This is a genomic window from Pseudophaeobacter sp. C1-32P7 (genome assembly GCF_041008775.1).
GTDB lineage: Bacteria > Pseudomonadota > Alphaproteobacteria > Rhodobacterales > Rhodobacteraceae > Phycobacter > Phycobacter gallaeciensis_A.
This window is the reverse complement of record NZ_JAXGFR010000004.1, coordinates 57015-113866: the sequence shown is the minus strand read 5'-3', so window position 1 is coordinate 113866 and position 56852 is coordinate 57015. Positions and strand designations below refer to the sequence as shown.

At 62.3% G+C, this 56852-nt stretch carries 49 protein-coding genes (2 of these 49 cut by a window edge); 16 read left to right on the top strand and 33 right to left on the bottom strand.

All coding sequences use genetic code 11. The features are described 5' to 3' along the window. Positions 1-2211, bottom strand: the 5' portion of a protein-coding gene (locus SM763_RS07280) for an ABC transporter transmembrane domain-containing protein (RefSeq protein ID WP_274838208.1). It extends 954 nt beyond the left edge of the window; the window shows 2211 of its 3165 coding nt (coding positions 1-2211); it begins with the start codon at positions 2209-2211; its stop codon lies beyond the left edge, outside the window. A 164-nt stretch (positions 2212-2375) separates the two neighbouring features. Here SM763_RS07280 and SM763_RS07275 point away from each other — a divergent pair, with 164 nt between their 5' ends. The 3 genes from SM763_RS07275 to SM763_RS07265 all read left to right on the top strand — a co-directional run bounded on the left by SM763_RS07275 (position 2376) and on the right by SM763_RS07265 (position 4496). Continuing rightward, positions 2376-3269 (top strand): hypothetical protein, encoded by an 894-nt coding sequence (locus SM763_RS07275; protein ID WP_368998112.1) that lies wholly within the window; start codon positions 2376-2378, stop codon positions 3267-3269. 76 nt (positions 3270-3345) lie between these two features. After that, a complete protein-coding gene (locus SM763_RS07270) occupies positions 3346-4107 on the top strand; it encodes a DUF6478 family protein (protein ID WP_368998111.1) in 762 nt (253 codons plus the stop codon). Between the two features lie 11 nt (positions 4108-4118). Next, positions 4119-4496 carry a hypothetical protein gene (locus SM763_RS07265; RefSeq protein ID WP_274830379.1) on the top strand — a complete coding sequence of 126 codons (378 nt, stop codon included), beginning with the start codon at positions 4119-4121 and terminating at the stop codon, positions 4494-4496. Here the strand turns inward: SM763_RS07265 and SM763_RS07260 are convergent. After that, positions 4475-5557 (bottom strand): bifunctional transcriptional activator/DNA repair enzyme AdaA, encoded by a 1083-nt coding sequence (locus SM763_RS07260; RefSeq protein ID WP_368998110.1) that lies wholly within the window; start codon positions 5555-5557, stop codon positions 4475-4477. The genes SM763_RS07265 and SM763_RS07260 overlap by 22 nt on opposite strands. A 296-nt stretch (positions 5558-5853) precedes the next feature. Between SM763_RS07260 and SM763_RS07255 the strand changes: the two genes are divergently transcribed. Further along, positions 5854-6465, top strand: coding sequence for a glycine zipper 2TM domain-containing protein (locus SM763_RS07255; RefSeq protein ID WP_368998109.1), 612 nt, complete (start codon positions 5854-5856; stop codon positions 6463-6465). Between the two features lie 133 nt (positions 6466-6598). On the opposite strand, the gene SM763_RS07250 is transcribed toward SM763_RS07255, so the two are convergent. From SM763_RS07250 to SM763_RS07235, 4 genes are all read right to left on the bottom strand, one after another. Then, positions 6599-7936 (bottom strand): S41 family peptidase, encoded by a 1338-nt coding sequence (locus tag SM763_RS07250; protein WP_065273605.1) that lies wholly within the window; start codon positions 7934-7936, stop codon positions 6599-6601. Between the two features lie 7 nt (positions 7937-7943). Beyond that, positions 7944-9092, bottom strand: coding sequence for a murein hydrolase activator EnvC family protein (locus tag SM763_RS07245; RefSeq protein WP_368998108.1), 1149 nt, complete (start codon positions 9090-9092; stop codon positions 7944-7946). Next, a complete protein-coding gene (gene gpmI / locus SM763_RS07240) occupies positions 9089-10621 on the bottom strand; it encodes a 2,3-bisphosphoglycerate-independent phosphoglycerate mutase (protein ID WP_274830384.1) in 1533 nt (510 codons plus the stop codon). Before gpmI ends, SM763_RS07245 begins: the two co-directional genes overlap by 4 nt. 196 nt (positions 10622-10817) lie before the next feature. After that, on the bottom strand, positions 10818-13712 hold the full coding sequence (locus tag SM763_RS07235) for an error-prone DNA polymerase (RefSeq protein WP_368998107.1): 2895 nt from the start codon (positions 13710-13712) through the stop codon (positions 10818-10820). A 243-nt stretch (positions 13713-13955) separates the two neighbouring features. Between SM763_RS07235 and SM763_RS07230 the strand changes: the two genes are divergently transcribed. Beyond that, complete coding sequence (locus tag SM763_RS07230) at positions 13956-14420, top strand: DUF1203 domain-containing protein (protein ID WP_368998106.1); 465 nt, start codon at positions 13956-13958, stop codon at positions 14418-14420. 102 nt (positions 14421-14522) lie between these two features. On the opposite strand, the gene SM763_RS07225 is transcribed toward SM763_RS07230, so the two are convergent. After that, on the bottom strand, positions 14523-14990 hold the full coding sequence (locus SM763_RS07225) for a GNAT family N-acetyltransferase (protein ID WP_368998105.1): 468 nt from the start codon (positions 14988-14990) through the stop codon (positions 14523-14525). 11 nt (positions 14991-15001) lie between these two features. Then, positions 15002-15931 (bottom strand): ATP-binding cassette domain-containing protein, encoded by a 930-nt coding sequence (locus SM763_RS07220; protein WP_368998104.1) that lies wholly within the window; start codon positions 15929-15931, stop codon positions 15002-15004. Between the two features lie 71 nt (positions 15932-16002). Between SM763_RS07220 and SM763_RS07215 the strand changes: the two genes are divergently transcribed. Then, positions 16003-16185 carry a zinc-finger domain-containing protein gene (locus SM763_RS07215; protein WP_065271657.1) on the top strand — a complete coding sequence of 61 codons (183 nt, stop codon included), beginning with the start codon at positions 16003-16005 and terminating at the stop codon, positions 16183-16185. Positions 16186-16318: 133 nt separating this feature from the next. On the opposite strand, the gene SM763_RS07210 is transcribed toward SM763_RS07215, so the two are convergent. Then, entirely contained in the window at positions 16319-17227 is a 909-nt protein-coding gene (locus SM763_RS07210) for a hypothetical protein (protein WP_274835588.1), read from the bottom strand. A 394-nt stretch (positions 17228-17621) separates the two neighbouring features. Between SM763_RS07210 and polA the strand changes: the two genes are divergently transcribed. Beyond that, a complete protein-coding gene (polA, locus tag SM763_RS07205; RefSeq protein WP_368998103.1) occupies positions 17622-20459 on the top strand; it encodes a DNA polymerase I in 2838 nt (945 codons plus the stop codon). 129 nt (positions 20460-20588) lie between these two features. Here polA and SM763_RS07200 read toward each other — a convergent pair whose 3' ends face one another. The 6 genes from SM763_RS07200 to SM763_RS07175 all read right to left on the bottom strand — a co-directional run bounded on the left by SM763_RS07200 (position 20589) and on the right by SM763_RS07175 (position 26480). After that, positions 20589-20894, bottom strand: coding sequence for a 4a-hydroxytetrahydrobiopterin dehydratase (locus SM763_RS07200; RefSeq protein ID WP_274830390.1), 306 nt, complete (start codon positions 20892-20894; stop codon positions 20589-20591). Then, positions 20891-22078: a GNAT family N-acetyltransferase gene (locus SM763_RS07195; protein ID WP_368998230.1), complete on the bottom strand. Its 1188-nt coding sequence runs from the start codon at positions 22076-22078 to the stop codon at positions 20891-20893. The genes SM763_RS07200 and SM763_RS07195 overlap by 4 nt, the downstream gene beginning before the upstream one ends. A gap of 45 nt (positions 22079-22123) precedes the next feature. Then, positions 22124-22897 (bottom strand): glycerophosphodiester phosphodiesterase family protein, encoded by a 774-nt coding sequence (locus SM763_RS07190; protein ID WP_368998102.1) that lies wholly within the window; start codon positions 22895-22897, stop codon positions 22124-22126. Continuing rightward, positions 22894-23352: a RidA family protein gene (locus SM763_RS07185; protein WP_065271662.1), complete on the bottom strand. Its 459-nt coding sequence runs from the start codon at positions 23350-23352 to the stop codon at positions 22894-22896. The genes SM763_RS07190 and SM763_RS07185 overlap by 4 nt, the downstream gene beginning before the upstream one ends. A gap of 93 nt (positions 23353-23445) precedes the next feature. Next, positions 23446-24750, bottom strand: a complete 1305-nt coding sequence (locus tag SM763_RS07180) for an HlyD family type I secretion periplasmic adaptor subunit (RefSeq protein WP_368998101.1) — start codon at positions 24748-24750, stop codon at positions 23446-23448. Then, positions 24747-26480, bottom strand: a complete 1734-nt coding sequence (locus SM763_RS07175) for a type I secretion system permease/ATPase (RefSeq protein WP_368998100.1) — start codon at positions 26478-26480, stop codon at positions 24747-24749. Before SM763_RS07175 ends, SM763_RS07180 begins: the two co-directional genes overlap by 4 nt. Before the next feature lie 188 nt (positions 26481-26668). On the opposite strand from SM763_RS07175, the gene SM763_RS07170 reads away from it, so the two are divergent. Further along, the gene (locus tag SM763_RS07170; RefSeq protein ID WP_368998099.1) at positions 26669-27433 is read left to right on the top strand and encodes an MlaA family lipoprotein; all 765 of its coding nucleotides are present in this window, start codon (positions 26669-26671) and stop codon (positions 27431-27433) included. Positions 27434-27436: 3 nt separating this feature from the next. Next, positions 27437-28024, top strand: coding sequence for an MlaC/ttg2D family ABC transporter substrate-binding protein (locus tag SM763_RS07165; RefSeq protein WP_274868310.1), 588 nt, complete (start codon positions 27437-27439; stop codon positions 28022-28024). Positions 28025-28217: 193 nt separating this feature from the next. Here the strand turns inward: SM763_RS07165 and SM763_RS07160 are convergent, their stop codons facing one another. Continuing rightward, a complete protein-coding gene (locus SM763_RS07160; protein ID WP_368998098.1) occupies positions 28218-30482 on the bottom strand; it encodes a transglycosylase domain-containing protein in 2265 nt (754 codons plus the stop codon). Positions 30483-30751: 269 nt separating this feature from the next. Here SM763_RS07160 and SM763_RS07155 point away from each other — a divergent pair, with 269 nt between their 5' ends. After that, positions 30752-31090 (top strand): P-II family nitrogen regulator, encoded by a 339-nt coding sequence (locus SM763_RS07155; RefSeq protein WP_065271668.1) that lies wholly within the window; start codon positions 30752-30754, stop codon positions 31088-31090. Positions 31091-31115: 25 nt separating this feature from the next. Then, a complete protein-coding gene (gene amt / locus SM763_RS07150) occupies positions 31116-32435 on the top strand; it encodes an ammonium transporter (protein ID WP_368998097.1) in 1320 nt (439 codons plus the stop codon). 499 nt (positions 32436-32934) lie between these two features. On the opposite strand, the gene SM763_RS07145 is transcribed toward amt, so the two are convergent. The 5 genes from SM763_RS07145 to SM763_RS07125 form a co-directional block, all read right to left on the bottom strand. Then, entirely contained in the window at positions 32935-34119 is a 1185-nt protein-coding gene (locus SM763_RS07145; protein WP_368998096.1) for an amino acid aminotransferase, read from the bottom strand. After that, positions 34119-34970 (bottom strand): 3-mercaptopyruvate sulfurtransferase, encoded by an 852-nt coding sequence (gene sseA, locus SM763_RS07140; RefSeq protein WP_065271672.1) that lies wholly within the window; start codon positions 34968-34970, stop codon positions 34119-34121. Before sseA ends, SM763_RS07145 begins: the two co-directional genes overlap by 1 nt. Before the next feature lie 192 nt (positions 34971-35162). Then, positions 35163-35639, bottom strand: a complete 477-nt coding sequence (smpB, locus tag SM763_RS07135) for an SsrA-binding protein SmpB (protein ID WP_065271673.1) — start codon at positions 35637-35639, stop codon at positions 35163-35165. A 43-nt stretch (positions 35640-35682) separates the two neighbouring features. Next, positions 35683-36552, bottom strand: a complete 870-nt coding sequence (locus SM763_RS07130; RefSeq protein WP_368998095.1) for a DMT family transporter — start codon at positions 36550-36552, stop codon at positions 35683-35685. A gap of 121 nt (positions 36553-36673) precedes the next feature. Then, entirely contained in the window at positions 36674-37255 is a 582-nt protein-coding gene (locus SM763_RS07125; protein WP_274840010.1) for a helix-turn-helix domain-containing protein, read from the bottom strand. Between the two features lie 123 nt (positions 37256-37378). Here SM763_RS07125 and SM763_RS07120 point away from each other — a divergent pair, with 123 nt between their 5' ends. Continuing rightward, positions 37379-38560, top strand: a complete 1182-nt coding sequence (locus SM763_RS07120; RefSeq protein ID WP_368998094.1) for a benzoate/H(+) symporter BenE family transporter — start codon at positions 37379-37381, stop codon at positions 38558-38560. Positions 38561-38671: 111 nt separating this feature from the next. After that, positions 38672-40516, top strand: coding sequence for a dihydroxy-acid dehydratase (ilvD, locus tag SM763_RS07115; RefSeq protein ID WP_368998093.1), 1845 nt, complete (start codon positions 38672-38674; stop codon positions 40514-40516). 307 nt (positions 40517-40823) lie between these two features. Here the strand turns inward: ilvD and SM763_RS07110 are convergent, their stop codons facing one another. Continuing rightward, entirely contained in the window at positions 40824-41642 is an 819-nt protein-coding gene (locus tag SM763_RS07110; protein WP_368998092.1) for a sulfotransferase family protein, read from the bottom strand. Positions 41643-41782: 140 nt separating this feature from the next. Here SM763_RS07110 and SM763_RS07105 point away from each other — a divergent pair, with 140 nt between their 5' ends. Continuing rightward, positions 41783-43360: a DUF5928 domain-containing protein gene (locus tag SM763_RS07105; RefSeq protein WP_368998091.1), complete on the top strand. Its 1578-nt coding sequence runs from the start codon at positions 41783-41785 to the stop codon at positions 43358-43360. 49 nt (positions 43361-43409) lie between these two features. Here SM763_RS07105 and SM763_RS07100 read toward each other — a convergent pair whose 3' ends face one another. The 4 genes from SM763_RS07100 to pssA all read right to left on the bottom strand — a co-directional run bounded on the left by SM763_RS07100 (position 43410) and on the right by pssA (position 45859). Then, entirely contained in the window at positions 43410-44051 is a 642-nt protein-coding gene (locus tag SM763_RS07100; protein ID WP_368998090.1) for a DUF1523 family protein, read from the bottom strand. A 9-nt stretch (positions 44052-44060) separates the two neighbouring features. Next, positions 44061-44327, bottom strand: a complete 267-nt coding sequence (locus SM763_RS07095) for a hypothetical protein (protein WP_065273607.1) — start codon at positions 44325-44327, stop codon at positions 44061-44063. Positions 44328-44460: 133 nt separating this feature from the next. Continuing rightward, entirely contained in the window at positions 44461-45084 is a 624-nt protein-coding gene (locus SM763_RS07090) for a class I SAM-dependent methyltransferase (RefSeq protein WP_368998089.1), read from the bottom strand. Positions 45085-45115: 31 nt separating this feature from the next. Beyond that, positions 45116-45859 carry a CDP-diacylglycerol--serine O-phosphatidyltransferase gene (pssA, locus tag SM763_RS07085; protein WP_065271682.1) on the bottom strand — a complete coding sequence of 248 codons (744 nt, stop codon included), beginning with the start codon at positions 45857-45859 and terminating at the stop codon, positions 45116-45118. A gap of 315 nt (positions 45860-46174) precedes the next feature. Between pssA and SM763_RS07080 the strand changes: the two genes are divergently transcribed. After that, positions 46175-48232: a putative bifunctional diguanylate cyclase/phosphodiesterase gene (locus SM763_RS07080; protein ID WP_368998088.1), complete on the top strand. Its 2058-nt coding sequence runs from the start codon at positions 46175-46177 to the stop codon at positions 48230-48232. A 99-nt stretch (positions 48233-48331) separates the two neighbouring features. Here the strand turns inward: SM763_RS07080 and SM763_RS07075 are convergent, their stop codons facing one another. Both SM763_RS07075 and SM763_RS07070 read right to left on the bottom strand, forming a co-directional pair. Then, positions 48332-49540: an aminopeptidase P family protein gene (locus SM763_RS07075; RefSeq protein WP_368998087.1), complete on the bottom strand. Its 1209-nt coding sequence runs from the start codon at positions 49538-49540 to the stop codon at positions 48332-48334. Positions 49541-49749: 209 nt separating this feature from the next. Continuing rightward, positions 49750-50535 (bottom strand): alpha/beta hydrolase, encoded by a 786-nt coding sequence (locus SM763_RS07070; protein ID WP_065271685.1) that lies wholly within the window; start codon positions 50533-50535, stop codon positions 49750-49752. A 211-nt stretch (positions 50536-50746) separates the two neighbouring features. Here SM763_RS07070 and SM763_RS07065 point away from each other — a divergent pair, with 211 nt between their 5' ends. After that, a complete protein-coding gene (locus SM763_RS07065; RefSeq protein WP_368998086.1) occupies positions 50747-52222 on the top strand; it encodes an NAD-dependent succinate-semialdehyde dehydrogenase in 1476 nt (491 codons plus the stop codon). Positions 52223-52246: 24 nt separating this feature from the next. Here the strand turns inward: SM763_RS07065 and SM763_RS07060 are convergent, their stop codons facing one another. The 5 genes from SM763_RS07060 to SM763_RS07040 form a co-directional block, all read right to left on the bottom strand. Next, a complete protein-coding gene (locus SM763_RS07060) occupies positions 52247-52876 on the bottom strand; it encodes a TetR/AcrR family transcriptional regulator (RefSeq protein WP_368998085.1) in 630 nt (209 codons plus the stop codon). Between the two features lie 190 nt (positions 52877-53066). Next, the gene (locus tag SM763_RS07055; protein WP_368998084.1) at positions 53067-53531 is read right to left on the bottom strand and encodes an Hsp20 family protein; all 465 of its coding nucleotides are present in this window, start codon (positions 53529-53531) and stop codon (positions 53067-53069) included. Between the two features lie 170 nt (positions 53532-53701). Further along, complete coding sequence (locus SM763_RS07050; protein ID WP_368998083.1) at positions 53702-54529, bottom strand: trypsin-like serine peptidase; 828 nt, start codon at positions 54527-54529, stop codon at positions 53702-53704. 93 nt (positions 54530-54622) lie between these two features. Next, positions 54623-55957 carry a glycolate oxidase subunit GlcF gene (gene glcF / locus SM763_RS07045; RefSeq protein WP_368998082.1) on the bottom strand — a complete coding sequence of 445 codons (1335 nt, stop codon included), beginning with the start codon at positions 55955-55957 and terminating at the stop codon, positions 54623-54625. Positions 55958-55960: 3 nt separating this feature from the next. Continuing rightward, positions 55961-56852, bottom strand: partial view of an FAD-binding protein gene (locus tag SM763_RS07040; RefSeq protein WP_368998229.1) — the 3' portion only. 230 nt of this gene lie beyond the right edge of the window; 892 of the gene's 1122 nt are visible here — the last part of the coding sequence; the start codon falls outside the window, past its right edge; its stop codon occupies positions 55961-55963.

Sequence of the window (56852 nt, the reverse complement as noted above, 5' to 3'; positions counted from 1 at the left end):
AAAGTAGGATTTCGGATCCAGAGGTCGGAACAAGCCGCCGGTCTGGGCGATCAACTGCGCCGCATGACTCTGGCGGATTTTCAGGATACGTTCCTTGAACCCGGCCGGTAGCCCGCTGCCGATCTGCTCTTCGGTCAAAAGGAACGGCACCGTCATCAGCAGCGCCTGCTCTGCCTCGGGCAGATCATCAGCCCCCTGCGCGGCATAGCGTTCGGCAGCGCTGCAAATCCGGCGATAGAGATCTTCTTCAAGGCCAAGCCGCTGGAACAGCGGGTGATCGATATCTTCGCGTCCAAAGGTCTTGATCAGGGTTTCCACCACGCCAAGACCGATCCCCATGGTTTCCCCGGTCAGCCCTTGCTCGCGTACCAGTCGCAGCAACAGCCCGTCCGGTGCCAGCAATTCTTCGACCGGGATGTCGCGCGACGGCGCCGCAAACAAAAGGTTGCCCGCCAGTGGCATGGCAGGGTTGAATCGCTCGGGATCGAAATGGTGGACGGCATCATCCAGACCTTCGGCCTCCAACCGTTCACGGATCAGCGGGCGCAGGCGGATGATATGCTGCACCAGCGCCGGGTGGGTGCCATCCTGGAACCGCGCGTGCAGGGTGCGCTGGAACAACTGCTCGTCGATGCCCATTGCCTCGATCAGTTGGAACCACCAATCGCGCACATCGCCTTCGGATCCCAGCCCCGCCAATTCGGGATTGACCCAATCCGCTTCCAGAAGATCGCCACTGTTGCCCGCGCGCTTGGATTCGACCTGTTTGCGAAGGGTGGCCTGATCCCGGCTGATCTTGCCCGGGCGGCTGCGCAGCGGCATCAACACGTTGTCTCCAAGTGATCCGGAAAACAGATAGGGATGCGAATAGGCATAGCCGATCCGGGCCGCGATCACCCCCTGATGCAGGCTGTCGAGCCGGTGCCCCGAGACCTGAATGCTGCCCTGCGACGGCAAGGTTTCACGGACCAGCAACTGGCCGAACGCCGCGCGCTCTGCGTCACTGGTGCTTTTGACCGCAACGCGGGCGCCCGCCGGAATGGTCAGCGAAATATCCTGCAGGACCACCGTCCCGTCGGCATCGCGCACCGAGACATTGCGCAACTCGATATCGCCGCGCAGATGCGGGATCTCGCTCGGCTCGCCTTCGATCAGCTCGGCATCGATCATGCCGCGCGGCGCGAACCGCTCCAGCATGATTTTCCAGCGCAGACTCATATCCTGCACCTGATTGTAATAGGTCAGCAGTTCCTTCCACGGGGCCGACAGATCCTTGTAAGCGGCCAGCGCCGCCACCAGCGCGCCCACCGTGATATCGCCCCGGATCGCCAGCACCCCGCCGGCCGAATAAAACACGAAGGGTGTCATGTGGCCGATCAGGTTGTTGAGGAACTTCATGAAGTATTTTTTGGTGTAGATCCGGCGGCGGATCTCGAACAGACGCCCCAGCCGGTCCGACACTTGCGCCATCCGGTAACGCCAGCCGCCATTGGCGCGCAGATCGCTCATCCCGGCGGCGGTTTCTCCGATTTCCGAGGCCAGCATCCGCACCTCCTGGATGCGGTCCTTGTTCAACAGGTTGATCTGCCGCTGCAACATCGGGATCAGCCAGGCCTGCAGCGGGATCAGCGCGATCGAGACCAGCCCAAACCAAACACTTTGCATAAACAGGAAGGCCACGATGGTCAGCATCTGCCCCAGCTGGAACACCGGCTGCGCCACCGCATCCCCCATCAACCCGCCCATGGGTTCGCTTTCGGAAGTGATCATCGACACCAGCTCACCCTGGCTGGTGGTGCGGAAATAGGGTTTCGGGAACCGCAGCATTCGGTTGATCAGCGTGTAGCGCAGCCGCCGCAGCAGGCGTTCGGCTACGATCCCCTTCAGCGTGTTGAGCCGCATCTTCATCATGCCGCCGATCACCACCGCTGCAAGGAAGCCAAAGCACAGGATCAGCAGGTATTCCACCTGAGCGATATCTTGACCCCAGACCATGATGACAGGCGTTTCGGCCCCGATGGCGTCGTTGATGATCCGCTTGGGCAGCTCCAGCGAGGCGTAGAGAAACGGAAAGGTCAAGACCGTCAGCGCCAGCAAGACCAGCTGCTGGCGGCGCGAATACGCCCAGATAAAAGAAAAGAGAGTCGCGGGCAGATCCTGCGGGCGCTTAAGCGGCCCGCTGCCCGCCCTCATGGGCGTCGGACGTTTCATCGTGATACCTGTGCCACGGCCGGGCCTGTGCCGGTCTGAAAGAATCCTGCGTAACTATGCATCTGGCTGCGCCTTGGCAAGGTACCCCTCGGGCGGGTGTTCACTCTTGTCGTAAGTGTTTCAGGCCTTTATCCCTTTTGTAAACGCAGGATAACGATAATCTGATGCCGGGGGGAGCAGGGGATCTGCGCGACAAAGCAATCATGACGGCTGTCACAGGCACGATCAGGACAATGTGCTCTGCGCGGCGGGACAGCATGCCCTGCGCGCAGCAGCGCCTGCAGCCCCGTCTGGGCATTGCTGCGCTTGGTCTCTGCGCCCTGCTCAGCGCCTGCGGCCAGGTGCCCGGCGGCGGATTTTCCTTTGCGGCGCCCGGCGGCACAGGTACGCCTTCCAGGCTGACAGAGGTCCGCATGCAGGGCGCCGAGGTGGTGCTTGCGGCGCCACGAGGTTATTGCTTTGACCCCAAGATGCTGCGGCGCGATGCGGCAGACGGGTTTGCCCTGCTGCCGCGCTGTGACCTGCTGGGCGGGCCCGGTTTCTTTGGCAGTCGCAACGCGGGCGTTATCACCGCAACCTTAGGCGAACTTCCGGCCAAAGGCAGGGCACCGTCAGTTTCCGATCTGGCCGACAGCACGCCCGGCGCCCATATCGTCGCCCGCCGCGAGAATGGCCCGTTGCCCCTGGTTAAATTGGATATGCCGGGACACAGCGCCGCCGGAGCCAGCCCCGAACATTGGCGCGGCGCCATGGTGCTGGAGGGTCACGTGATCGTGCTGGCGCTTTATGCCCCGGCAAAAAGCCCCTTGCTGACCGAGCGCGGCGCCGCGCTGCTGGAGCAGATGGCGGAGCTGACACGGGAAGCATCGCGACCAGAACCCGCCCCCGAGGAAGTCGCACAACGCGCCCCGGCAGATCGCAGCCCCCGCCGCACCGCCTCAGGCGCATTGCGTCCTCTCGCCCGCCCTGATGCCCGGGCCAGTCATGCAGGCGCGCCCGAAGGTGACAGTGGCGGAAAACTCTCCCTAAGAAAGCGGATTGCCGGTTTATTTGACTGATGTTGCAGGGCTAGATTGGCGCAGGCACCAACCGCAACACCACCACGGCAACGATAAAGGCAGGGCAACCGAAGTCATGAGCAGGATCCTGGACAAACTGCTGCACCGCCGCGCCTTGCGCCGTTGGCGCCGGATCGTTGCAGGAGCTGGCAGCATTTCCCTGACCGAATTGCGCCGCCACCGCACAGAAGCGCGGCAACTCAAGACCGAGCTGGACCAGCTGATCCATGTTGCGGACGGACGTCTCGCCCTGCCGCAGATCGGCTCCTCCTCCTTTGCGCGCCCGCATGGCACCGATTGGTCCTGGCGCCCCGAACCCTGGCGCGGGCCGCTGCCGGTCGCTGGTCTGTCTTCGGTCCCGTCCAAGGCCAAGCTGGGCGAGGATGTGCAGATGTTCCACGATTGCAGCTATTCCGAGCTGACCCTGCGCCAGCTGCGTAACACCCGTGAAGAGGACCTCGCGCCCTTTGGCCTGCGTATGGATGTGTTCAGTTTCGATGGTTCCTTCCTGTCACTGGTGATCGCCCTGCCCAAGGACGCGGGCAGCGGGCTGACCCGGCAGCATCTGATCCGGGTCGACAGCATCATCGAAACCGAGAAGCCGCTGGAGATCTTTGCCCGGCTCAACATCAGCCATGGCCCCAACACCGAACAGATCGTGCGGGAACTGCCGCTGGGCGACCGCAAGGTGACTGTGGAATACGATCTTGCCTATTCCAACCTCAACGAAAAGCGCATCGAGAATATCTGGCTGGACCTGATTTTCGAAGCACCGGACATGAACCAGGTGGTCCTGCGCGACCTGACTTTTGCGCGCCACCGCCGCGCCAACCTGTGAGGACCCGTGACATGAGCGACCTGACCGTCACCAAGATCCGCTTTCGCAATGGCAAATGGGAAGGCCGGATCAGCAACGCCCCCGTCACAGGTACGCCGCCGGACATCCGGGTTCTGTATCTGGATCAGCCGGTTGAACAGGTCGCACTTAGCGAAGGCAGCCGCGACGGCGAATGGGAGCTGGTCATCACCGTACCTACCGAAGCCATCGCCGATGGGGTGCACAGTTTTGTCATCACCGACGCGGCGGCGGATCAGACGCTGGCGCATTTCACCCTGATCGGCGGTGATGTGGCAGCCGAGGATATGCGCTGCGAAGTGGAGCTGCTCCGGGCCGAGCTTGATATGCTGAAACGCGCCTTTCGGCGTCACTGCGTGGAAACCGCCTGAGGCCGTGCACGCTTTGCAAGGTCGGCTTCGATTTCAATGAGCCGCTGTTTGCGCCACAATCCGCCGCCATAGCCAGTCAAGTTGCCATCCGCCGAAAGCACCCGGTGACAGGGCACCACCAGCGCCAGCTGGTTGCTGCCATTGGCCCGCGCTACCGCGCGGCTGGACGACGGGCGGCCCAGCTCCTGCGCAATCTGGGAATAGCTGCGGGTCTCTCCTGCCGGAATGCCGCGCAGGTAGCCCCAGACCTCGCGCTGAAAGGCGCTTCCATGCAGCGCGATGGGCGTTTCGAACCGGGCGCTATCACCGCTGAAATAGCGCTGTAATTCCTCTGCGACCTGCTGGGTGGGCGCAGGACGTCCAAAGCCGATACCGCCGGGCTGCGAAGCTTGCAGCCGGGCCATTTCCCGCGGCAGCGCTTTGCGGTCAGCAAATTCCAGCAGATGCAGCCGGTGCGGGCAGCTGACCGCGATCATCGCGCCCAGCGGCGTGTCGATCCAATCCGCAAGCAGTAGCGCATCCTGCCGGAAGGTACCCGGCGCCAGCCCGGTCAGCCGGGCAAAGGCCGCGCGAAAGGCTGAAGGGGACTCGAACCCCGCTTCGATCTGGGCGGCAATCACCGGCTCTCCGGCCTTGAGCGTGGTAAACCCTTCGCGCAGGCGTCGCTGGCGGGCCATTTCCAGGAAGGTCATCCCGAAATGGCGCCGGAAACTGCGCCGCACGGTAGAGGGATCAAACCCCATGCGCGCCACATCCGCTTCGCGCCAACGATAGGCGGGGCGCTTCTCCAGCGCCGCCAGAAGCTGCTGCACCATCGGATCCTCCCCGGCGGCCGCCGCCAGCGGCGTGCAGCGTTTGCAGGGACGGAACCCGGCCTCGATACAGGCGCCGGGTGTGGCGTGGAACTGGCAGTTCTCACGCTTTGGTTTACGCGCCGGGCAGCTGAGGCGGCAGAAGATCCCGGTCGAGGTCACGCCCACATAGGCGCGCCCTTCATAGGTTTCATCACGCGCCAGCAGCGCCGCATAAAGCGTTTCGGAATCAGGCAGGTCGAACATCATGCCCTACCCTAACGCAGACCGGTCCCGGCTGCCGCCGGTTTCCGGGCATCTCTTCTCATCAAGTGCAAGGAAACGGAGGATACCAGCCTCTCTCCTGAATCGCGCGCCTCGGGCCTAGGCACATGGAGAATCGGCCCGTGATATTGAATAACAGTTGAGCGCACACTTATTTTATAAGGAGTACGGGAATACCGACTGGATCCCCGGCAAAGCCTGTGCCTGGCCAGACGGTGAACGGCTGATGGTCATAAGATGCAGAGGCAAGACCATGCTGCCTGCATAAGGAGGAAAGTGACATGAAACTTTTGGCGACAGCAGCGACAGCTGTTCTGATGGCATCTCAGGCATTTGCCGGTTCATACGAAACAAGATGCGAAACCCAGATGGTGCCGTATCAGGAGACCGTCAAAGGCGGCAGTCCCGAAAAGGTCATTGGCGGGGCGATTGTTGGCGGCGTGATCGGCAAGGTGGTGACCGACAAGAATGCCGGCGCTGCCGTCGGCGCAATTGTTGGCGGCGCCATCGCCAATGAAACCAGCAAGAACACCGTCACCAGATACAGAGAAGTCGAGACCTGCACCAACGTATTCATTCCGGACCGCATCACCGATGACGCGCAGCTTCAGAAGGTCTTGCTGGATCTGAACGACGGCAAACCCGTGAGCAAGGAAATGACCATGGACGCGCAATACACGATTGGCGTGGCCTACGATGGCAAATGGGGGCCGAAGTCTCAGCTGGCGGCAGAGAAATATCTGGCAAACCTTGCGCCCGACGCGCCGCTCTATTCGCTGGTAGTCAATGAAGTGGTCATCGTCAGTTCAGCCGACATCAATGCAATCGACGAGATCAGGGCAGCCCTGCTTGAGGCTGGTGTTGCTTCGCAGATCTTCACCGATTTGAAGTGACGCCCTGACAGCGGACGGGTTCAGCCCCCGATACCATACATCCGGTCTCAGGGGCCTACGCCTGCATAACAAAACCATTGAAAAAGGCCGCCCCGGATGGAGCGGCCTTTGGACAATCAGGTGGATTTTGGGATCAGTCGTTCGGACCCAGCGCCGACAGACCTTTTAGGATGTCAATGGCATAGGCCAGCTGATAATCCTGTTCGCGCAGCTCGGCGGCCTTTTCGGCCTTGGCGCGGTCTTCTTCGATCTGACGGATTTCATCCTCGGTCAGGCTGTCGTTGTTGAGACGCCCGCGCAGGTCCGCTTCGGAGCGGGAGCGGTTTGCAACCGAGCTTTCCTCTTCTTCCTCGCCAACACGACGGCGAGGCTGCTCGACCACGATGTCGGGGCTGACGCCCAACGCCTGGATCGACCGGCCCGACGGCGTGTAATAACGCGCAGTGGTCAGGCGCATGGCGCCATCGCCCCGCAGCGGCATCACGGTCTGAACCGAGCCTTTACCGAAGGATTTGGTACCCACCACGATGGCGCGGCGGTGATCCTGCAGCGCGCCCGCGACGATTTCCGACGCAGAGGCAGAGCCGCCGTTGATCAGAACCACGATCGGCTTGCCGCCCGACAGATCGCCCGGCGTCGCGTTGAAGCGTTCGCCATCTTCCGGGTTGCGGCCACGGGTCGACACGATCTCTCCGGTTTCAAGGAAGCTGTCGGCCACCTGGATCGCCTCGGTCAGCAGGCCGCCCGGGTTGTTGCGCAGATCCAGAACGATGCCGTTCACATTGTCGATGCCACCGGCGGCTTCGATCTGCTCTTTCAGACCGGATTCCAGGTTCGGCGTGGTCTGACGGTTGAAGGTGGTGATCCGCATCACGACGGTGTCGCCTTCGGTGCGGGCACGCACGGCGGTCAGTTTGATGGTGTCGCGGATGATCGACACGTCAAAGGGTTCCGCCTCGCCTTCGCGCACCACTGTGATGATGATCTCGGAGCCGACCGGGCCGCGCATCATTTCCACCGCTTCGTCCAGCGACAGGCCGAGGACGCTTTCGCCATCCACATGGGTGATGAAATCGCCCGCTTCGATCCCGGCCTCATCGGCGGGGGTGCCATCGATGGGCGAGACAACCTTGACGAAGCCCTCTTCCTGGGTGACCTCGATGCCGAGACCGCCGAATTCACCGCGCGTCTGCACCTGCATATTGGCGGCGTCGTCGGGCGACAGGTAGCTTGAGTGCGGATCCAGCGAGGAGAGCATGCCGCCAATGGCAGCTTCGATCAGCTCTTTCTCATCGACCTCTTCGACATATTGGGAGCGGATCCGTTCGAAGATGTCACCGAACAGGTCCAGCTGTTCATAGACCGTTGTCTCGCGGGCGCTTTCCTGCGCCAGCAGCGGGCCTGCGACATAGGTTGTTGCAACGATCCCTGCCAGCGTGCCGCCAAATGCGGCCATCGCAAATTTTTTCATGAAACCTTCATCCACCTTTTCCGGTGCGGAACCACGTTTCCGGGTCCACCGGACTGTTGTCCATTCTGACTTCTATATAGAGCGTTTCTGTGCGGTCAGTTCCACCCCCTTCACCGCTTAGTGACAAAATCGCACCAGCCTGCGGGGTCTGACCGCCCATCAAACCCACCGGGGTGCCTTCGGGAATGACCTGACCGGCAGTGCCATAGACCTCTGCCAGCCCTGACAGGATAAACAGCGTGTCCGGCTGCGGTTCCAGAATCACCACGTTGCCCAGATCCAGCAGCGGCCCGCGATAGCGGATCGTCGCCGCCGTGGGACTGGTCACCAGCGCCCGCGGACGGGCCGCAACCAGCAGACCCGGGCGGGCAATCCCGGCAGCATCGCGGTCGCCATAGCCGCGCAGCACCAGCCCTTCGACCGGCAGCGGCAGATCGCCGCGCAGATCGCTGATGTCGGCGCGGCTTTCGATCACCGCACCGTCGGCAATTTCCGACAGCCCGCTGGCAAAGCCGGACAGTGTCTCGGTCGAGGAGATCAGCACCGCCGTGCGCATCGGATCCTCGGTAAACCGCCGTGGTAGATCGGTGCGGTCGGCAATCGCGGTCGAAAGCGCGGTGCGCGCCTGCTGGATGCCGCTCAGCCCCTCTTCCAGCTTGCCCGCCGCCGCCTGCTGCAACAGGCGCAGGGTCTGCACCTCTTCCAGATCCGCACGCAGCGCCTCGGCCCGCGCATTAAGCCCCGGTGCAACCTCGGCCAGCATCATCGCCGAGCGCGCCGCGCCCAGCGGCCCCGAAGGATGCAGCATCAGCACCGGCGGCGAGGAGGTTTCAATGGTCTGGATGACCCCCAGCAGCTCGGCAATTTCGCCTTCGCGCGACTGCAATTGCGCGGTGAGCTGGGTTTCCCGCCGTGCCACGCCGCGCAGCCCGTCCCGCATAGCAGCCAGACCGGCTTCATAGGCATGGATCGTCTCGCTCAGCGCCTTGACCCGGTCGCGGGCGCCATCGGCCTGTTCCATCCGCAGCGTTGCTGCCTCCAGCTGGGCGGCGGCCTCCCGCGCGGCGCGGGCAGCTGCCGTCTCGGCGCGCAAAGGTGCTGCCATCAGCAGGCACAGGGCCAGCCCCGGGATCAGGCGAAGGGCTCGGTCAATCATGCAAGCAGGCTCTCTCCGGTCATCTCATCCGGTTTCGGCAGGCCCATCAACTCCAGCAGCGTCGGCGCCAGATCCGCCAGCCGTCCGTTGCGCAGCTTGGCGCCTTCGGGGCCGCCGACCAGCGCCAGCGGCACCAGATTGGTGGTATGAGCAGTGTGGGCGCCACCGGTTTCCGGGTCAATCATCACTTCGCAATTGCCGTGGTCCGCGGTCACCAGCATGGCGCCGCCCGCCTTTTCCAGCGCCGCGACGACCTTGGCCAGCCCCTGATCCACCGCCTCGCAGGCCTTGATCGCCGCCGGAATATCGCCAGTGTGGCCGACCATATCCGGGTTGGCGTAATTGGTGACGATCAGGTCATAGCCCTTCTCGATCGCCTCAACGAATTTCTCGGTCACCTCAGGCGCCGACATTTCGGGTTGAAGGTCATAGGTCGCGACCTTGGGCGATTTCGGCATGTAACGGTCCTCGCCCACCTCCGGCTCTTCCTTGCCGCCATTGAGGAAGAAGGTCACATGCGGGTATTTCTCGGTCTCGGCCAAGCGGAACTGGGTGAGTCCCTGTTTCGCGACCCATTCCCCCAGCGTATTGACGATGGGCGCCTTGGGATAGCAGGTGGTCATATAGGCGTTATGTCCTTCAGAATATTCCACCATCCCCAGCAGCGCGGCCCATTGCGGGCGCGGGCCGGTGTCGAAATCGGCAAAGCCCGGCTCGCCGATAGCGCGCAGGATCTCGCGGGCGCGGTCGGCGCGGAAATTGAGGCAGAAGAAGCCATCCCCATCCTGTGCGCCCGTGTAGCCCGACACCACGCTGGCGCTGATGAATTCATCAGTTTCCGACTGGTTATAGCCGTGATCCACCGCGTCGTGGGCATCGCGCACCGCACGGCCCTCGCCCTTGATCATCGCATCATAGGCTTCCTTGACGCGTTCCCAGCGGTTGTCGCGGTCCATGGCATAATAGCGCCCCGTGACCGTGGCCACGCGGGCACCTTCGGGCATCTTTTCCTTCAGTTCCTCGAAATAACCAAAGGCCGATTTCGGGGCCACGTCACGGCCGTCGGTCACAGCGTGCAGCCAGACCGGAACCCCTGCGTCGCGGATCGCTTTGATCGCCGCCAGGATATGGGTGATATGCCCGTGCACACCCCCGTCCGAGACCAGCCCCATCAAATGCGCGGCGCCGCCGGTTTTCTTCAGCTTGGCGATGAACTCCTGCAGGGCGGCATTGTCAAAGAAAGAGCCGTCCTCGATCGCAAGGTCGATCTGGCCCAGATCCATTGCCACCACCCGGCCGGCGCCGATATTGGTGTGGCCGACCTCGGAGTTGCCCATCTGCCCCGAAGGCAAGCCCACATCCGGCCCATGGGTGATCAGCCGCGCGGTGGGGCCTTTTTCCATGATCGCATCAAAGGTCGGCGTCTTGGCCAGATAGGGCGCATTCGCCACCCCCGGCTCCCCGGCGCCCCAGCCATCAAGAATACAGAGTACGACGGGTTTGGGGACAACGGGTTTCGGTCTGCTCATCGGTTCATCTCCGCCATGGTCGGGCTGTGTCAGCGTTGAGAGGCCTTCTACAGGCTTGCCGCGAAATGGGAAACCGCCGTTAGCGCCAGATGTGGCAAAGGGCGCAGGTAAGCGTGAGGGCCGCGCCCGCCCCTTCCCCCATGGGAGGGCGCTTTGCACCCACCCAGGGTCGGACGCGATCCTTGTTCTGTGCCGTTTACCCCTCTGGCGTCAGGATATGCCGCAGCAGCGCAACGGGATGGGCACGCAAAGACAGGCGCATGGCGACGTAATCCTCCACCACCTCTTCGCCCAGAGGCATCTGCGGCAGATGGGCAGTGGGTTCATCAATGGCCTCGCCTTCCAACTCGCGCTCGAACAGCGGCAGGGGTTTCTTTGCGGTGATCGCCTTGGCCTGCCACAACGCCTCACGGCGCGACAACCCCAGCACGGCAAAGGCATCGGCCTCGGCCAGTCGTTCGATCACCGGCGGCGGCAGGCCCGCCTTACGCCAGACGTCTTGCACCTCGGTATAGCCATTGCCGCGCGCCGCCGTGAGCCAGCTGACATCCTCGTCGCTGAGCCCCTTGATCTGTCGGAAGCCAAGGCGCAGCGCCAGCCCGCCCTGCCCGTCCGGCTCCATCACGTTGTCCCAGTAGCTGGCGTTGATGCAGATGGGGCGCACCTCAACCCCATGGGCGCGGGCGTCCCGCACGATCTGCGCAGGCGCATAAAACCCCATCGGCTGCGAATTGAGCAGAGCGCAGGCAAAGATCCCCGGATGGTGGCATTTGATCCAGGCCGAGGCATAGACCAAGAGCGCGAAACTGGCCGCGTGACTTTCGGGAAAGCCATAGGCGCCAAAGCCTTCGATCTGGGAAAAGCAGCGCTCGGAGAATTCCGCATCATAGCCATTGCGCGCCATGCCGCGCAGGAACAGGCTGCGGAATTCCGACACATTTCCGTGCTTGTTGAAGGTCGCCAGCGAACGGCGCAGCCGGTCCGCCTGTTCAGGGGGGAAGCCCGCCCCCACCATGGCGATCTGCATCGCCTGCTCCTGAAACAGCGGCACGCCCATAGTCTTGCCCAGCACCTCACCCAGCGCATCGGAAGGGAACTCCACCGGCTCCTCGCCATTGCGGCGACGGATATAGGGATGCACCATATCGCCCTGAATGGGGCCGGGGCGGATGATCGCCACCTCGATCACCAGATCATAGAAATTGCGCGGCCGCATGCGGGGCAGGAAATTCATCTGCGCCCGGCTTTCGACCTGAAAGACACCAATGCTGTCGGCCCGGCACAGCATGTCGTAGACCGCCGGATCCTCGGGCGGCAGCGTCGCCAGCGCGTAATCCAACCGGTGATGCTGCCGCATGAGGTCAAATGCCTTGCGGATGCAAGTCAGCATGCCCAGGCTCAGGACATCGACCTTGAGAATGCCCAGCGCATCGATATCGTCCTTGTCCCAGCAAATGACCGTGCGCCCCTCCATGGTGGCGTTCTCGATCGGCACCAATTCATCCAGCCGACCCGCGGTGATGATGAAACCGCCGACGTGCTGGGACAGGTGCCGGGGAAAGCCGATGATCTGCCCCACCAGATCCAGCGTCTGGCGCAGGCGGGGCGCGTCGGGATCCAGCCCGATCTCGCGCAGGCGGGCATCGCCGCCGCCGCTGCGGTCAAAACTGCCCCACAGCTGCGAGGACATGGCAGCAATGGTATCGTCGCTCAGCCCCATGGCGCGGCCCACCTCGCGGATGGCGCGCTTGCCCCGGTAATGGATCACCGTCGCGCAGAGCCCCGCCCGGTGGCGGCCATAGCGGTCATAGATCCACTGGATCACCTCCTCGCGGCGCTCATGCTCAAAATCCACATCGATGTCGGGCGGCTCATCGCGGGCCTCGGAGACAAAGCGCTCAAACACCATGGTGCCGGTTTCCGGGCTGACCGAGGTGACGCCCAGGCAATAACACACCACCGAATTCGCCGCCGAGCCACGCCCCTGACACAGGATCCCGCGGGAGCGCGCGAAATCGACGATGTCGCGCACGGTCAGGAAATAAGGCTCGTATTTCAGACGGGCGATCAGGGTCAGCTCATGCTCCAGCATGTCGCGCACCTTTGGCGGCGCGCCTGCGGGATAGCGCCAGATCAGTCCCTCTTCTGCCAGGCGGCGCAGACGCGCGGACGGGGTTTCACCCTCCAGCCCCTCGTCCGGGCAGTCATAGCGCAGCTCATCCAGCGAGAACGTGAGCCGCGCTGCGAGATCCTGCGCCCGGGTCAGCGCCCCCTCATGCCCGCGAAAGATCCGCTGCATCTCATGCGGTGCACGCAGGCGCTGTTCGCCATTGGCAAGGGCGGCGCGGCCCAGATCCTCGACCCGGCAGCGCAGGCGAATGGCGCTGAGCACGTCCGCAAGGCGGCGGCGCGATCCGTGGTGCATGCGCGGGGCGGCGCTGGCAATCGTGGGCAGGTTCAGCGTGTTTGCCTGTTCCTCCAGCCGGGCAAAGCGACGCCCATCCCGCCCATCATAAACAGGTGCCATCATCAGGTGCATCCGCCCGGCAAAGCAGCGCGTCAGCGCCTCCATATGCGGCGCCCATCCGCCCGCGCCGCCCGGTAGGTGTCCCGCCGGTGGCAGAAGCAGCAGGTGCAACCGCTCGCCCTGCTCCAGAAGATCAGCCAGTTCCAGATGACAGGCACCTTTCTCGGCCCGCAACCGCCCAGCCGAGATCAGCCGACACAGGCTCCCCCAGCCTGTACGATCCTCTGGCAAGGCGATCAGCGGCGGCGCATCGGCGAACACCAGCCGCGCTGCCGGGATCAGCCGCGGCACCGCATAGATCGGAAAAGACGGCGCTGGCGGCACATCCGCAGGCCGGGGCGGTCCGATCAGCGCATTGTCCCGGTCCCAGGCCTGCCGCTCTGCCACACGCCGGGCAATATCGCGGCAATGGCTGTGCGCGCGTACGATCCCGGCCACCGAATTCTCGTCTGCGATCGCCAGCGCCTCAATCCCCAGCGCCACCGCACGCTCCACGTACTCCTCCGGGTGCGACGCCCCGGTGAGAAAGGTGAAGTTGGACAGAATCGCGAATTCAACAGACATGCCTCCAGTATATATTCACGTTTTGTTCTTATTTCGAGTCACCCATTCCGCCACAGGGTGCCGCCCCGCGGATCCCGCCCGAAGGGGGGATCCGCGCCACGCCCAACCGGGGAAAATCCGGCCCTGCCGGTTTTGAAACGGGCGGGAGCCTCTGCCTGTTTTCACCATCAGCCAGATGCGCAGGATCCGGGTCGCCACCGCCCTGACACTGCGGGCAATGTCGCGTCAGAACAGGAGACAGACATGCTGACAATCACCGCCCTTACAACCGACACCGCCCGCGCCCTGCAGGCCGGAGGCCTTGATGCAAACGGCCAGACACCGGAACGTAGCACATCAGGCGGAGCCGGAAATCCCTGCCGCCACTGCCTGCGCTACATCCCCGAAGGCGCCGGGATGCTGATCCTTGCCCACCGTCCCTTTCCCACCCCGCAGCCCTATGCCGAGGTCGGGCCGATTTTTCTTTGTGCAGAGGAATGCTCCCGCCACGAAGGGGACGCGATGCCCGAGGTGCTGCAAGGCTCCCCCGACTATCTGATCAAGGGTTACGGACAGGATGACCGTATCGTCTATGGCACCGGCGCGGTGGTGGAGAATGACCACATGCTGGGACAGGCCGAAGAGATTTTCACCGATCCACGCGTCGCCTATATCCACATTCGCTCGGCCCGCAACAATTGTTATCAGGCGCGGATTGATCGGGAGTGAATGCAAATAAGACAGCGCCCGAGCCTGGGTGGGTGCAAAGCGCCCTCCCTGGGGGAGGGTCGGACGCTGTCCGGCATGACGGCCGGGCAAAAAAGTCCGCGTCTACGACGTCTTCCCCATGGCATAGTTGTGCATGGCCACGCCCCGGCGGATGAAATCGCGGCGCCCCTTTTCGGTGAAGCCTTGCCGCAGGAAGAACCGGCGGGCGGCTTCGCTGGCCTCGACGTAAAGGCTATCAAGACCACGCCTGCGGGCTTCTTCTACCAGCGCGGCATAAAGCGCGGCGCCGATCCCGGTGCCCGCATGATCCGGCGCGATGTAGAAACAGTCGATATGGCCATCCGGCTCCAGCTCGATGAACCCCTGCGCCACGTCATCCTGATCCGCTGCGACCCAGATCTGCCGCCCATCCTTTGCGCGCCGCCAGATCACATCGGCGGGCGCTTCCTCCGGGCTCCAGGCCGCGCATTGCGCCGGGGTGTAGTCCCGCGCGCCGATCCCGTGCACGGCGGCATGAAAGATGCGGCCCCAATCCGCCGCATCACGCTGCTCGAATGGACGAATGCGCATCGGGGTGCCCCTCAGACAGATTTCGTAAGCGCGAGGAAGACATCCTCCAGATCCGCCTCTTCGGTCTTCACATCGCGAATCGAGATCCCGGCGGCGCGCACGGCGGCCAGCACATCCTCGGCGCTGGTTTTCTGGCTGTGATAGCGCAGCACCACGGCGCCATCGCCGCGCAGCTCGGACTCGATGCCTTCGCCTTTTGGCAGATCGTTCACCGGAGCGGCCGGATGCACCACCATGGCGCGGGCATCGAGACGGCCCAGCAGATTGGCGGTGCTGTCGCGCGCCACCACTTCGCCCTGGTTGATGATGGCGATCTCGTCGCACATCTCTTCGGCCTCTTCCAGGTAATGGGTTGTCAGGATGATGGTCATGCCCTGCTGGTTCAGCTTGCGCACGTTTTCCCACAGCATCTGACGCAGCTCGATATCCACCCCGGCGGTGGGTTCATCGAGCACCAGGATATTGGGGCGGTGCACCAGCGCCTTGCCTAGCAACAGCCGCCGCCGCATGCCGCCCGACAGGGTCCGGGCATAGGCTTCGGCCTTGTCCTCCAGCCCGATCATGCGCAGGATCTCATCGCTGTAGCGTTCGGATTTCGGCACGCCATAAAGGCCCGCCTGCACCTCCAGCGCGCCGCGCGGGGTGAAGAAGGGGTCAAGGTTCAGCTCCTGCGGCATCACCCCGATCGAGGCGCGGCTCTGGCGCGGGTTTTCGTCCTGATCAAAGCCCCAGATCGTCACCTTGCCGCTGGTTTTCACCACCAGCCCCGCAAGGATGTTGATCAGGGTGGACTTGCCGGCCCCGTTGGGCCCGAGCAGCCCAAAGACCGATCCGCGCGGCACCGTCAGATCGATGCCCTTCAGCGCGTGTTTCTCGGGCTGGCCCTTGCCGCCCTTGTAGGTTTTGCGCAAGCTTTCGATCCGGATTGCATCATCAGTCATCGCGGCTCTTGCTCCCTCGGCTGTCCTGTCACATAAAGCCCCTACCCCATCAGCAAGAGGATCGCCAGCCGATGACCATCGAAGCGCCTGAAACCAAGATCGTTGACAGCTACCGTGTCGCCTGCGACGGCGGCGAAGGCGCGCTGGGACATCCGCGGGTCTACCTGCAGATCCCCGAGGATACCGGCTGGGTCGAATGCCCCTATTGCGACTGCAAGTACATCCACAAGGATTTCGAAGGTAAAGCCAACTGATCCCGCCTTTTCCGGCAGATCAGCATGCCTGAGACGACGAAAGGCGCCCACGGGAAACCGGAGGCGCCTTTTCTATATTCTATCGTCATTTGGGCCAGTCAGCTCGGAATTATCCGCTATCTGGCCCGTGGGCTCAGACCATGTCGAGTTCGTCCTCTTCCATAGCCGCCTCTTCGCCCGCGCCCGCGTCACTCTCTGCATCCGGCTCAAGGCTCAGCGCCGCCATGAGCTCCTGACCGGACTCATCGCCAGAGGCCGAGAAGCCCTCAAGCGCGTCATCATAGGCCATCAGCACCTCATCAGCATCCTGAAAGCCGCCTTCGGGTGCATCGATTCGGAACAGTTCCTCGGGTTCCCCATCCGCGCCATCACCATAGAAGATGATGGATTCGATTGAGGTTACTTCGCCATAGACCTCGTCCGTATCGAAGTACGACAGGTAGTTTTCAAAGGTCGGCTCGGTGCCCTCGGGCAGTGCGATGTTGTTATAGGGGTTCGGATCGGGTTCTTCGTCCAGAATATAGGTACCGCCCAAGGGCGCGCCCGTGTCAGAGAACTCCTCACCAAAGAAGATCTTGCTGTAGGTAGGGTCTTCCGGCTCCTCGGGCACCTCCGGCTCTTCGGGGTCCGTGGAAACGCCCTTGATCGATCCCGCATCAGTGGTTGTCGAGGTGGCCCGAATACCGAAAATATCAATATCCTCAAGGCTATCGACATCCAGAGATACCGTCAGCGTATCGCCATCCGACAGATAGGTTTCCTTGTCTTCCCCCTCCGGACCAAGACCCGGATCGCTCAGCGCTGCAGCATCGTCCCACTGGATCTTATCGCCTTCAAGCCGGGTCCCGTTCATGTTGAGCGGACCATCCAGCGAGGCGCTGTCACCCGAAAAGTCGTCGTCGCCAAAATAGACGGCATTCACATCCATCGCCCCTTCGACGACCGAAATATCGGCAAAGAATTCGCCATTTTCCTCATAAAGGGAGACCGTGTAGGACAGCCCTTCTGCTTCATAATTGAAGACCTTTGCATAATCCGGCATCCGGTTCTCCTTCACTCAAACGCAAGGTTGGTGGAACAGATTTTTCCAAATTCAGCATCCCCCCAGGCTCCCACCTCGGGCACGCGCGATTGACGCTTGATACACCAGAAACTTAAAATGCCGGAGAAAAACCGCCGACACGGGGTGGAAACAGACTGTTTACCGCTGGCCTGATGCCCGGTTTTCATACAGTCAGTCTTGGGACCTCGTCAGGCCGATAGGCCGGACAGCCCTCGACCCTCCCCGGCAAAAGGGAAGCGGGCCGTCCTTACCCGCGCCCCGCAATCCTGCTGATTGCCCGCCCGATCCCAAACTCCAATTGCCCTTGGACGCCGGATCACCGATAACCCGGAAACAGAACACGAACGGTTTCCCGGGAAGGAGCGCGACAGTCATGAGCGGTACGCAATTCGGCAAAGGCTGCCATCTTCACCTGATCGACGGCTCGGCCTTCATCTTTCGGGCCTACCACGCGCTGCCGCCGCTGACGCGCAAGTCCGACGGGCTGCCGATCGGCGCCGTCGCGGGTTTTTGCAACATGTTGGTGAAATATATCGAGACCAATACCGGCCCCGATGCGCCCACACATGTGGCAGTCATCTTCGATCACTCGGGCAAGACCTTCCGCAACGATCTTTATGATCTTTACAAGGCCAACCGCCCGCCTGCGCCCGAAGACCTGCGTCCGCAGTTCCCGCTGACCCGCGACGCCACCCGTGCCTTCAACATCGCTTGCAAGGAGATCGAAGGTTTCGAAGCCGACGACATCATCGCCACCCTGGCCCATCAGGCACGCGATGCGGGCGGGCGCTGCACCATCATTTCCTCAGACAAGGACCTGATGCAGCTGGTCGGCGGCGGCGTCGAAATGCTGGACGCGATGAAGAACAAGCGGATCGACAGCGACGGCGTGATGGAAAAATTCGGCGTCGGCCCCGACCGGGTGGTCGATGTGCAGGCACTGGCCGGTGACAGCGTCGATAACGTCCCCGGCGCGCCGGGCATCGGGATCAAGACCGCCGCGCTGCTGATCAATGAGTTCGGCAGCCTTGATGAGCTGCTGGACCGCGCCGAAGAAGTCAAACAGCCCAAGCGCCGCCAGACCTTGATCGAGAAACGCGACCAGATCGAACTGTCGAAAAAGCTGGTGCAGCTGGACTGCGACATGACGCTCGACTTTTCGCTTGATGATCTGGAACTGCGCGAACCCGATCCAGATACGGTACTGAATTTCCTGACCGAGATGGAATTTCGCACCCTCAGCGCCCGGATGGCCAAGCAGATGGGCCGCGAAGCGCCGATGATCCCCGAGCCCACCGCTACCCCCGCTGCGGCAGCAGAGGACGATCCGGCAGAGGCCGTGCCTTTCGACGCCGAAAAATACGAATGCGTACGCGATGCCGAGGCGCTGCAGGTCTGGATCGACCGGATCCGGGGCCGCGGCTGGGTTGCCTTTGACACCGAGACCACCGGCCTCAATGAAATGACCGCCGATCTGGTAGGTGTATCCCTGTGTGTGGAGCCGGGCGAAGCCTGCTATATCCCGCTCACCCACAAGGCCGAGGCAGGCAGCGACGATCTTTTTGGATCGGATGCCTTGGCCGATGGCCAGATGGATTTCGACACGGCACTTTCGATGCTGAAACCGGTGCTTGAGGATCCCGCGATCCTCAAGATCGGCCAGAACATGAAATACGATGCCAAGATCATGGCCCGCCAACGCGGGGCGGGCTTTGCGGATGGCATCACCGTCGCGCCCTATGACGACACCATGCTGCTGTCATACTCCCTCCACGGGGGGGAGCACGGTCACGGCATGGACACGCTTTCGGAACGGTACCTCGACCACACACCGATCCCGATAAAGCCTCTCCTGGGCACCGGAAAATCCGCGATCACATTCGACCGGGTTCCGATTGCCGATGCCGTGCCTTACGCAGCCGAGGACGCCGATATCACCCTGCGTCTGTGGAAGACGTTCAAGCCGCAGCTGCACCGCGAAAAGGTCACCACCGTCTATGAAACGCTGGAACGCCCCTTGTCGCCGGTGCTTGCCCGGATGGAGCGTCACGGCATCAAGGTCGACCGCGACACGCTGAGCCGCATGTCCAACGCCTTTGCCCAGAAAATGGCAGCCCTTGAGGATGAGATCCACACGTTAGCCGGAGAAAGCTTCAACGTCGGCAGCCCGAAACAGCTGGGCGAGATCCTGTTCGACAAGATGGGCATCGAAGGCGGCAAGAAGGGCAAGACCGGCGCCTATGCCACCGGCGCCGACATCCTGGAAGAGCTGGCGACAGAGCACGAGCTGCCCGCCCGCGTGCTGGACTGGCGGCAATTGTCGAAACTGAAATCGACCTATACCGACGCGCTTCAGGATCACATCAACCCGGAAACCGGGCGGGTGCATACATCCTACGTGCAGACCGGCGCCAACACCGGACGCCTCGCGTCGGCCGATCCGAACCTGCAGAACATCCCCGTCCGCTCCGAGGAAGGCCGCCGCATCCGCGAGGCATTCGTGGCGGAGACCGGCAACAAGCTCCTATCCCTCGACTACAGCCAGATCGAGTTGCGCATTCTCGCCCATGTGGCCGATATCGGCACGCTGAAACAGGCCTTTGCCGATGGGCTGGACATTCACGCCATGACCGCCTCGGAGGTCTTTGACGTGCCGCTGGACGAGATGACACCGGACATCCGCCGCAAGGCCAAGGCGATCAACTTTGGCGTCATCTACGGCATCTCGGGATTTGGTCTGGCGCGCAACCTGCGCATCCCGCGGGCAGAGGCGCAGGGCTTCATCGACCGCTATTTCGAACGTTTCCCCGGTATCCGAAAATACATGGACAGCACCGTGGAGTTCGCCAAGGAGCACGGCCACGTGCAGACCCTGTTCGGGCGCAAGATCCACACGCCCGAGATCAACGCCAAGGGACCGCGCGCCGGTTTTGCCAAACGGGCTGCGATCAACGCGCCCATCCAGGGCACAGCCGCCGACGTGATCCGCCGCGCCATGGTCCGGATGCCGGATGCCATCGCCCACCTGCCCGCCAAGATGCTGTTGCAGGTGCACGACGAATTGATCTTCGAGGTGCCGGAGTCGGCAGTGGAGGAAACCACCGAGACCGCTCGCCGGGTAATGGAAAGCGCCGCAGATCCGGCGGTGCATCTGGATGTGAAACTGACCGTCGATGCCGGGACCGGCGACAACTGGGCCGAAGCCCACTAAGCGCGCCCGCCCTGATCCAACCTGTTCCAACCTGATCCCAGGCCTAGAGGTACCCCCCGGCAGCCAAGCAGCCGGGGGTATATCTTTCAGCTACTGGCTTTTTACCTGCAGGCTGGGTTGGCCGCGCGCCTACTCAACCCGGCCAAACAGAGCATCCATCTTGCGTGCCAGTTTGGCATCCTGCGCGCTGAGGCCGCCCACATCATGGGTGGTCAGCACCACCCAGACCCGATTGTAGATATTGCGCCACTCCGGGTGATGGTTCCATTTCTCGGCCCAGATCGCCGCGCGGGTCATCCAGCCAAAGGCCTCGTCAAAGCCTGCGAACAGGTAGACCTTGGTGATGGCATCGCGCCCTTCGACCATGCTCCAGCCCGCAGCGAACAGCGGATCCAGCAGCGGGCCACGGGTGGCCTCGGAGAGTTTCTCGGTCATTCCTGTTCCTCCACTTGTGCCTTTCGGAACGGACCATAATCGGTGAGGATCTCGATCTCTTCCTCGACCGCGGCCCGCTCGGCCTCCAGATAGCGTTGTACCGCATCTGCGAACCCGGGATCACCAATCCAATGCAGGCTGTGCGTCTGTGTCGGCAAATAACCGCGCGCCAGCTTGTGCTCACCCTGCGCGCCGGCCTCGACCCGCTTCAGCCCCATCGCGATGGCCTGTTCAATCGCCTGATAATAGCACAGTTCGAAATGCAGGAACGGGTGATGCTCGATGCAGCCCCAATAGCGGCCATAGAGCGTCTCGCGACCGATGAAGTTCAGCGCCCCGGCAACCGGGTGCCCGTCCCGTTCGGCCAGCACCAGCAGCATGTCATCCGCCATGACCTCATGCGCGATATCGAAAAAGGCGCGGCTGAGGTAGGGAGAGCCCCATTTACGGCTGCCGGTGTCCTGATAGAACTCCCAGAAGGCGTCCCAGTGTTCGGGGCGCAGATCAGCGCCAGTGTAACAGGCGATCTCACCGCCAAACGCCTGCGCCTGCCGCCGTTCCTTGCGCAGGGTCTTTCGCTTGCGCGACGACAGGGCGGCAAGGAAATCGTCGAAAGCGGCATAATCGTCGTTCAGCCAGTGATATTGCTGGGTGGCGCGGCTCATCAATCCGATTTCGGAACCGATCTGCGCTTCCTCCTCGGTGCAGAAGGTCACATGCAGCGAAGAGACGTGATTGTCCGCCGCCAGTTGCACCGCGCCCTGCACCAGCGCCGAATGGCCGATGCCCTCGGCCCCTGGGCGCACCAGCAGGCGGCGACCGGTTGCGGGGGTAAAGGGCACCGCGATCTGCAGCTTGGGATAATAACGCCCGCCCGCCTGCTCATAGGCATGGGCCCAGTTGTGATCGAAGATGTATTCGCCCTGGCTGTGCGATTTGGCATAAAGCGGCGCGCAGGCGATCAGCTGCCCGTCCTGATAGGCGGTCAGATACTGCGGCTGCCAGCCAGTGCCGCGCCCGACCGATCCGCTTTGCTCCAAGGCCAGCAGAAACCTATGGGTGGTAAAGGGATCGAGCGGGCGCCCACCATCCGCAGCCTCGGCGCAGGCGCAGGCGTCCCAGTCCCCGGCAGCGATCTGCGAAAGGGACTCCAGAACCTGAATTTCGATCCGTGCCTGATCCATGCGGCCTCCTTTGCTCATCAGTATCTGGCCCCTGTCCGGGGCGGATCAAGACGGCAGCGGGGAAAGATAATTCTCAAAGGTCACATTGTCAGCATAGCTGCGCGCCTCCGCCTCTTCGGCAGGCGAAGTTATGGTCCAGCACAGCACCGGAACCCCGGCATCGCGCAGCGCCTGCACCCGGGGCCGGGCCAGATCGCTGGCTTCGTGGCTGATGAAACAGGCCTCGGCCCGGTCAAAATCCGGGATATTGCGCAGATCGTTGCAGACCGCGCGGGGCAGTTCAGGCCATTCTTCGGGCACATAGGCGCTGGTGACGATGCCGCGCGCGATATGAGGCGCCAGACGCGCCAGTTCAGCCACCGAATGCGGGTTGAAAGACATCAGCGCCACCGGCCCGTCATAGCCCTGCAAGGCCGTCACGGCGGCCTGCTCCAGCGCCCCCACGTTCGCGCCCATATGACCGTCCTGATCCTTGATCTCGATCAGCAGCGGCGCCTGCCCCGCCACCAGCTGCAGCACTTCGGCGAAATCCGGTATGCATTCGCCATCGCCGCCGCTGAGTGGGATCTGGCGCAGCGCCTCTGCCGTGCGGGCCCGGACCGGGCCGGTCTCTTCGGTCAGGCGCTCAAGCGTGTCATCGTGAAACACCATCGGCTGGCCGTCGGCAGAGAGTTGCAGATCGATCTCGATCGCATAGCCCGCCGCGATGGCCGCGCGGATCGCCGCGCGGCTGTTTTCAGGTCGCCCCGCCGCCAGATTGTGCAGCGCGCGATGCGCCACCGGCAGCTTCAGGAACGGGGCGGGTAGTGCGGGCCTCATTTGATCTGGAACACCGCGTCGATTTCAACAGCAACGCCCAGCGGCAGAGAGGGGCTGCTGACGGCGGAGCGCGCGTGCCGACCGGCATCGCCAAGCGCCGCCACCAGGAAATCGGAGGCACCGTTCACCACCTGCGGCTGCTGGGTGAAATCGGCGGTGGAATTGACAAAAGCGCCCAGTTTTACGACCCGCACCAGACGCTCCAGATCACCGCCGCAAGCCGCCTTCAACTGTGCCAGAAGCGCGATGGCGCAGCGTTTTGCCGCCGCCTGACCGGCCTCGACCTCCATGTCATCGCCAAGGGTGCCGGTAATCAGCCCGCCTTCATCCGCCGAGATCTGACCAGAGACATAGACCATGTCCCCTGCCACGACGTAGGGCACGTAGTTTGCCGCCGGTGCCGGGGCTTCGGGCAGGGTAACGCCCAGTTCTGCAAGTTTGGCTTCGATGCTCATGACGGCTGTCCTCCAGATCACTGTTTGGAGGCGACGCTAGCGCCGAAGCAGGCCGCCGAAAAGAGCAAAACGCCCTGTCGGCGGCCCGCGTGATCAGGTTTCGCGGAAGGCCTTGACGAAATAATCGCTCAGCGGTTTTAGCAGATAGGCCATGGGCGAATGATCCTTGGTGCGGATATAGCTTTCCACCGGCATGCCTGGGATCAGGGCGGTATCCGCAGGCAGTCTTTCCAACTCGCCTTCGTTCAACTCGATCTCGGCGCGGTAGTAAGAGACCCGCGTACCTTCGTCCTCAAAAGCGTCAGCAGAGACCTGCGTCACCTTGCCGAAGAGTTCCGGGGTCTGGCGCTGATCCAGCGCCGAGAAGCGCAGCGTCACCGACTGACCGACAAAGATCTGATCGATATCCGTCGGTACCACCTGCACCGCGATCACCAGCGGACGGTCCTGCGGTACCAGATACAGCACCGGCTCTGCCGGGCGGATCACCGAGCGCGGCGTGTGGACCTGCATACCATAGACAACGCCCGAGACCGGCGCGGTGATATCGAGCCGTTTCAGCCGCTCCAGAACCGAGCGGCGGGTTTCGGCCAGCTCAAGTTCCTGATAGCGCAGATCACGTAGCCGGGTGATCGCCTCCTCGCGTTGGCGCGAGCCAAGCGTCAGGATCTGGATGTCGATTTCGGTGATACGGCCTTCGGCCTGGGCCTGATTGGCCAGGAGTTCCCCCAGAGAGCCGCTGAGGTTCGCCTCGGTGCGGCGCAGGTTCAGAACCGTGCCAGCCTGCGCCAGCCCACGCTCCAGCAGGGTCTGCTGGTTCTTCAGCTCCTCGCCGATCAGCTCCAGCTGAACCCGCATGGAATCCTGCTGCGCCTTGATGCCGACGATCTGATCGTTGATCTGGGCGCGACGTTTCTCCAGTTGCTCGATCTCGCGGGCAGTGGAATCCCGGCGGGCCAGAAACAGACGCTGCTGCCCCTCCATAAGGTCGCGCACCTCGGGCCGCTCGGGGGCCAAAGCCACCAGTTCGGCGTCAAACGTGATTTCCTCCGCCTCGTCGCGCTCGGCCTCAAGCCGCCCACGGCGGGCCATCATCTCGAACAGCTGGCCTTCCGTGATCACCAGCCGCGAGTGCAGTTCGGCCGCATCAAGACGCAGCAGCGTTTCACCGGCGGCAACGGTATCGCCTTCGTCAACCAGGATTTCCGAAACGATGCCTCCATCCAGATGCTGAACCACCTGACGGTTGCGATCCACCTCAATCCGGCCGGTCGCCACAACTGCGCCCGCAATCGAGGACATCACCGCCCAGGTTCCAAACCCACCGACCAGGATCAGCAGTCCCAGCAGGCCAAGGGCCAGCGGACGCCGGGCGGACCAGTCTTTTTCTACGCTCATTGTACACCTCCGGGGGCCCGTGCCTTGCGGATCGTCTGATGGTTCGCGACCATTTCCTGCAGTACCTTGTCCTTGGGACCAAAGGCGGTCTGTACACCCTGGTCGATCACCAGCAGCAGATCGCATTCCTGAATGGCCGCTGGACGGTGGGCCATAATCATCACCGATTTTCCTTCGGCCTTGAGCTGTTTGATCGCCTGATTGAGCGCCACCGATCCGTCATTGTCGAGGTTCGAATTGGGCTCGTCTAGAATGACGAAAACCGGATCATCATAAAGTGCACGAGCCAAAGCAACCCGCTGCATCTGCCCGCCGGACAGACGCCCCCCACCGGAAGAAACCGCTGTGTCATAGCCGTCAGGCAGCTTGACGATCATATCATGCGCGGCAGCCTTCTTGGCGGCGGCAACAACCTTTTCGGCATCAGGCTCCTGAGACAGCCGGGCAATGTTCTGGGCGATGGTGCCGTCAAACAGCTGCACCCGCTGCGGCAGATACCCGATGTGGCGGCCCAGAACGTCCGGCGCATATTGATCAATGGAGGCCCCGTCCAGCCGCACCGTGCCCGCCGCCGGGCGCCAGGCCCCGGTCAGCGCCTTGGCCAGGGTGGATTTACCCGATCCCGACGGGCCGATCACGCCGATGGCCTGTCCCGGTTGCACCCGGAACGACACGTTGCGTAGCTGCGCTTTGTTGTCACCGGGCGGTACCACCGCCAGCCCCTGCACCTCGAGCAGCGCCTTGGGTTGCGGCAGCGCTGTGCGCTCCTGTTCCGGCGGTACCTTGGCCAGAAGTTCGCCGAGGTTGCTCCAGCCTTTCATGGCGCGCTGCACCATGGGCCACTGGCCGAGGCCCAGTTCGATCGGGGCCAGCGCCCGGCCCATCAGGATCGACCCGGCGATCATCGCCCCGGGGGTCATCTCGCCCTGCAGCACCAGATAGGCGCCCAGCCCCAGCATGGCCGATTGCAGAAACAGCCGCAGCGTCTTGGTGAGGGTGGTGAAGCCGCCGCCGGTGTCATTGGCCGCGATATTGTCCTTCAGCGCCGACGTGCGCGCCTTCTGCCAGCGCTGGAAGGCGGCGCCGCGCATCCCCATCGACTGGATCATCTCCGCCTCGGTGCGGATTTCCTCGGACATCAGGTTGGCCTTGTGCCCCGACACGTTTGCTTTTTGCAGCGGTGTGCGGCTTAGCAGCTGGTTCAGAAGAGCAATTCCGATCAGCACCGCCCCGCCACCCAGCGCCAGCAGGCCGAGCCAGGGGTGAAACAGAGCGATCCCCGCCAGGAACACCGGTGTCCACGGCAGGTCGAAAGCAGCGCCCAGAACCGGCGAGGAAATCAGCCGCTGGATGGATTCCAGATCGCTGAGGCCGGTCTGGGCGACCGGGTCGCGCGCCAGCGCCGAGCGGCGGATCATGGCATCGAACACCCGCTGATCCAGCGCCGCCTGGAACCGGGCCCCGGCCCGGGCCAGGATCCGGCCACGGGCGTAATCCAGAAGACCCATCATGCCGTAAAGGAACACCACCAGGAGCGACAGGGCCACCAGGGTTGCTTCTGAGCGGCTGCCCAGGACCCGGTCATAGACCTGCATCATATAAAGCGGGCCGGTCAGCATCAGCATGTTCACGAAAAAGCTGAAGACTCCGGTAGACCAGAAAAGCCCACGGTTGCGGCGACGCACATACCGAAGCTCATCAAATCCCGGTTTTATATTTTTTTCCTTCATCTCTGGTTCCAATACCTGTTCAAGCGCGCCTGTTCATACTAAAGCAGGGCAGCGAGCTGCCCGCAGAAAACCTGTTCCAATTCTGCCACAGTTTCACAATCAAGGCCTTCAAAGGGTGGGAAGCAGAAGGATTCCCAATAAGTGCGCTCGGTGTGCTCCAAATTTGGACCAAGGGAAACCCAGACCCGATGACTTTTTTTACGCGATCATTTGCAACGCTCTCTGCCCTGCTTGTATCAGCTCTGCTTTTGGCTGGCTGCGCGACACAGGATCCGACGGCAAAAGCTGCGGGCGAGACCTTCGATCCCTATGAAAATACGAACCGGGCAGTGCATCGGTTCAACCTTGGCCTTGACCGCGTGGCCTTCCGTCCGGCCTCCAAAGGCTATGTCGCGATCGTCCCCGACCCCATGGTCACGAGCTTTTCACATTTTGCTGAGAACCTCTCGATGCCGGGCCAAGCGGTCAACGCACTGCTTCAGGGTAACCTCAAGGAATCCGGCATCGCACTGGCGCGGTTTGCCATCAACACCATCGTCGGCGTCGGCGGCCTCGGCGATCCGGCTAGTGCCTTTGACATTCCGCCGGTCGACACCAATTTCGGTGAAACGCTGCACGTCTGGGGCGTTGGCGAAGGCGCCTATGTGGAACTGCCGGTTTACGGTCCTTCAACAACCCGTGACGCGGTGGGCATCGCCGTTGATTTTTTCACCAATCCCATTTCCTTTGCTGAGCATAATCCAGCCGACAACATCGGTGTCTATGCAGAGATCGTGCGTCGGCTTGGAGACCGTGGAAGATATTCTGATACCGTGGATTCGATTCTCTACGAAAGCGCCGACAGCTATGCGCAGGCCCGTCTGATCTACCTTCAGAACCGCCGTTTTGAGCTGGGCGAAAGCAGTGAGATCACAGAGATCGATCCGTTTGAACTGGATACCGAAGGGTTTTGAAAGATGAACCGCCGTATGTTTCTTGCCGCAGCTGGTGCTGCAACCATCACCGCGCCCAGTGCGCTCTTGGCTTTGAACGAAAACTCGGCCAGCCGGTTGATCGACAATCTTGTCACTGACATCAATCGCGTCATTGCCTCGGGCAAGTCCGAAAATGCCATGTACCGCGATTTCGAGCGGATCTTTGGCCAGTACAGCGACACCTCTTATATTGCTGCCTATGCGATGGGCGTCGATGCGCGCCGCGCCTCGGCAGCGCAGAAACGGGCCTTCTCTGACGCCTTTCAGGGCTACATCTCGCGCAAGTATGGGCAGCGGTTCCGCGAATTCATCGGCGGTCGCCTCGAGGTGACCGGTGTGAAGCGCGTCAAGAAATGGTTCGAGGTCAGCACCACCGCCTATCTCAAGGGGCAGGCGCCGTTCGAAGTGACCTTCCTGGTCTCCAACCGCTCCGGCAAGGATCTGTTCTTCAACATGTATATTGAGGGCGTAAACCTTCTGCTGACCGAACGGACCGAGATCGGCGCCATTCTCGACCGCAACCGCGGCGACATCGACAAGATGATCTCAGAGCTGAAACGCCTCAGCTGATCCCTGCCCGCGCCGCGCAATGCGCGGCGCACGGCCCAACGGCTGCGGCGGCCCGGCAGGGCAGCAACAGCGGGCGGGAGCCGCTCCCTGCCCCTTTTCACTATGATCCACTGTTTTGCCTTGGCTGTGGTCGCGCATTGCGGCTACACGAGTCGCCGCGACCTCTTCCCGCCAGCCTGCCGGGGGCGCCAACTCAGTTGCCGAAGATATCCCTCAGGATGCCATCCACCGCGCGGCCTAACTCCTGACCGATCCGGGGACCGCGACGCTGATCCCTGTCTGAGGGTTGCGGCTTGGGCAATGGATCCGGCGCCTGCATCGGCAGCGGTTTCGGCTCCAGGCCCTCGTGCACCCGCACCATCGCCTCGTGCCAGATCTCGGCCGGTAGCCCGCCTCCGGTCACACCGGTCAGCGGCGTGTTATCGTCATAGCCCATCCAGACCCCGGCGACGTAATCCGCCGTGAAGCCGATGAACCAGGCGTCCCGCGCCGCCTGGGTGGTGCCGGACTTACCCGCCGCCTGCCAGCCAGGGATCTGCGACCGCCGTCCGGTGCCTTCGGCGATCACCTTTTCCATCATCCAGACCAGTTGCTGCGCCGCCTTGGTGCGGATTACCCGCTCTCCCATACCGCCGCTGGAGCCCATCAGCGGTTCGCTGTCTTCCACAAGGCTCAGCGAGGTCACCCCATAGGGCGTCACCGAAGAGCCGCCGTTGAGGATCCCGGCATAGGCGCCGGTCATGTCCAGAAGCGTGCTTTCCGAAGCGCCAAGCGCCAGCGCCGGACCTTCAGCCATCTCGTTGTCGATGCCAAAATCGCCAGCCACCCGGCGCACCAGATCGCGGCCCACCGCTTCGGAAATCTTCACCGCAGGAATATTCAGCGAATCCCGCAGCGCCTGAGTCAGGGTGATTTCGCCGTAGTATTTGCGGGTATAATTCTGCGGGCACCATTCGCCCGATCCCGGAATATCCATGCAATAAGGCGCATCCAGCACTCGGTCGAGCGGCGAGTATCCCAGCTCCAGCGCCGTGGCATAGACAAAGGGTTTGAAAGCGGAGCCGGTCTGCCGTTTCGCCTGGGTGGCGCGGTTGAAGACGCCGGACACCCGCGTCTTGCGCCCGCCCACCATGGCGCGCACGGCGCCATCGGCGCTCATCACCACGATGGCGGCCTGGGCCTTTGACCCTTCGCGCACCTTGTTCTCAAACACATGATCCACCGCGCCTTCCACGGCTTTCTGAAGGCGCTGGTCCAATGTGGTGCGGATCACCACGTCCTCGGTGGTCTGATCGCCGAAATAGCTGGGGATCGTATCCATCACCCAATCGGCGAAATATCCCCCGGCCCGCGCCTCGGCAGCTTCGCTCAGCTCGGCGGGGTGACTTTGCGCGTATTGGGTTTCCTTGGCTGTCAGATAGCCCTGTTCGTTCATCAGGCGCAGCACGGTGGCGGCGCGGTCCTGCGAGCGTTTGAGATTATTGGTCGGTGCCAGCGAGGACGGCGCGGTCAGAAGACCGGCGATCATCGCACCCTCGGCCGCGTTCAGCTGGTTCGCGGATTTTCCGAAATAGCGCTGCGCCGCCGCCTCGGCCCCATAGGCGCCGCCGCCCATATAGGCCCGGTTCATATAGATCGAAAGGATCTCGTCCTTGGTGTATTTGGCCTCCATCGCCATGGCGTAGACCGCCTCGGTCGCCTTGCGCCAAAGGGAGCCCTGACGGCAATCGGCCTCATAGGCGCGCTCGCTTTCCCAGACCTCGGGGTCATAGACCTCGCCAAGGCATAGCAGCTTCGCCGTCTGCTGGGTGATGGTCGAGCCGCCATGTCCGGACAGTGGACCGCGCCCTTCGCTCAGGTTGATGCGCACCGCGCTGGCAATCCCGCGCGGCGAGACGCCGAAATGACGGTAGAACCGCTTGTCCTCGGTGGCGACCACCGCGTTCTTCAGGTGTTTCGACACGGTCTGTGTGGTGACGACGCCGCCAAACTGATCCCCGCGCCAGGCAAAGACCTCTCCCTTGGCATCCAGCAGGGTGACCGAGCCACGCGCCCGCCCATCCAGCAGCTGCGTCACCTCGGGCAGCTTCATGTATTGATAGCCGACCGCCAGGGCGACGATGCCAGTGCAGATCAGCCCGACGCGCCAGGTAAAGCCCCAGACCAGACGCAACAGCCAGCGAAACGGCGCCAGAAGGGTCCCGATCAGCCCGCGTTTGCGTTTGGGGGCCGGTTTGCGCGTCGCTGCCGACTTTTTCCGCGGCGCAGCCTGCTTGGGTGCGGCCTTCTTGGGCGCTGCGGCGGCAGGTTTGCGGCGCCCGAAAAGAAACCCAAAGATCCCGCCACCGGAACTGCCTTTGCCCGCGCCCCGGCGCGTGGATTTGGACCCTTTGCCGGATCTGCTCTTGGGATAGCGTTTATCCGCCACCAGCGGCTTGCGCCCTGATCCTTGTGCCATGTCAGTATCCTGCCAGTGTCCTGCCCGGTTTGCCCGTTTTGGCGACAATAAACCGATCCCACTGCTTTGTAGAGGGGCAGTTTTGCCGGAAACTCCCTCCTCAAAACGCTCAAAATGCAGGCATTGACCACTTTTTAAGCAAAATAATTAGGCCAGAGGCCGCCATTCCGCCCTGCAAACAGGCTCTTCCGGTTCCCCCGACTCGGGGTGGCCGCTTTGCTGCAGGTGCGAATGGAGCGGCCTAAGTGGTCCAGAAATAGGGTGTCGAGATGAAAATGATCATAGCAGCCATCAAACCCTTCAAACTCGAGGAGGTCCGCGAAGCGCTGACCGGAATCGGCGTTTCAGGTCTGATGGTGACGGAAATCAAAGGCTTTGGAGCCCAGGCGGGCCACACGGAAATCTACCGTGGCGCGGAATACGAAGTAAACTTCGTCCCCAAGGTCAAACTGGAAATCGTGGTGCCAGGGGAGCTGGCGGATCAGGTGGTCGACACCATCTCGTCCACCGCCCGCACCGGCAAGATCGGCGATGGGAAGATCTTTGTCCTGGATGTGGCACAGGCCGTGCGGGTGCGCACCGGCGAAACCAACCTCGAGGCGCTTTAAGCGTCCATTTCGGAGGAAAATACAGATGCGTAAACTGAAACTCTCTCTTGCCGCCACGGCCTTTGCCGCCCTTCCGGGCCTGGCACTGGCGCAGGACGCGGCAGCAGAACCCCCCGACATCAACCCCTATATCTTTACCACCCTGCTGTTCCTGATCGGCGGCTTCCTGGTGTTCTGGATGGCTGCAGGCTTTGCCATGCTCGAAGCAGGCCTGGTGCGTTCCAAGAACGTGACCATGCAGCTGACCAAGAACATCGCGCTGTTCTCGATCGCGGCCATCATGTACTGGCTGATCGGTTTCAACCTGATGTACCCCGGCGACTGGGTGATCTCGGGCGTGATGGGCCCCTGGTTCTCCATCACCTCGCTTGAACCGGTTGGTCTGGCGGCAGCGGATGCCTCGCTCGACTATGCTTCGGTTGGCTCCGACTTCTTCTTCCAGCTGATGTTCTGCGCCACCACTGCCTCGATCGTCTCCGGCACCCTGGCCGAGCGTATCAAGCTGTGGCCCTTCCTGATCTTCGTCGCGATCCTGACCGGCGTCATCTACCCGATCGAAGCCTCCTGGCAGTGGGGCGGCGGCTTCCTGTCCGAAATGGGCTTCTCCGACTTCGCCGGCTCCACCCTGGTACACGCTGCAGGCGGTTTCGCAGCCCTGGCAGGCGCGCTGATCCTCGGCCCGCGTATCGGCAAGTACAAAGACGGCAAAACCATCCCGATGCCCGGCTCCAACCTGGCTCTGGCGACCCTGGGTACCTTCATCCTGTGGCTCGGCTGGTTCGGCTTCAACGGTGGCTCGCAGCTGGCGATGGGCACCGTGGGCGATGTGACCGACGTGTCGCGCATCTTCGCCAACACCAACATGGCTGCCGCTGCCGGTGCTGTCGCTGCTCTGCTGCTGACCCAGGTCATGTTCAAGAAGCCCGACCTCACCATGACCCTGAACGGCGCCCTGGCCGGTCTGGTGTCGATCACCGCGGGTCCGCTTGATCCCTCGCTGTTCGGCGCGCTCTGGATCGGTGCCGTCGGTGGTGTGATCGTGGTCTTCGTTGTGCCGATGCTGGACAAGCTGAAGATCGACGACGTCGTCGGCGCCATCCCGGTGCACCTGGTCGCAGGCTTCTGGGGCACCTTCGCGGTTCCCTTCTACACCGAAGGTACCTCCTTCGTGACCCAGATCACCGGCTTCGTTGCCATCGGCGCCTTCACCTTCATCGTCTCCGGCATTGTCTGGCTGATCCTGAAGGCCACCATGGGCATCCGCGTCACCGAAGAAGACGAGATCAACGGTCTCGACATGGCGGAACTGGGCATGGAAGCCTATCCGGAGTTCAAGGCAGGCTAAACCCAGCCTCCTGACACAGATCTAGGAACGCGGCCTCTCGGGGCCGCGTTTTTCTTTGCCTAGTCCCCTTTCCCCCAGCATCGAGTGAACCCTCCCGCCCGCTCCGGCACAGTCATAGACTGTCCCTTTGCGGTTGGGCCCGGCGCCGCTGACGCGGCGCCTGCTGCTCTCATCTGTAGCCAAAGCCCCGCCCATCAAAGCGCACCGCGGGTCAAGGGCCGCACCAGCGGCCTCGCGCAAAGCGCGAGGTTCCCTTGAGGCGCGGTGCGCTGCTGTTCACAATGGTCAGGGCGCGTTTGAGGGCAGACCTGCCCTTAAACCGCTTCTCAGCGAAATCCCTTGCGCCGCGTCAGCGGCGCAGGGCCCAAACCCGCCAAGGGGTCTTGCCAGAGGCAAGGCACCTGCGGGCGCGGGAGCCCCTGCCCCATGACAGTAACACAAAAAACGCGCCCCACTCGGGAGCGCGTTTGGCTCTTCCCATCATTGTTTGTCGCGGCGCTCAGACGCCCGCGTCGATGATCGCCTTGGCCAGCAGCGGCACCGTGGTCTTGTTGAGACCCGCGATATTCATGCGGCTGTCGCCGACCATGTAAATGCCATTGTCGACCCGCATCTTATCGACCAGCTCGGGCGTGGTCCCGAGCAGCGAGAACATGCCCCGGTGCTGCGCGATAAAGCCGAAGCGGTCCGAGCCGCTCAGGCGCTGCAGCTCATCCGCCAGCTGTTGACGCAGACCCAGCATGCCCAGGCGCACCTCTTCCAGCTCGGATGCCCAATCGGCGCGCAGGGCGTCGTCGTTCAGGATCATCGTCACCAGGCGCGCGCCGTGATCCGGCGGGAAAGAGAAGTTCTGCCGGTTGAGGAAGGCCAGCGTGCCTTGGTTCAGCGCCTGGGCGCTGCCGTCCTGGCTAACCGCCATCAGAAGGCCGGTGCGTTCGCGGTAGATGCCGAAATTCTTGGAGCAGCTTGCCGCGATCAGGCATTCGGGCGTCTGGGCAGCCACCATGCGCACACCCGCCGCGTCTTCTTCCAGACCGTCGCCAAAGCCCTGGTAGGCAATGTCGATCATCGGGATCAGACCGCGCGCGTTCAGAAGGTCGATCACCTCCTGCCACTGGGTGGTGTTCAGGTTGGCCCCGGTGGGGTTGTGGCAGCAGCCGTGCAGCAGCACCACGTCGCCCTTCTCGGCGTCCTTCAGATCCTCGATCATCCCGTCAAAGTTCACGCCACGGGTTTCGCGGTCAAAATAGCGGTACGTGACGGTCTCGATGCCGACGTATTTCAGGATCGAGATGTGGTTCGGCCAGGTCGGGTCCGACACAAAAACGCGTGCCTTGGGGTTGGCCATCTTGATCAGCTCGAACGCCTGACGCACCGCGCCGGTACCGCCGGGGGTCGCGGCGGCAGCGATATTGCCGCGATCAACGCTACCCGCAAGGATCAGCTTGATCATGACATCACTATAGCCGGGATCGCCCGCCAGACCTGTGTAGGCCTTGGTGGTTTCTTCTTCCCACAGCTTGTGCTCGGCGGCCTTGATCGCGCGCATCACCGGGGTGACGCCCTCGGCGTTCTTGTAGACACCGACGCCAAGGTCGATTTTCTGCTCCCGCGGATCTTCGCGGTACATCTGCATCAGCGCCAGGATCTTATCCGCTGGCTGCGGTTTCAGGGTCTCGAACATCAGTTCTCTCCGGTTGCAACGGGTAGGGTCGGGAAGGCGCCCCATTCTGCCCAGGATCCATCATAAAGCGCGTGATCGGTCTTGCCGATGCGCTCCAGTGCCAGGCTGAGAACGGCGGCGGTCACACCCGAGCCGCAGGTGGTGATGGCAGGTTTCGCAAGGTCGACACCCGCGCCTTCAAAGGTGGCGCGAATGCCGTTTGCGTCTTTCAGGGTGCCATCGGGGTTCAATAGGGTCACATAGGGCACGTTCTTCGAGCCGGGGATATGGCCCGAGCGCAGCCCTTCGCGCGGTTCCGGGACCTCGCCGCGGAACCGTTCGGCAGCGCGGGCGTCGATGATTTCATGATCGCCCAGCTTGGCGGCCGCAGAGACCTGCGTCACATCGCGAACCAGCTGGTTCTGCACCCGCACGGTCATGTGGCGGTCGCGGATCATCGGCGGCAGGTCTTCGACCGGATGCCCCTCAGCCTGCCATTTCGGCAGACCGCCATCCAGCACCGCGACATTCATCTGCCCCATCAACCGGAACAGCCACCAGACACGGGCCGCCGATTTCAGGCCGGCGCCGTCATAGACCACCACCTGATGACCGTCGCCCACGCCCATCGCGCGCAGGCGCGACATGAACTTCTCGACCGGAGGCACCATATGGGGCAGTTCCGACCGGTGGTCCGAAATATCATCGATGTCAAAGAAGCGCGCGCCGGGGATATGGGCCGCGTCATATTCCGCCTTGGGATCGCGGTTCTCATTGGGCAGATACCATGACCCGTCCAGAATCCTGAGATCGGGATCCTTCAGATGGGCTGCCAGCCAGTCGGTTGACACAAGAGTTTTCGGATCATCCATCAAAAACGCCTCCCCTCAGGTTCGCTGGCGCATGGGTACAGCCCACCGCGCGGAGTCGCAAGAGAAGCGGCTGTTCCGGTACAATATTTCCCTGATACATGCACCAAACGTGGTGCCGTGGCGACAAACGGCCCGCCGGGCCTGCCTCGTCCCTGTCCCGAAGGATGGTTCCGGCAGCTCAGGCTATTGGCGTCAGCGCGCGTCCTTCAGCAGCCGCTGTTTCTGGCGCGACCAGTCGCGTTTGGCCTGGGACTCGCGCTTATCGTGGTTCTTCTTACCCTTGGCGATGCCGATCTTCATCTTGGCCATACCTCGGTGGTTGAAGTAGAGCACCAGCGGAACCAGGGTCATGCCCTTGCGCTGCGTCGCATTCCACAGGCGTGCCAGCTCCTTGCGCGAGACCAGCAGCTTACGGCGGCGGCGCTCCTCGTGCTTGAACACCTTGGCCTGCGCATAGGGCGCGATATAGGAGTTCACCAGCCACAGCTCCCCGTCGTCGACGGTCGCATAGGATTCAGCGATATTGGCGCCCCCGGCGCGCAGGGATTTCACCTCCGACCCCTCAAGAACGATCCCGCATTCGAGATCTTCCTCGATCGCGTAATCGAACCGCGCCCGGCGGTTCTCGGCAATTACTTTGTAGTTCGGGTCTGATTTCTGCTTGGCCATGGCAGGCAGATGTAAGCGCGCCCGGGACCGGACGCAAGATGACTCAGGCTTTGCGGCTGCGGATCAGGGTAAAGACACCACTGGCCACGATCACCGCGCTGCCAATCAGCGTCAGCGTATCGGGCCGCTCGCCAAAAACCAGGATGCCCAGCACCATGGCAAAGACCAGCCGTGTATAGCGGAACGGCGCCACGACCGAGATTTCGCCCAGCCGCATGGCGCCGGTCAGCGCCCCATAGGCGATCACCCCGATCACCGTGGCGCAGGCCACATCCAGCCAAACACCCGGATCGGCCAGCGCCCCTTCCCCCAGCCCATCAAGCCCGGTCCAACCCAGCGCGATGACCCCGGCCACTGCCAGCATGGCAAAACCCAGCATACCGAGCTGGCTGTTGTGCATCGACACATGCGCCGCCCGCGTTGCCAGATCGCGCCCGGCAAAGCCCAGCGTTCCGGCCACCGCGAACAGTGAGGCCGGTTCAAAGCCGCTGACCCCGGGGCGCAGGATGATCAGCACCCCGGCGAAACCGACCAGAATCGCCAGCCAACGCCGCCAGCCCACCGTTTCGCCAAAGAACACCACCGCGCCCGCCGCAACCACCAGCGGCGTCGCCTGCAGGATGGCCGAGGCCGAGGACAGCGGTGTCAGCGCAAGGGCCAGGGTAAAACACAGACGACCAACGACCTCTGACAGAGAGCGCAACAGCATCACGCGCGTGCAATAGGCCGAGTGCCACAAAGCCTGCCCCTGCGCACGCGCCACCAGTGCAAACAGCACCATACCGCCAAGACCGAAGAAAACCAGAATCAACCCGACCGGCAGCGCCTGCGCCGCTGATTTGATGAACATATCCTCCAGCGCAAAGGCCCCCATGGCCAGCACCATCAACAGACTGCCGCGCAGCGTTTCCATCGGTGCCTCCCCCAATCGGCTTTTACGTCCCTGCCAAAGCCCTAGTCACAAGGTGAGACTTCGGCAAGCACTGCCGTGTGGTGCCATACGGAATTGTGACCTTTGCGGGCGCAGGATCTGATCAGCCAGTCGGATCCGGTTTGCGATAATGGTGCATGTTGAGAAAGGCCGCCCCGTCCGGCCCTGCACGGTACCCATGGGGCTGATCGGCCGCAAAGCGCAGCCCCTCCCCGACGTCGAGCCGCACCCACGCCCCATCGCTCAGCACCTCCACAGGCCCTTCGAGCACAAAGACCTCTTCGGTCACGCCCGCGTCATGCGCCTGGGACTGGTGGCACTGATCCGGTCGCAGGCGCACGTGAAAGGTCTCGGCCCCGAGATTGGGATCAAAGGGAAAGACGATCTTGACCGCGATACTGCCGGGAAACTGCACCGTGCGGAACACGCTCTCGCCCAGAACCTTGGGCTGACTGCTATCCTCGATCAAGGCGGTCAGCGGCAGGTGAAACCCCTTGGCGATCTTCCAGAGCGTGGCGATGGTCGGGCTGGATTCGCCTCGTTCGATCTGCCCCAGCATCGCCTTGGAGACTCCCGTCACCTCGGCCGCCCGCGACAGGCTGAAACCGGCCTCGGCCCGGATCTGCTTCAGATTCTGCGAAATCTTGTCTTCGCCTACAGGCGGGGACGCGGGCTGCGTTGGCATCGGTCTGTCGATCTCTTCAAAAAAGCCTTGTGCGTTATAGCGCACAGAAGATAATGTGCGCTATAACGCACAAACTGACCCTACAAGAGCCCGACGCCCGGGAAAACCCCATTCAGGATCCCCATGATGCCGCAGCTGAAACTCTCTCATATCACGGCAGGCGCCGTCGCCGTTCTGGTCGGGTACACCAGTTCGGTGGCGATCATCTTTCAGGCCATCGCGGCGTTGGAGGCAAACCAGGCGCAAGCCAACAGCTGGCTTCTGGCCCTCGGGCTGGGCATGGGGATCACGAGCCTGATCCTGTCGCTGTGGTTCCGCCTGCCGGTTCTGACCGCTTGGTCCACGCCCGGTGCCGCTCTTCTGGCGGTGGGCGGTGGCGCGACCACCCTACCCGAGGCCACGGGCGCCTTTCTGTTCTGCGCCGCCTTGCTAACGCTCACCGGCCTCACCGGCTGGTTCGAGCGGCTGGCGCGGCTGATCCCGGATACGCTGGCGAATGCGCTTTTGGCCGGGATCCTGTTCCGCTTTGGGCTGGAGGCGTTCACTTCGCTTGAAGAAGACGTCTGGCTGGTCGCGGTGATGGGCGCGGTCTTTCTGATCGGCAAGGTCTATGCACCGCGCTACACGATCCCGCTGGTTCTGCTGGCGGGTGTCATCTGGGCCGCCGCAACCGGCAGCTTCGGAGACCTGCAGCAGCTGAACCTGACTCTCGCCACCCCCGAGGCGGTGATGCCCGAATTTACCCTTTCGGCGCTGATCGGCCTTGGACTGCCGCTCTATATCGTCACCATGTGCTCCCAGAACATGCCCGGCGTGGTGACCCTGCGCAGCGCAGGTTACGTTCCGCCGGTTTCGGCCGCGCTGACGGTGACCGGGATCGCCTCGCTGATCCTGGCGCCCTTTGGCGGCTATGCCTTCAACCTTGCCGCCATCACCGCTGCCATCTGCGCCGGACCCGAAGCGGATGAGGATCCGGACACCCGCTACCTCGCCGTGGTGGCCGCTGGGGTGTTCTATTGCGCCGTGGGGCTGGGCGGCGCTGCCGTGATTTCCCTGTTCCTGATCGCACCGCACGCGCTGGTCGCCACCATTGCAGGCCTTGCGCTCTTGTCGACCATCGGCAACGGGCTGTCCCATGCGCTGGCCCCGACCGAAGGGCGCGAGGCGGCACTCCTGTGTTTCATGGGCACGGTTTCGGGCATCAGCTTTCTCGGGATCGGAGCCCCCTTCTGGGCCCTGCTGATCAGCCTGGTCTGTCACCTCATGCTGAGCCGCCCGTCGGTGACATTCAGAAAACCCGCATAACCCATTCCGCAACCGCCCCGGAAATCGGAGCAAAATAACCAAAATCGCCCCTCAGTTATTGCGTTTGTTTCGCGAATCATGTCCCTGAGGGTAAAAAGGGGAAATAGCCACATGCCAATGTACCGATCCAGAACCTCCACCCATGGACGCAACATGGCCGGCGCGCGTGGCCTTTGGCGCGCAACCGGTATGAAAGACGATGATTTCGGCAAGCCGATCATCGCCATCGTCAACTCCTTCACCCAGTTCGTGCCAGGTCACGTCCACCTCAAGGATCTCGGCCAGATGGTCGCCCGCGAGGTCGAGGCCGCAGGCGGCGTTGCCAAGGAATTCAACACCATCGCGGTGGATGACGGCATCGCAATGGGCCATGATGGCATGCTCTACTCCCTGCCCTCGCGCGAAGTGATCGCAGATAGCGTGGAATATATGGTCAACGCCCATTGCGCTGATGCCATGGTCTGCATCTCCAACTGCGACAAGATCACGCCGGGCATGCTGATGGCTGCCATGCGTCTCAATATCCCGGTGATCTTCGTCTCCGGCGGCCCGATGGAAGCGGGCAAGATCGACATCGCCGATCTGGATGCCAAGAAGATCGACCTCGTCGATGCCATGGTTGCCGCCGCCAGCGAGACCTTCACCGACGAGCAGGTCCAGCATATCGAGGAAAACGCCTGCCCCACCTGCGGCTCCTGCTCGGGCATGTTCACGGCCAACTCGATGAACTGCCTGGCCGAAGCGCTGGGTCTCGCCCTGCCCGGCAACGGCTCGACCCTGGCCACCCACGCCGACCGCAAGAACCTGTTCCTGGAAGCCGGTCGCAAGATCGTCGACATCACCAAACGCCACTACGTGGGCGAGGAAAAGGGCCTGCTGCCGCGCGAAATCGCGACCTTCGAGGCCTTTGAAAACGCCATGAGCCTCGACATCGCCATGGGCGGTTCCACCAACACCGTGCTGCACCTCCTGGCCATTGCCAATGAAGGCAAGGTGGATTTCGACATGTCCGACATGGACCGGCTCAGCCGCAAGGTGCCGTGTCTCTGCAAGGTGGCCCCGAACATCGAAAACGTCCATATGGAAGACGTGCACCGCGCTGGCGGCATCTTCTCGATCCTCGGCGAACTCAGCCGCGCCGGTCTGTTGCACGATGACTGTTCCACCGTACACTCCAGCACCATGGGCGAAGCCATCGCCAAATGGGACGTCAAGGTCGCCAACAACCCCGAGGCCGAAGAGCTGTTCAAGGCGGCGCCGGGCGGCGTGCGCACGACCGAGGCCTTTTCGCAATCCAACCGCTACAAAGAGCTCGACACCGACCGGAAGGGCGGCGTCATCCGCTCGGTCGAAAACGCGTTTTCCAAGGATGGCGGCCTTGCTGTTCTGTTCGGCAATATCGCGCTCGATGGCTGCATCGTGAAAACCGCGGGCGTCGATGAAAGCATCCTGAAATTCACCGGCTCGGCCTATGTCTGCGAAAGCCAGGATCAGGCCGTCAGCGACATCCTGACCGGCAAGGTCAAGGAAGGCGATGTGGTGGTGATCCGCTATGAGGGCCCGCGCGGCGGTCCGGGCATGCAGGAAATGCTCTACCCGACCTCCTACCTCAAATCCAAGGGTCTCGGCAAAGCCTGCGCCCTCCTGACCGACGGGCGTTTTTCCGGCGGCACCTCGGGTCTCTCCATCGGTCACGTCTCCCCCGAGGCGGCCGAAGGCGGCGCCATCGGCCTGGTGCAGATGGGCGACACCATCGAGATCGACATCCCCAACCGCTCGATCCACCTGGCCGTCTCGGACGAGGAACTCGCCAGCCGCCGCGCCGCGCAAGAGGCCGCTGGCTGGAAACCGGCAAAACCGCGCAAGCGCAAGGTCTCGACCGCGCTCAAGGCCTACGCGATGCTGACCACCAGCGCCGCCAAGGGCGCCGTGCGCGCGCTGCCAGACGACGAGTGACCGCCTCTGAATGAATGACGAAGGCCCCTCGCCAACCCGGCTGAGGGGCCTTTTTCTTATCCGGCCTTCGACCGCAGCATCTGCGGCCCGGGTCAAGGGCGGCCCGGCCGCCGCGCGGCACGCGCGGTTCACCCTTGACGCGCCCATCCCAAAGAAAATCGATAGGGCGCGTTGAGGGCAGACCTGCCCCTCAACCGCTCCTCAGCCCCCTGCGCGCCGCGCCAGCGGCGCCACGCCCAACCAGCGGATGGGCATTTTCAATGCCCGACGATGGGCGGGAGTACCCCTATTTCTGCCAAAGACACGATCAGTCGCCCAGCTTGGCGTGCACCTCGTCCAGATCGATCTCTCCGATGGGCATCTTGTTGGCCGGGTTTTCAAAATCGTATTTGAACAGATCGAAGTCGCGCTTGTAGATCTCATAGATCAGATGCATCGACAGATCGTCGAAGTAATCCTCGACCGGATGCGCGCGTTTGGGACCGTGGCCTTCGCTTTCGTTGAAGCGCGGGATCGCCGCCAGATCCACGGGATGCGGCGTCTCGATGGCGTCCAGAACCTGGCTCATGCCGTCGTTGAAGGCCTCGGTCCAGATGATCTTGTTGTAGCGTCCGCCATTCACGATAAAGGTCGACACATGCCCCGAGGCCGCCGACCAGTGTATATCCGGCTCCATCGGCCGCCGGAACCGGATGGTATCGCGCACGAACAAAAGGAACCGCCGGAAGCTCTTGATCTGGTCGAACTCCTGCTGGCCATCTTCGCCGCCGACCTCGATCCCGTAATCATAGACCAGCCGGGGCACCAGATTGCCACGATAGCGTTTGCCGTTGCGCTGGATGCCGCAGATCTTGTCAAAGAACGAGCTCAGCACCCGGGTATAGGGGTTGCGCACGCAGGTGAAGGCATAGGTGCGCTGGCCCAGCACATTGCGGTTGATCGGCTCCTGGCTTCCCTCCTGCGCCCATTTGTGCAGGCCTTCCTTTGAATCGTGGATATCGCCGTCAAAGAACCTGCCGTGATCGGAATAGTAGAGTATCTGACCGATGGTCGAACAGGCGCATTTCGGCACCACCCGGTAAATCACGCTTTCACTCTCGGTCATCCAGGTTCCTGGGAATCCCATCCGCAACCAACTCCGTTCCTGTCCACTCGACGCAACAATGACCACATCGCGGCCAAAAGACAAATAATCTTGTTTCTTCAAACAGCTCCGAGCTTTATCAAGAAGACAATCCAGCAAAACAGGGGCGTACCGTCGTCAGAATGGCAAAAATTGCATACATACTGCTCTGCCATAAGGACCCCGAGGCGATCATCCAGCAGGCCGAACGGCTGACGGCGGTCGGCGATTACATGGTGATCCATTTCGACGGCCGCGCCAGCGATCAAGACTATGCCGAGATCCGCGCTGCCCTCGACGACAATCCCAATGTCTGCTTTCCGCGGCGGCGCATCAAATGCGGCTGGGGGGAATGGTCGCTGGTCCGTGCCACCCTTGCGGCAATGCGCACCGCCGCCGACAACTTCCCCCGGGCCACCCATTTCTACATGCTCTCGGGCGATTGCATGGCGATCAAGACCGCCCAATACGCGCATGACTATCTGGACCAGAACGATTTCGACTTCATCGAAAGCTTTGATTTCTTCGAAAGCGACTGGATCAAGACCGGCATGAAGGAAGACCGGTTGATCTACCGGCATGTCTTCAACGAACGCAAGAACAAGGCTCTGTTCGAATGGAGTCATAACCTTCAGAAGAAACTCCGCCTGCACCGCGCGGTGCCTTCGGACATTCAGGTTCAGATTGGCAGCCAGTGGTGGTGCCTGCGCCGCCGCACTGTTGAGGCGATCCTGCAATTCGTGCGGGAGCGGCGCGATGTGGTCCGCTTCTTCCGCACCACATGGATCCCGGATGAGACCTTTTTCCAGACGCTGGTCCGCCACCTGATCCCGGGCGATGAGATCCAGTGCCGCACGCTCACCTTTCTGATGTTCACCGACTACGGAATGCCGGTGAATTTCTACAACGATCACTACGATCTGCTGCTGAGCCAGGATTTCCTCTTTGCCCGCAAGATCAGCCCGGATGCCAAGGATCTGAAACGCCGTCTCGGGCGGCTCTACGCGGCCGAGGGCGTGGAGTTCCAGATCTCGAACGAGGGGCGCAGCCTGTTCCAGTTTCTTACCCAGCGCGGTCGCAACGGACGCCGCTTTGCACCGCGGTTCTGGGAAACCGAAAGCAGCCTGGGGCGAGAACGCGAATTGACCATGGTCGTGTGCAAGAAATGGCACGTGGCCAAGAGGCTGATCCGGCAAGTCAACGAGCGCACCGAGGTTCCGGCCATCGCCTATCTCTTCCACGAGGAAAACACGCCCTTACCCGATCTTGGCGGGATCGAAGCCTCGCTGTGGAAACGCACTCGCCACCGCCGCGCCCTGATGCGCATGCTGTTTGAATATTACAACAGCAACCGGCTGATCGTCTGCATAGATCCCTCGGGGCTGGAGCTGATGAATGACTTCGCCTCTGACCGCTCAGTGACGCAGGTGCTTCACCTCGATTGTGATTTCACCGATGAATATCTGATCGCCCATGCCCAGCGATCTGGCCTTGTCGGAGTGCAGACACCGAAACAGACACTAGACCGGATCCTGCCGACCATCCGCAATGATATCCTGCATGAAACCGACCGGATCCGGGATGCCGGGTTTGATCCCTTCGTTACCCTGCACGAGGCGGACACTGCAGAAGACAAGGTCGCCAAACTGGCGAGGGTGTTTGGCATTACGGCGGAGCAGGCCAAAGACATCAGCCAGAACCCAGATCTGTTCAGCGATTAATCGACCTCAACCGGAAGGGCCACCCCGCACCCCGGCGCGGCGGACAGGGTCACTTGTTGTCGCCGCCAAGCCAACGGCGCAGCCTGCTGCGGCGCTCTGATATGGCGTCGCCAGCGGCATAAAGGCTGTCTTCCACATCATCGATCATCGGGTCGAGCCGGTTGCGGCGGAAGCGGCGCCAGCGCACGTAGATGGCCCAGAATAGCGCCGCAATCAGCACTAGGATCAGGGTGCTGACCCAGTTCAGAGGTTTGTCATTCGGCCCGGCAACGGGTTTGATCCCAACCGCATTGGGAAAGGCCGACAGGAATTCGTTGCGCCAGCCATAATGCAGCACCGCCACCCATTCCGGCGCGGCCTTGTTCGAGATCGCGTCATTGGCCTCGGTATAAAGATTGGCGGTGTCGAATTTGAAATAGGGCGGCCAGTTCCAGCCGGTGTCTTCGTTCCGGTAGACGATCGCGCTGCCATCGGGGCGCACTGCCTGAATGAACTGCACATCCCGGTTGCTCTGCTCGGTCGATTGGGTGTCCGGCGTCGACCAGAACATCCGCGTCCAGTCATTCAGTTCCTGACGTTCCTCGTAGGTGTTGACGATCCGCACCACGTCATACTGCGGCAACGTATAGTGCAGGAAGGCCCCGAACAGCAGCCAGACGGTGATCAAAAATCCCCATTTGATGTAGCCCATAAAGGCCTCCTATCTGAAATTGACCATATAGATCAGTGTCGCAATCAACCCCAGCGGCACCACATAGACAAGCAGGATCAGCCGACGCCGGAACGAATGGTCATACCGCCGCAACCCCCGCTGGATGAAGGCCGCGCGGTCTCCGGTCAAGCCCTTCTCGGCCCAGCGGCGTTTCAACTTGGCCCGGCGCATTTCCCGCGAATAAAGCGACACGGCGCCGTAGACCACCGTGAGCCCGATCATCAGAAAGAAAAACAGCCGAAAAAAGCCCAGCATCACCGCCCCCAGCACCAGCGCGCCCCCGACCCCGCAGCGCTGCGCTACGGCAGAACCCGGCCAACCCGCTGGCTTACCCCTTCGAACATAAGCGTTTTTGCCGCGATGCCAATCCCGCCAGCCAGAGGCAAGATCAGTTGTGGCGGGCTTTCTTCAGCACCAGAAAGGTCATCATCCCAAAGGGCGGCAGGCTTTCCTGCTCCTTGATGCTGAGCGTTTCCTCGCCAAGGATGGTCCCGATCTCGAAATCGGAATGCCAGCCCAGCACATTGGCAAAGGGGGCCGATATCTTCTCAAGCGAGGCCAGAACGCCCTGGGTGCTTTTGAAATGGTTGCTGATCACCACCTCGCCGCCGGGCTTCAGCACCCGGGCGATTTCAGCCATCACCTTTTGCGGCTCGGGCACCACCGACAGCACATGCATCGCCGCCACCGTGTCAAAGGAGGCATCGGGAAAATCCAGATCACGCGCATCCATCTGCCGCAGCCCCGCGACATTGGTCAGATCCATCTCGGCCACGCGGGTTTCCGCCTTGGCCAGCATTTCGGTGCTGAAATCGATGCCGGTGACGCGCAGATCCGCACCGTAATGCGGCAGCGACAGCCCTGTGCCGACGCCAACCTCCAGCACGCTGCCGCCGCGCCGGTTGATATAGTTCACGACCCGGCGCCGCCCGGCATTGGTCACCGCCCCGAATGTCCTGTCGTAAATTGGCGCCCAGCGCGCGTAGGATGATTGAACCGCCTTCAGTTCCAATCCCGTGCCTCCCCATTTTCTTGTTACCCGCTCAATCCGGTACCTTTCGGATCAGCCCCCAGACCACCAAAACCACGTAAACAAGGCACAACACAACCAGCGTCGTCCAAGCATAGGTCAGAACCGCCGCCCCGGCAAAGGCACAGCCCACCAGGAAATATTTCACATTCTCCCGGCTGATCTTCACCGCCTTGGGCGACCAGGTCGGGATGCGACTGATCATAAGGAAACCTATGACAACCATGTGAAAGCAGATCAGCAGATCCGGAACGACCAGCCCGCCGGAGAAGGAGAAGGAGACGAACATCGGCAGCATCGCCAGTAGTGCCCCGGCAGGCGAAGGGATGCCGGTGAAGTAGCCAAGGCGTTCGCCCACGACCGGCTCATCCGATTTCGCTGCCACGTTGAACCGCGCCAGCCGCACCACGCAACAGACCGAGAACACCAGCACCGAAATCCACCCGGCGCTGCGCATGTCCTGCAAGGCCCAGAAATAGATCACCAGCGGCGCCGCGACGCCGAAGTTCAGGAAATCCGCGAGCGAATCCAGCTCGGCCCCCATCTTGCTGTCGCTGCCCAAGGCCCGCGCCAACCGCCCGTCAAGACCATCCAGCAGCGCCGCCAGCAGGATCAGCTGCACCGCCAGCACGTAATTGCCCTGCACCCCGAACCGGATCGCCGACAACCCCGCACAGATCGCCCCCACCGTCATGATGTTGGGGAGCAGCTGGATCAGAGCGAATTCATTCTTGGTCTTCTTGGGCAGATCGTCCATGGGGCGGAGGTCAGTCTATAAGGCTCGGTTAGGGATCCTTGGGGCGGCACAGGACTGCATAGCCCCCTGCCCGCCCCAGCCTGCACAATACAGGAGGGTTCCCCCTCCTATGCCCGATTGCGAGGGAGCGTGCAATGGGAGGGGTCGGAGAGCCGTTTCCACCATAGCCCGCCAAGGCAGGATGGCGGATGATCACTTTTTAAATATTACAATGATACTCATGTTATCTCTGGGGCGAGCTGAATCACGGTTGTTTTGTTAACCGTTCAACGGGACAAGAGACTGAATCTCATATACGACCCGAGGACTTGGTTCATGTATCGTCTGTTGGACTGTATCACCCAGGAGCATATTTATGGCCTGGTTGCCGTGGCTGCTTTTATTTGCGTCATCGGTTCGGTGCTCTCCACACATATGTCCACCCGTTTGACCCAGTGGACGGGCATGCGCCGCCTGGTTCAGCTACCCCTTGCCGGTTTGATCACCGGGGCCACGATCTGGTCGACCCATTTTATCGCGATGCTATCCTATGACCCGGGCTATGCGCATGGGTATGAGCCGGTGTTGACTGGTGTATCGCTTCTGGTCGGCGTCATCGGTTCACTGGCTGCAAACACCGGGCTGGCCTATGCGCGCGGCCGGGTTGCGGCCTGTGCAGCGGGGGCGGTGTTCGGGCTGACCGTGACGGCGATGCATTACACTGGCATGAACGCCTATTTGCTCCCCGGAACGATTGTCTGGAGCCTTCCGCATCTGGTGGCCTCTGTCCTTCTGGGCGCGGGTTTTGGCGCACTCAGCTATGGTTTGATTGTCCAACGCCTGGGCGGGGTGGCCGGGCGGCTATGGCCAGCGGGGGCCATGGTCCTGGCGATCTGTCTTATGCATTTCACCGGGATGAGCGCCATCGAGATCCGGCTGGATTCCTCAATTGAGGTGCCGACCGAGACAATTTCGGATACCGCCATGGCCATGCTGATCTTCGGAGTGACAGGGATCATTCTGCTGATCGCCATCGCTTCTGCGAGTATTGAGGTCAATCTCGAAGGGGAATCCCGTTCCCAACTCACTCATGCGGCCCTGCATGATCCGCTGACCGGCATGCCCAACCGGATGTGGCTGACCCGCAAATTGGATGCCCTGCAGACGCAGCTGACTGAAAATGAGACCGCAAAGGCGGCGGTGCTAACGATCGACCTCAATCTGTTCAAGGAGGTAAATGATCTGCATGGCCATGCGATAGGCGATGCAGTATTGCGCCGGGTTTCGCAGAGCTTGAATGAGCAAAAAGGCGAAGGCGAATACATCGCGCGGGTTGGCGGCGACGAATTTGTCGCCATCAAACTGGGGTTCCGCCGCATCGAAGAGGTGCAGAGCTTTGCAGAGCGTCTGCACGCCGCCATAATGGAGCCCATCGACCTAGAGGAAGTCTCGTTGCGGGTCGGGGCGTCGATCGGGATTGCAACGACGCTGGAAGAAGGGCGTGATCCGAACCAGTTGCTGCATAAATCGGATGTTGCGATGTATCGGGCCAAGTCAGAAGCAGACACGCCGATCTGCCAATTCGACGAGGAAATGGACCGCCGTAGCCGAGACAAGACACAGCTGGTGCATGACCTGCGTCTGGCGCTGCAGAACAATGAATTCGAACTGGTGTATCAACTCCAGAACACATTGGAAACGCTGGCGCCGGTGGGGTTCGAAGTGCTCTTGCGCTGGAATCATCCGACGCGTGGTCGGGTGTCCCCGGATGACTTCATCCCGGTGGCCGAAGAAACCGGTCTGGTGCGCGATATCGGCGCCTGGGTGCTGCGGGAGGCCTGCCGCGAGGCGGCGCAATGGGATCACCCCTACAGCATTGCCGTCAACGTGGCGCCGCAACAGCTGGTGCAGCCCTCGTTTGTCGAAGACGTGATGGACAACCTGTTCGAGACCGGCCTCGACCCGCAGCGCCTTGAACTGGAAATCACCGAGGCCAGCATCATCGACGATCAGGCGCACACGCTGAAGGTGATGCACAAGCTGAAAGAGCTGAGCATCCGGATCGCCATGGATGATTTTGGCACCGGGTATTCGTCGCTTTCGATGCTGCAGACCTTCCCCTTCGATAAGATCAAGATCGACCGCAGTTTCGTTCAGGACGTGCATAAGGACGCGCAGCGTGCTGTCATCGTGCGCTCCACTCTGCTGCTTGGGGCCGCGCTGGACATTCCGGTTCTCGCCGAAGGGGTCGAGGTCGAAGACGAACTCAGCTTCCTGCGCGCAGAAAGCTGCACCTCGGTTCAGGGCTTTTACTTCGGTCAGCCGATGACCCGGGACGACATGCGCCGGATTGCCTGCAATGCGGCAGTGGACGGCGAGAAAAACGCCGCATAACCCCTGGACTGCGGCCTACCTGCCGAACAGAGGCTGCACAGCCTGTGTAAGGGGGGTGCGCGGATGTCACCCCCCGACTCTTGAGCCTTTCGGCCCCCGTTACCCGACCACGTTGAACTCCGGCCCGTAGGGGTAGCCGGTGATGTTCTCGTTGCCATCTTCGGTGATCACCAGGATGTCATGTTCGCGGTAGCCGCCCGCTCCGGGGTTGTCTTCCGCGATGGTCAGCATGGGCTCCATCGAAATGACCATTCCCGGCTCCAGCACCGTTTCGATATCCTCGCGCAGCTCCAGTCCCGCCTCGCGCCCGTAGTAATGGGACAGGACGCCAAAGGAGTGCCCGTAGCCAAAAGTGCGGTATTGCAGGAGATCGCGCTCTTCGAAGAAGGCGTTGATCTTATGGGTGATCTCGGCGCAGCTGGCGCCGGGCTTTAGCAGCGAGATGCCGTATTCATGGGCGGCGACGTTGGCCTCCCAGACTTTCAGGCTGTCGGGATCGACCTCTCCGACGAACAGGGTCCGCTCCAGCGCGGTGTAATAGCCCGAGATCATCGGAAAGGTGTTCAGCGACAGGATATCGCCGCGCTGCAGCTTGCGCGCAGTCACCGGGTTATGGGCGCCATCGGTATTGATGCCCGACTGGAACCAGACCCAGGTGTCGCGGTATTCGGCATCAGGAAAGCGTTTGGCGATCTCCAGCTCCATCGCATCACGCCCCGCCATCGCCACGTCGATCTCCCGCACCCCTTCGCGGATCGCATCGCGGATGGCATAGCCGCCCACATCGGCCACTGCGGCACCGGCGCGGATCATCTCGATCTCGGCAGCGGATTTATGCATGCGCTGGCGCATGGTCGGCTCGTAAAGATCAATCATCTCAGCCGGTTGCAGGAAGGATTCGAGCTTGCCCTTTTGCAGCAGCGTCAGATGATCGCTCTCGTAGCCTACCGTCGCGCCGGGGCCAGAAACCGACAGGATCGCACGCCAGAAATTGTCGCGCTGCCAGTCGGTATAGGTGATGTTATCGCAGAAGGAGCGGCGCCAGGGCTGGCCCGCGTCGATGCCTGCGCTGATCGTGACGGCGGCATCGGCGGTCACCACAAGACCGTAGGGACGGCCAAAGGCGCAGTAGGTAAACCCCGAATAATACGAGATATTATGCATCGAGGTGAAGACGGCGGCGGTGACGCCAGCCTGCTCCATGATCTTGCGCAGGCCCGCAATTCGCGCCTCATACTCGGCCACGGGGAATTGCAACGGCGCCTTTTCGCCATTGTGAAAACGGTACATGTCAGGACGTGCAGTCATGCTGGATCCTTCCTTTTCTTACAAGAAAGGTCCCGGCGTACAGGACAGATTGTGTGTCTAAGTCAGGGTCCCGTGAGAACTCCCTCACGCGGCGACGCCATCGCCCGGCCCTGATCCCAGACATGCTGCGGAATCGCAGCGCTGGCAAGTGTTTTCTGCGCCGCCCTGCCCGGGTCGTGCCTTGGTGCGGCGCAGATCAGCGGGGCTGCCTAATTGACGATCAGCGCCACCAAGTCGCTGTCGGGATCCGCCAACGGGTCGATGACATTGAAATGATGCTTGCCAAAGGCGATGACGTGATCCGTCGCCCAGGCATCGGTCAGCCATTGCGCCTGATCCAGAAAGGCCGGGCGTTCCTCGGCGCCGACCCAGACGGTGACCGGTACGTCATAGCGGTCCTGCATCTCCACCGGGCTTTCGGCCTTGGCGGCCTCGGCATCCATCTTGAATTGCTTGTTCATTGAGGTTCGCAACAGCGGCAGCAGATCCGACAGCGGCGAAATTGGGATCACTGTTTTCAGGCGTGCGCCTACATCCTCGGGCAGCAGCGCCCGGTCCAGCATGCGGGCGACCAGATGCCCCCCGGCAGAATGCCCGGCCAGGGCGATGGGGCCGTCCACTTCTTCGGCGATATGTACCACCGCCGAGGCCACCTGCCGGGTGATATCGGCAATGGAGACATCGGGGCACAGGTCGTAGGACGGCATTGCCACGGCCCAGCCATGCGCCAGCGGACCTACCGCCAGATGCGACCATGTGCTTTTGTCAAACCTCAGCCAGTAGCCGCCGTGCACGAAGATGAAGACACCCTTGGGCGTACCTTCGGGCAGGAAGAGGTCGAACTTGTTTCGATCGCCTGGACCGTATGGAATGTCGAGCTGGGCGCGCTCGTGCAGGCTGTTGCGGAAATCCTCGGCCGAGGCATCCCAGCGCGGCGGGTAATCATCGGCCCCCGCGATATAGGCTCCGTTGGCATAGGCGTCGTCCAGTTCCATGGCAATCTCCCCGGTTTGTTGTTTTTGCCAAAGTGACGGGCTGCGCGGGACAATGTCAAACAGCTAACTGAAGCGGCGGCATCCGGCCCTTCTGCTTAGCCTATGCCCAGCGTCCGGCAGATTTATGATCAAATTCTGGACTCATCGAAGGTTCTGGACATATGAATGACCAGCTGATTTGCATGCCTGCAAATAATCCGGGGAGACACCAATGCTGACCAAGAACACCGAGCTGAAGTCCCTTTTGAAGGACCCGACCCTGCTGGAAACCCGCGCCTATGTGGGCGGCCAGTTTGTTGACGGAGACAAGGGCACCTTTGATGTCACCAACCCCGCGCGTGGCGATGTGGTTGCTGAAGTTGCCGATCTCAGCCGCGCGCAGGTTGCAGGTGCCATCGCCCAGGCCGAAGCCGCACAGAAAGACTGGGCCAAATGGACCGGCAAGGAACGCGCGAATGTCTTGCGCAAGTGGTTTGACCTGATGATGGAAAACCAGGACGACTTGGGCATCATCCTCACCGCGGAAATGGGCAAACCCCTGGCCGAAGCCAAGGGCGAGATTGCCTATGGCGCCTCTTTCATCGAGTTCTTTGCTGAGGAGGCCAAGCGGATCTATGGAGAGACCATTCCCGGCCACCAGCGCGACAAGCGGATCACCGTTCTGAAACAGCCCATCGGGGTTGCCGCCTCGATCACGCCGTGGAACTTTCCCAACGCGATGATCACCCGCAAGGCCGGTCCGGCGCTGGCCGCAGGCTGTGCCTTTGTCGCCCGCCCGGCCGAGCTGACGCCCCTGTCGGCCACCGCGCTGGCGGTTCTAGCGGAACGCGCAGGCATTCCGGCGGGTGTGTTCAACGTGGTCACCACCTCGGACGCGCCAGAAACCGGGCTGGAGTTCTGTGAGAACCCGGCAGTCCGCAAGCTGACCTTCACCGGCTCGACCCCGGTTGGCCGTCTGCTGCTGCGCCAAGCGGCGGATCAGGTGATGAAATGCTCGATGGAGCTGGGTGGCAATGCGCCCTTCATCGTCTTTGACGATGCCGATCTCGACGCTGCTGTCGAAGGCGCGATCATGTGCAAGTTCCGCAACAACGGCCAGACCTGCGTCTGCGCCAACCGGATCTACGTGCAGGCCGGTGTCTATGATGCCTTCGCCGCCAAACTGAAAGAGGCCGTCGCCAAGATGAAGGTCGGGGACGGTCTTGAGGACGGCGTGCAGTTCGGTCCGCTGATCAACGACAAGGCCGTCGAAAAGGTCGAGGCCCATCTGGCAGACGCCACGGCCAAGGGCGCCGAGATCATTCTGGGCGGCAACCCGTCCGAGCTCGGCGGCTCCTTTTTCCAGCCGACCATCGTGACCGGCGCCACCACGGATATGCAATTCTCGACCGAGGAAACATTCGGCCCGCTGGCGCCGCTGTTCAAATTCGAGGACGAGGACGAGGTCATCGCCATGGCCAATGACACCATCTTTGGCCTTGCGTCCTATTTCTATGCCAAGGATCTGAGCCGGGTCTACAAGGTGGCCGAGGCGCTGGAATACGGCATCGTCGGCGTCAACACCGGGATCATCTCGACCGAGGTCGCCCCCTTTGGCGGCGTCAAACAGTCGGGCCTCGGCCGCGAAGGCAGCCATCACGGCATCGAGGACTATCTGGAAATGAAATACATCTGCATGTCGGTCTGATCCGGCACGCAAAGGATCAGAGCATCAGGATTGGGGTCCGTGACTGGCAAGGTCGCGGACCCTTTTTCGTATCTGCGAACGGAAGGCCTCAACCGCCCCCGCCTGCCCCGGAAGGCGCGGCAGAACAGGCTGCGACATGGCGAAATAACCGATCGCCCCCAGCAGATCGCAAACCGCCGCCAAAGCCGCCGCGGGCGGTGCTGCACGCCAGGCCGGTGCGTCCTGCACCATGGCCACCAGTTCCTGCAGAAAGGGCCGCAGGAACCAGCGTTCAGCGGGCCGGTCCTCCTGGCGATCGTCCAGCAGCTCGCGCAGGATCAGGCGGCTGTCGGCAGGATTGAGCAGCCCCTCGCCCAGATAGGTTTCGAAAAACGTCTCAAGCCGCTGCTCCGGCGCGGCATCGGAGTCCTGCGCCTCCATCAGCATCATGCGGTCGGCCACCCCTCCCAGCACCCGCTCATACAGCGCATCCTTGCTGCCGAAGTGGTGCAACAGTGCCTGTTTCGTCAGTCCCAGTTCATCGGCGATATTGGCAATCGAGGCGCCATGATAGCCCCGCGTGGCAAAAAGCTGCGTTGCGGCCAGAACGAATTCGTCCGGACGATTTGCGGATCGTGAGGCAGGGCGATCAGCGGGGCGAGAGGCAGGGGGCATGGCGGCTCCTTTCCAGCTTCTGATAACAGAAAAGGATGCTCCCTACCATCCGGTCAGCCCCAGCTATAAGACGCGCCAAACGCAAAAGCCCCCGCGCCCGGCATCCGGACACGGGGGAAGGAAGGCCGCCACGGGTAGGACGGCGACCTCGGGGAGTTTCAAAGCAGGGAGAACCCTGTGCGGGGAAGGATCAGTTGACCTTCTGCGCTTCCAGTTCGGCGCGCTGCGGTGTGGCAGAGCTGATCTCGATCCGGCGCGGTTTCAGGGCCTCGGGCACTTCGCGCTGCAGGTCGATATGCAGCATGCCATCCGCATGGCTGGCGCCGGTGACGCGCACATGGTCGGCCAGGGTGAAGCGGCGCTCGAACGCGCGGGTGGCGATGCCACGGTGCAGGAAGGTCCGGTCCTCATCCGCATCGGCCTTGCGGGCGGAAACGACCAGGGCGTGTTCCTTCACCTCGACACTGAGATCGGATTCGGAGAAACCGGCGACGGCAATCGAGATGCGATAGCTGTCGGCATCGGTCTTTTCAATATTGTAAGGGGGGTAGCTGGGCTGGCTTACATCGTTGCTGAGAACCCGGTCCATCAGGTCGGCGATCTGGTCAAAACCCACGGTCGCACGGTGCAGCGGTGCAAAATCAAAGGTACGCATATGTGTCATCCTCATCATTGAGCGATATGTACATTGCCCTCCCACGTCTGGGGCAGGGCGTTCATTTCCATCGGGCCCCGCTTGGCGGCGACCCGACACAATCGAGATAAGGACTGCATCGCGGGTTTCAAGAGGTTGGCAGGGCGCGGAAATATGCCCCCGTCTGAGGCCTACTGACGGATGAATTTGGCGCCGCTGGTGCGGCGGCCATCGCCGACCTGAACCCGGCCTACACCGGGCGGCATACGGCTGCCGATATGGGTGCCGGTCAGCTGTGCCTGCAACAGATCCAGCCCCTCGCCCAGCGCCGCACCCAGCGACACCCGCTGGCCGTTCACCTCGGCCTTGGCCGAGACCACGGAAACGATACGCGGCACCTGCCCGTCAAAGGAAAACACCGGCGCGCCGGAAGAGCCGAAATCCACATCGCAGGACATCACCAATACCCCCTTCTGCTGCGCGGTGACGGTGCAGACCTCTTGCAGCGAGGGCGCCTCAGAGCGGTCATGGGCATAGGAGACAACACCAATTCGGCTGCCCTTGCGCGGACGCCGGTCGGTCTCGAACGGGATGACGGTTGTGTTGCGGATGGGGCGTTGCAGTTGCAACAGCGCGATATCCTTGCGCACCCGCCCGGTCGAAACCTCGCCGTCAAAGACATAGTCGGGGTGGATCACCGCTCGGCGCACCGAGCGATAGGCCGAGGCGCGGCCATTGCGCCAGCCGGCCAGAAATTCGATGGTCTCGGGGGCGATCCGCTGACCGGTGCGCCCGTCAAACAGACAATGCGCCGCTGTCAGAACCAGATCTGGCGCGATCAGAGACCCTGTGCAGAAGCCTTCGCCATTGACGTCAAGACGGCCAACCGCCTCCCAGGCGCGGCCCGCATCCGTGGTGTCGAGCCGCTGAAGACGACTGTCCCCAGCCGCAACCACCGCAGGCAGCAGTGCCGCCAAAATCCCGAAAACCCAAATCCGCACGCATGTCTCCCCGCTCATCCCGCTTTTCAGGATAGGTATCTGTTAGGGCGAAAATACGGCAAGGGCCGCGCTGATACAGCCCGGCCCTGCCAAAAATTTACCACTGTGGGATCAGCGCAAGATCGGTACCTGATCCTCTGCCGTCGCGGCATGTCCATTCCCATCGGTCATCGCGGGCGGTTTCGGACCACCGGTGGCCCAGTCCAATAGCTCAACCGTATGCACGATGGGCAGCTTGGTACCCGATCCGATCTGCATCATGCAGCCGATGTTGCCTGCGGCGATCAGGTCGGGATTTTTGGCTTCCAGCGTTTTGACCTTGCGCGCCTTCAGCTGACCCGAGATTTCCGGCTGCATCAGGTTGTAGGTCCCGGCAGAACCGCAGCAGAGGTGACTGTCGGCAGGCTCCACCACCTTGAACCCGGCGCGTTTCAGCAGGGTCTTGGGGTGCGTCTTGATCTGCTGGCCGTGCTGCAAAGAGCAGGCCGCGTGATAGGCAACGGTCAGCCCCTTGTCATCGCCTTCGGGCAGGTCGAGTTTCATCAGCAGTTCGGAAATATCCATCGCCCGTTCCGATACCCGCGCCGCATCCGCCGCCAGCGCATCATTGCGGAACATATGGCCGTAGTCCTTCACCGTGGTGCCACATCCCGAGGTGTTAATGACGATGGCATCCAGCCCCTGCCCGTCGATCTCGGCACACCAGGCGCGGATGTTCTTGGCCGCGGTGGCGTGGCTTTCGTCCTCACGGCCCATGTGATGGGTCAGCGCCCCGCAGCAGCCCGCGCCCTTGGCCACGACCACTTCGCAGCCCAGCCGGGTCAGCAGGCGGATGGTGGCATCGTTGATATCGGTGTTGAGCGCCTTTTGCGCGCAGCCCGTCATCAGCGCCACGCGCTTCTTGCGCGGCTCTGCGGGGGTGAAGCTTTGCGGATCATCGTTGCGGCTGACCGGCGGGATATCCTTGGGCGCCATGTCCAGCATCGCCCGAAGCCGCGCATCGGGCACCAGCCCTTTGAAGGGACGCGCCAGTTTCGCACCGAACAGCGCGAGGCGGAATCGGCCCGGATAGGGCAGAATCTGCGCCAGAACCCAGCGCAGCGCCCGGTCGGTAAAGGGGCGTTTGTAATTCTTGTCGATATAAGCGCGCGCGTGGTCAATCAGGTGCATGTAATGCACGCCCGACGGGCAGGTGGTCATGCAAGCCAGGCAGGACAGGCAGCGGTCGATATGCTTGACCGTCTTTTCATCCGGCACGCGGTTGTTTTCCAGCATGTCCTTGATCAGGTAGATCCGCCCGCGCGGGCTGTCGAGCTCATCCCCCAGAACCTGATAGGTCGGACAGGTCGCGGTGCAAAATCCGCAATGCACGCAGGAACGCAGGATCTCGTTCGAGCGCTGGATGCCGGGATCCTTCAGCTGGTCTTCGGTAAATTCAGTCTGCATGTCTTATCCCATCAGGCCAGGGTTCAGGATCCCGCGCGGATCGAACTGGTCGCGCAGCCCTTTGGACAGGGCGGCAAGAGGCGCCGGTTGTGGTTCGAACCGGCCAAGGCGCGCAGCCGTTTCGGCACTGGCGCGGACCAAGGTGGCATGGCCTGGAACCGGTTCCATCCCGGTGCCTTCGCCCGACATCTTTTTGCGCAGATCGCTGCCTTCGGGCATCAGCGCCCAGATCAAGCCGCCGCCCCAGTCGAACTGCAGCGCCGTCGCGCCAAGGCGCGGCGCCAACTCCACTGCATCGGATGGTTTCACGCTGATCCGCCAGACATCACCGTCATGGCCGTGGAACGCTGCCACATCGCGGATGCTACGCCACAGATCCTCGTCCGCCTCGGCGCGGTGCGCAATGCCGTGCTCAGCCAGCCGTTTCACCAACGCATCACAGCGGTAGCCCACCGATTCTTCGAAGCCTTCGACGCGGATATGGGCGGTCATCGTGTCGGGATCATATGCGGCCCCGGTCACATCAAAGGGCGAGCCAAGCGCCGCGGACATCGCCCGCACCGCGCCCGGCAGATCCAGACCGCCAACCGAAACCGTGGCCATCTGCGCCGCACGCGGCAGCACCTTGAAGGACACCTCGCTCAGCACTCCCAGCGTCCCTTGCGCGCCGGACATCAGTTTCACCAGATCGTAGCCGGTGACGTTCTTCATCACCCGGCCGCCGTTCTTGACGATCTGGCCGGTGCCATCGACAAAACGCACGCCCAGCAAGAAATCCCGTGCCGCGCCCGACTGAATGCGGCGCGGGCCAGAGATATTGGCGGCAAAGAGCGAACCGATGGTCGGCGTGCCTTCGTTGCCCAGAAGACCACGATAATCTGCCGGTTCAAAGGCA

What these genes read in the sequence shown, in the direction of transcription:
- SM763_RS07275 (WP_368998112.1), top strand. Translation starts at nt 2,376, where the DNA reads ATGCCGGGGGGAGCAGGGGATCTGCGCGACAAAGCAATCATGACGGCT.
- SM763_RS07270 (WP_368998111.1), top strand. Translation starts at nt 3,346, where the DNA reads ATGAGCAGGATCCTGGACAAACTGCTGCACCGCCGCGCCTTGCGCCGT.
- SM763_RS07265 (WP_274830379.1), top strand. Translation starts at nt 4,119, where the DNA reads ATGAGCGACCTGACCGTCACCAAGATCCGCTTTCGCAATGGCAAATGG.
- SM763_RS07260 (WP_368998110.1), bottom strand. Translation starts at nt 5,557, where the DNA reads ATGATGTTCGACCTGCCTGATTCCGAAACGCTTTATGCGGCGCTGCTG.
- SM763_RS07255 (WP_368998109.1), top strand. Translation starts at nt 5,854, where the DNA reads ATGAAACTTTTGGCGACAGCAGCGACAGCTGTTCTGATGGCATCTCAG.
- SM763_RS07250 (WP_065273605.1), bottom strand. Translation starts at nt 7,936, where the DNA reads ATGAAAAAATTTGCGATGGCCGCATTTGGCGGCACGCTGGCAGGGATC.
- SM763_RS07245 (WP_368998108.1), bottom strand. Translation starts at nt 9,092, where the DNA reads ATGATTGACCGAGCCCTTCGCCTGATCCCGGGGCTGGCCCTGTGCCTG.
- gpmI (WP_274830384.1), bottom strand. Translation starts at nt 10,621, where the DNA reads ATGAGCAGACCGAAACCCGTTGTCCCCAAACCCGTCGTACTCTGTATT.
- SM763_RS07235 (WP_368998107.1), bottom strand. Translation starts at nt 13,712, where the DNA reads ATGTCTGTTGAATTCGCGATTCTGTCCAACTTCACCTTTCTCACCGGG.
- SM763_RS07230 (WP_368998106.1), top strand. Translation starts at nt 13,956, where the DNA reads ATGCTGACAATCACCGCCCTTACAACCGACACCGCCCGCGCCCTGCAG.
- SM763_RS07225 (WP_368998105.1), bottom strand. Translation starts at nt 14,990, where the DNA reads ATGCGCATTCGTCCATTCGAGCAGCGTGATGCGGCGGATTGGGGCCGC.
- SM763_RS07220 (WP_368998104.1), bottom strand. Translation starts at nt 15,931, where the DNA reads ATGACTGATGATGCAATCCGGATCGAAAGCTTGCGCAAAACCTACAAG.
- SM763_RS07215 (WP_065271657.1), top strand. Translation starts at nt 16,003, where the DNA reads ATGACCATCGAAGCGCCTGAAACCAAGATCGTTGACAGCTACCGTGTC.
- SM763_RS07210 (WP_274835588.1), bottom strand. Translation starts at nt 17,227, where the DNA reads ATGCCGGATTATGCAAAGGTCTTCAATTATGAAGCAGAAGGGCTGTCC.
- polA (WP_368998103.1), top strand. Translation starts at nt 17,622, where the DNA reads ATGAGCGGTACGCAATTCGGCAAAGGCTGCCATCTTCACCTGATCGAC.
- SM763_RS07200 (WP_274830390.1), bottom strand. Translation starts at nt 20,894, where the DNA reads ATGACCGAGAAACTCTCCGAGGCCACCCGTGGCCCGCTGCTGGATCCG.
- SM763_RS07195 (WP_368998230.1), bottom strand. Translation starts at nt 22,078, where the DNA reads ATGGATCAGGCACGGATCGAAATTCAGGTTCTGGAGTCCCTTTCGCAG.
- SM763_RS07190 (WP_368998102.1), bottom strand. Translation starts at nt 22,897, where the DNA reads ATGAGGCCCGCACTACCCGCCCCGTTCCTGAAGCTGCCGGTGGCGCAT.
- SM763_RS07185 (WP_065271662.1), bottom strand. Translation starts at nt 23,352, where the DNA reads ATGAGCATCGAAGCCAAACTTGCAGAACTGGGCGTTACCCTGCCCGAA.
- SM763_RS07180 (WP_368998101.1), bottom strand. Translation starts at nt 24,750, where the DNA reads ATGAGCGTAGAAAAAGACTGGTCCGCCCGGCGTCCGCTGGCCCTTGGC.
- SM763_RS07175 (WP_368998100.1), bottom strand. Translation starts at nt 26,480, where the DNA reads ATGAAGGAAAAAAATATAAAACCGGGATTTGATGAGCTTCGGTATGTG.
- SM763_RS07170 (WP_368998099.1), top strand. Translation starts at nt 26,669, where the DNA reads ATGACTTTTTTTACGCGATCATTTGCAACGCTCTCTGCCCTGCTTGTA.
- SM763_RS07165 (WP_274868310.1), top strand. Translation starts at nt 27,437, where the DNA reads ATGAACCGCCGTATGTTTCTTGCCGCAGCTGGTGCTGCAACCATCACC.
- SM763_RS07160 (WP_368998098.1), bottom strand. Translation starts at nt 30,482, where the DNA reads ATGGCACAAGGATCAGGGCGCAAGCCGCTGGTGGCGGATAAACGCTAT.
- SM763_RS07155 (WP_065271668.1), top strand. Translation starts at nt 30,752, where the DNA reads ATGAAAATGATCATAGCAGCCATCAAACCCTTCAAACTCGAGGAGGTC.
- amt (WP_368998097.1), top strand. Translation starts at nt 31,116, where the DNA reads ATGCGTAAACTGAAACTCTCTCTTGCCGCCACGGCCTTTGCCGCCCTT.
- SM763_RS07145 (WP_368998096.1), bottom strand. Translation starts at nt 34,119, where the DNA reads ATGTTCGAGACCCTGAAACCGCAGCCAGCGGATAAGATCCTGGCGCTG.
- sseA (WP_065271672.1), bottom strand. Translation starts at nt 34,970, where the DNA reads ATGGATGATCCGAAAACTCTTGTGTCAACCGACTGGCTGGCAGCCCAT.
- smpB (WP_065271673.1), bottom strand. Translation starts at nt 35,639, where the DNA reads ATGGCCAAGCAGAAATCAGACCCGAACTACAAAGTAATTGCCGAGAAC.
- SM763_RS07130 (WP_368998095.1), bottom strand. Translation starts at nt 36,552, where the DNA reads ATGGAAACGCTGCGCGGCAGTCTGTTGATGGTGCTGGCCATGGGGGCC.
- SM763_RS07125 (WP_274840010.1), bottom strand. Translation starts at nt 37,255, where the DNA reads ATGCCAACGCAGCCCGCGTCCCCGCCTGTAGGCGAAGACAAGATTTCG.
- SM763_RS07120 (WP_368998094.1), top strand. Translation starts at nt 37,379, where the DNA reads ATGATGCCGCAGCTGAAACTCTCTCATATCACGGCAGGCGCCGTCGCC.
- ilvD (WP_368998093.1), top strand. Translation starts at nt 38,672, where the DNA reads ATGCCAATGTACCGATCCAGAACCTCCACCCATGGACGCAACATGGCC.
- SM763_RS07110 (WP_368998092.1), bottom strand. Translation starts at nt 41,642, where the DNA reads ATGGGATTCCCAGGAACCTGGATGACCGAGAGTGAAAGCGTGATTTAC.
- SM763_RS07105 (WP_368998091.1), top strand. Translation starts at nt 41,783, where the DNA reads ATGGCAAAAATTGCATACATACTGCTCTGCCATAAGGACCCCGAGGCG.
- SM763_RS07100 (WP_368998090.1), bottom strand. Translation starts at nt 44,051, where the DNA reads ATGGGCTACATCAAATGGGGATTTTTGATCACCGTCTGGCTGCTGTTC.
- SM763_RS07095 (WP_065273607.1), bottom strand. Translation starts at nt 44,327, where the DNA reads ATGCTGGGCTTTTTTCGGCTGTTTTTCTTTCTGATGATCGGGCTCACG.
- pssA (WP_065271682.1), bottom strand. Translation starts at nt 45,859, where the DNA reads ATGGACGATCTGCCCAAGAAGACCAAGAATGAATTCGCTCTGATCCAG.
- SM763_RS07080 (WP_368998088.1), top strand. Translation starts at nt 46,175, where the DNA reads ATGTATCGTCTGTTGGACTGTATCACCCAGGAGCATATTTATGGCCTG.
- SM763_RS07075 (WP_368998087.1), bottom strand. Translation starts at nt 49,540, where the DNA reads ATGACTGCACGTCCTGACATGTACCGTTTTCACAATGGCGAAAAGGCG.
- SM763_RS07070 (WP_065271685.1), bottom strand. Translation starts at nt 50,535, where the DNA reads ATGGAACTGGACGACGCCTATGCCAACGGAGCCTATATCGCGGGGGCC.
- SM763_RS07065 (WP_368998086.1), top strand. Translation starts at nt 50,747, where the DNA reads ATGCTGACCAAGAACACCGAGCTGAAGTCCCTTTTGAAGGACCCGACC.
- SM763_RS07060 (WP_368998085.1), bottom strand. Translation starts at nt 52,876, where the DNA reads ATGCCCCCTGCCTCTCGCCCCGCTGATCGCCCTGCCTCACGATCCGCA.
- SM763_RS07055 (WP_368998084.1), bottom strand. Translation starts at nt 53,531, where the DNA reads ATGCGTACCTTTGATTTTGCACCGCTGCACCGTGCGACCGTGGGTTTT.
- SM763_RS07050 (WP_368998083.1), bottom strand. Translation starts at nt 54,529, where the DNA reads ATGAGCGGGGAGACATGCGTGCGGATTTGGGTTTTCGGGATTTTGGCG.
- glcF (WP_368998082.1), bottom strand. Translation starts at nt 55,957, where the DNA reads ATGCAGACTGAATTTACCGAAGACCAGCTGAAGGATCCCGGCATCCAG.